49 protein-coding genes (1 of these 49 running past the window's edge) are annotated in these 57,671 nt (G+C 65.8%); 24 read left to right on the forward strand and 25 right to left on the reverse strand.

The window, feature by feature from the left end; translation table 11 throughout:
• Positions 1-143: 143 nt before the first annotated feature.
• The 3 genes from GGD65_RS37225 to GGD65_RS37235 form a co-directional block, all read right to left on the reverse strand.
• Positions 144-1,592 (reverse strand): cell wall hydrolase, encoded by a 1,449-nt coding sequence (locus GGD65_RS37225; protein ID WP_183238417.1) that lies wholly within the window; start codon positions 1,590-1,592, stop codon positions 144-146.
• Between the two features lie 455 nt (positions 1,593-2,047).
• On the reverse strand, positions 2,048-4,999 hold the full coding sequence (gene ppdK / locus GGD65_RS37230) for a pyruvate, phosphate dikinase (protein WP_183238418.1): 2,952 nt from the start codon (positions 4,997-4,999) through the stop codon (positions 2,048-2,050).
• 96 nt (positions 5,000-5,095) lie between these two features.
• Entirely contained in the window at positions 5,096-5,251 is a 156-nt protein-coding gene (locus GGD65_RS37235; RefSeq protein ID WP_008562090.1) for a DUF3096 domain-containing protein, read from the reverse strand.
• Positions 5,252-5,481: 230 nt separating this feature from the next.
• Here GGD65_RS37235 and GGD65_RS37240 point away from each other — a divergent pair, with 230 nt between their 5' ends.
• Positions 5,482-5,835 carry a DUF1236 domain-containing protein gene (locus tag GGD65_RS37240; RefSeq protein WP_092262610.1) on the forward strand — a complete coding sequence of 118 codons (354 nt, stop codon included), beginning with the start codon at positions 5,482-5,484 and terminating at the stop codon, positions 5,833-5,835.
• A 297-nt stretch (positions 5,836-6,132) separates the two neighbouring features.
• On the opposite strand, the gene glyS is transcribed toward GGD65_RS37240, so the two are convergent.
• From glyS to GGD65_RS37270, 6 genes are all read right to left on the reverse strand, one after another.
• Positions 6,133-8,232, reverse strand: a complete 2,100-nt coding sequence (glyS, locus tag GGD65_RS37245; protein WP_183238419.1) for a glycine--tRNA ligase subunit beta — start codon at positions 8,230-8,232, stop codon at positions 6,133-6,135.
• Positions 8,232-9,167: a glycine--tRNA ligase subunit alpha gene (locus GGD65_RS37250; protein ID WP_183238420.1), complete on the reverse strand. Its 936-nt coding sequence runs from the start codon at positions 9,165-9,167 to the stop codon at positions 8,232-8,234. Before GGD65_RS37250 ends, glyS begins: the two co-directional genes overlap by 1 nt.
• A gap of 232 nt (positions 9,168-9,399) precedes the next feature.
• Positions 9,400-9,591, reverse strand: a complete 192-nt coding sequence (locus GGD65_RS37255; RefSeq protein ID WP_008131462.1) for a hypothetical protein — start codon at positions 9,589-9,591, stop codon at positions 9,400-9,402.
• A gap of 105 nt (positions 9,592-9,696) precedes the next feature.
• The gene (locus GGD65_RS37260; RefSeq protein ID WP_179735212.1) at positions 9,697-10,605 is read right to left on the reverse strand and encodes a S49 family peptidase; all 909 of its coding nucleotides are present in this window, start codon (positions 10,603-10,605) and stop codon (positions 9,697-9,699) included.
• 214 nt (positions 10,606-10,819) lie between these two features.
• Positions 10,820-11,584: a tRNA1(Val) (adenine(37)-N6)-methyltransferase gene (locus GGD65_RS37265; protein WP_183238421.1), complete on the reverse strand. Its 765-nt coding sequence runs from the start codon at positions 11,582-11,584 to the stop codon at positions 10,820-10,822.
• Positions 11,577-11,804 (reverse strand): DUF2007 domain-containing protein, encoded by a 228-nt coding sequence (locus GGD65_RS37270; RefSeq protein WP_018323354.1) that lies wholly within the window; start codon positions 11,802-11,804, stop codon positions 11,577-11,579. The genes GGD65_RS37265 and GGD65_RS37270 overlap by 8 nt, the downstream gene beginning before the upstream one ends.
• A gap of 134 nt (positions 11,805-11,938) precedes the next feature.
• Between GGD65_RS37270 and GGD65_RS37275 the strand changes: the two genes are divergently transcribed.
• From GGD65_RS37275 to GGD65_RS37295, 5 genes are all read left to right on the forward strand, one after another.
• Positions 11,939-12,946: a polyprenyl synthetase family protein gene (locus GGD65_RS37275; RefSeq protein WP_026202916.1), complete on the forward strand. Its 1,008-nt coding sequence runs from the start codon at positions 11,939-11,941 to the stop codon at positions 12,944-12,946.
• A 428-nt stretch (positions 12,947-13,374) separates the two neighbouring features.
• Complete coding sequence (locus tag GGD65_RS37280) at positions 13,375-13,890, forward strand: helix-turn-helix domain-containing protein (protein WP_183238422.1); 516 nt, start codon at positions 13,375-13,377, stop codon at positions 13,888-13,890.
• A gap of 1 nt (position 13,891) precedes the next feature.
• A complete protein-coding gene (gene fabF / locus GGD65_RS37285; RefSeq protein WP_183238423.1) occupies positions 13,892-15,154 on the forward strand; it encodes a beta-ketoacyl-ACP synthase II in 1,263 nt (420 codons plus the stop codon).
• Positions 15,155-15,214: 60 nt separating this feature from the next.
• Positions 15,215-15,847 carry a LysE family translocator gene (locus GGD65_RS37290; RefSeq protein WP_183238424.1) on the forward strand — a complete coding sequence of 211 codons (633 nt, stop codon included), beginning with the start codon at positions 15,215-15,217 and terminating at the stop codon, positions 15,845-15,847.
• 7 nt (positions 15,848-15,854) lie between these two features.
• A complete protein-coding gene (locus GGD65_RS37295; RefSeq protein WP_183238425.1) occupies positions 15,855-16,727 on the forward strand; it encodes an alpha/beta fold hydrolase in 873 nt (290 codons plus the stop codon).
• Between the two features lie 123 nt (positions 16,728-16,850).
• Here GGD65_RS37295 and GGD65_RS37300 read toward each other — a convergent pair whose 3' ends face one another.
• From GGD65_RS37300 to GGD65_RS37310, 3 genes are all read right to left on the reverse strand, one after another.
• Entirely contained in the window at positions 16,851-17,735 is an 885-nt protein-coding gene (locus tag GGD65_RS37300) for a 4-(cytidine 5'-diphospho)-2-C-methyl-D-erythritol kinase (RefSeq protein WP_179735197.1), read from the reverse strand.
• 106 nt (positions 17,736-17,841) lie between these two features.
• The gene (locus tag GGD65_RS37305; RefSeq protein ID WP_018323347.1) at positions 17,842-19,638 is read right to left on the reverse strand and encodes a tetratricopeptide repeat protein; all 1,797 of its coding nucleotides are present in this window, start codon (positions 19,636-19,638) and stop codon (positions 17,842-17,844) included.
• Between the two features lie 296 nt (positions 19,639-19,934).
• On the reverse strand, positions 19,935-21,596 hold the full coding sequence (locus GGD65_RS37310) for an electron transfer flavoprotein-ubiquinone oxidoreductase (RefSeq protein WP_179735192.1): 1,662 nt from the start codon (positions 21,594-21,596) through the stop codon (positions 19,935-19,937).
• 247 nt (positions 21,597-21,843) lie between these two features.
• Here GGD65_RS37310 and GGD65_RS37315 point away from each other — a divergent pair, with 247 nt between their 5' ends.
• Positions 21,844-22,650, forward strand: coding sequence for a uracil-DNA glycosylase family protein (locus GGD65_RS37315; protein ID WP_179735190.1), 807 nt, complete (start codon positions 21,844-21,846; stop codon positions 22,648-22,650).
• A 142-nt stretch (positions 22,651-22,792) separates the two neighbouring features.
• On the opposite strand, the gene GGD65_RS37320 is transcribed toward GGD65_RS37315, so the two are convergent.
• The 4 genes from GGD65_RS37320 to GGD65_RS37335 form a co-directional block, all read right to left on the reverse strand.
• Positions 22,793-24,301 carry a glycosyltransferase family 39 protein gene (locus GGD65_RS37320; RefSeq protein ID WP_183238426.1) on the reverse strand — a complete coding sequence of 503 codons (1,509 nt, stop codon included), beginning with the start codon at positions 24,299-24,301 and terminating at the stop codon, positions 22,793-22,795.
• A 286-nt stretch (positions 24,302-24,587) separates the two neighbouring features.
• Complete coding sequence (locus GGD65_RS37325; RefSeq protein ID WP_183238427.1) at positions 24,588-25,457, reverse strand: ribonuclease HII; 870 nt, start codon at positions 25,455-25,457, stop codon at positions 24,588-24,590.
• Positions 25,458-25,530: 73 nt separating this feature from the next.
• Positions 25,531-25,986: a VOC family protein gene (locus tag GGD65_RS37330; protein ID WP_183238428.1), complete on the reverse strand. Its 456-nt coding sequence runs from the start codon at positions 25,984-25,986 to the stop codon at positions 25,531-25,533.
• Positions 25,987-26,010: 24 nt separating this feature from the next.
• On the reverse strand, positions 26,011-27,177 hold the full coding sequence (locus tag GGD65_RS37335; RefSeq protein ID WP_183238429.1) for a PA0069 family radical SAM protein: 1,167 nt from the start codon (positions 27,175-27,177) through the stop codon (positions 26,011-26,013).
• 210 nt (positions 27,178-27,387) lie between these two features.
• Here GGD65_RS37335 and GGD65_RS37340 point away from each other — a divergent pair, with 210 nt between their 5' ends.
• From GGD65_RS37340 to GGD65_RS37355, 4 genes are all read left to right on the forward strand, one after another.
• Entirely contained in the window at positions 27,388-29,802 is a 2,415-nt protein-coding gene (locus GGD65_RS37340) for a phosphoketolase (RefSeq protein WP_183238430.1), read from the forward strand.
• A 2-nt stretch (positions 29,803-29,804) separates the two neighbouring features.
• Entirely contained in the window at positions 29,805-30,995 is a 1,191-nt protein-coding gene (locus tag GGD65_RS37345; RefSeq protein ID WP_183238431.1) for an acetate/propionate family kinase, read from the forward strand.
• A gap of 82 nt (positions 30,996-31,077) precedes the next feature.
• The gene (locus GGD65_RS37350; RefSeq protein ID WP_183238432.1) at positions 31,078-33,006 is read left to right on the forward strand and encodes a hypothetical protein; all 1,929 of its coding nucleotides are present in this window, start codon (positions 31,078-31,080) and stop codon (positions 33,004-33,006) included.
• Between the two features lie 10 nt (positions 33,007-33,016).
• Positions 33,017-34,627, forward strand: a complete 1,611-nt coding sequence (locus tag GGD65_RS37355) for a PEP/pyruvate-binding domain-containing protein (protein ID WP_183238433.1) — start codon at positions 33,017-33,019, stop codon at positions 34,625-34,627.
• Here GGD65_RS37355 and GGD65_RS37360 read toward each other — a convergent pair.
• A complete protein-coding gene (locus GGD65_RS37360) occupies positions 34,621-35,460 on the reverse strand; it encodes an RMD1 family protein (protein WP_183238434.1) in 840 nt (279 codons plus the stop codon). The two genes, GGD65_RS37355 and GGD65_RS37360, sit on opposite strands and share 7 nt — an antisense overlap.
• Positions 35,461-35,785: 325 nt before the next feature.
• Here GGD65_RS37360 and GGD65_RS37365 point away from each other — a divergent pair, with 325 nt between their 5' ends.
• Positions 35,786-36,361 (forward strand): glycosyl transferase, encoded by a 576-nt coding sequence (locus tag GGD65_RS37365; RefSeq protein WP_018323337.1) that lies wholly within the window; start codon positions 35,786-35,788, stop codon positions 36,359-36,361.
• 62 nt (positions 36,362-36,423) lie between these two features.
• On the forward strand, positions 36,424-37,383 hold the full coding sequence (locus tag GGD65_RS37370; protein WP_183238435.1) for a helix-turn-helix domain-containing GNAT family N-acetyltransferase: 960 nt from the start codon (positions 36,424-36,426) through the stop codon (positions 37,381-37,383).
• 181 nt (positions 37,384-37,564) lie between these two features.
• Here GGD65_RS37370 and moaB read toward each other — a convergent pair whose 3' ends face one another.
• Both moaB and GGD65_RS37380 read right to left on the reverse strand, forming a co-directional pair.
• The gene (gene moaB / locus GGD65_RS37375; protein ID WP_092261518.1) at positions 37,565-38,128 is read right to left on the reverse strand and encodes a molybdenum cofactor biosynthesis protein B; all 564 of its coding nucleotides are present in this window, start codon (positions 38,126-38,128) and stop codon (positions 37,565-37,567) included.
• A gap of 215 nt (positions 38,129-38,343) precedes the next feature.
• A complete protein-coding gene (locus GGD65_RS37380) occupies positions 38,344-39,273 on the reverse strand; it encodes a neutral zinc metallopeptidase (RefSeq protein ID WP_018323334.1) in 930 nt (309 codons plus the stop codon).
• A gap of 433 nt (positions 39,274-39,706) precedes the next feature.
• Between GGD65_RS37380 and GGD65_RS37385 the strand changes: the two genes are divergently transcribed.
• The 3 genes from GGD65_RS37385 to GGD65_RS37395 all read left to right on the forward strand — a co-directional run bounded on the left by GGD65_RS37385 (position 39,707) and on the right by GGD65_RS37395 (position 42,185).
• On the forward strand, positions 39,707-40,837 hold the full coding sequence (locus GGD65_RS37385; protein WP_091956066.1) for a site-specific DNA-methyltransferase: 1,131 nt from the start codon (positions 39,707-39,709) through the stop codon (positions 40,835-40,837).
• Between the two features lie 209 nt (positions 40,838-41,046).
• On the forward strand, positions 41,047-41,373 hold the full coding sequence (locus tag GGD65_RS37390; protein WP_018323332.1) for a hypothetical protein: 327 nt from the start codon (positions 41,047-41,049) through the stop codon (positions 41,371-41,373).
• Positions 41,374-41,498: 125 nt separating this feature from the next.
• Positions 41,499-42,185, forward strand: a complete 687-nt coding sequence (locus GGD65_RS37395) for a glutathione S-transferase family protein (protein WP_183238436.1) — start codon at positions 41,499-41,501, stop codon at positions 42,183-42,185.
• Between the two features lie 58 nt (positions 42,186-42,243).
• On the opposite strand, the gene GGD65_RS37400 is transcribed toward GGD65_RS37395, so the two are convergent.
• The 3 genes from GGD65_RS37400 to GGD65_RS37410 all read right to left on the reverse strand — a co-directional run bounded on the left by GGD65_RS37400 (position 42,244) and on the right by GGD65_RS37410 (position 45,249).
• A complete protein-coding gene (locus GGD65_RS37400; RefSeq protein ID WP_183238437.1) occupies positions 42,244-44,253 on the reverse strand; it encodes a methyl-accepting chemotaxis protein in 2,010 nt (669 codons plus the stop codon).
• Positions 44,254-44,584: 331 nt separating this feature from the next.
• Positions 44,585-44,794, reverse strand: coding sequence for a DUF1127 domain-containing protein (locus GGD65_RS37405; protein WP_246783541.1), 210 nt, complete (start codon positions 44,792-44,794; stop codon positions 44,585-44,587).
• Between the two features lie 11 nt (positions 44,795-44,805).
• Entirely contained in the window at positions 44,806-45,249 is a 444-nt protein-coding gene (locus GGD65_RS37410; RefSeq protein ID WP_183238438.1) for a nuclear transport factor 2 family protein, read from the reverse strand.
• A 91-nt stretch (positions 45,250-45,340) separates the two neighbouring features.
• On the opposite strand from GGD65_RS37410, the gene GGD65_RS37415 reads away from it, so the two are divergent.
• Positions 45,341-46,258 carry a LysR family transcriptional regulator gene (locus tag GGD65_RS37415; RefSeq protein ID WP_018323327.1) on the forward strand — a complete coding sequence of 306 codons (918 nt, stop codon included), beginning with the start codon at positions 45,341-45,343 and terminating at the stop codon, positions 46,256-46,258.
• Between the two features lie 107 nt (positions 46,259-46,365).
• On the opposite strand, the gene GGD65_RS37420 is transcribed toward GGD65_RS37415, so the two are convergent.
• Entirely contained in the window at positions 46,366-46,986 is a 621-nt protein-coding gene (locus GGD65_RS37420; RefSeq protein WP_183231166.1) for a glutathione S-transferase family protein, read from the reverse strand.
• Between the two features lie 126 nt (positions 46,987-47,112).
• On the opposite strand from GGD65_RS37420, the gene GGD65_RS37425 reads away from it, so the two are divergent.
• Positions 47,113-48,405, forward strand: a complete 1,293-nt coding sequence (locus GGD65_RS37425; RefSeq protein WP_183238439.1) for a flavin-dependent oxidoreductase — start codon at positions 47,113-47,115, stop codon at positions 48,403-48,405.
• A gap of 687 nt (positions 48,406-49,092) precedes the next feature.
• Positions 49,093-49,551, forward strand: coding sequence for a hypothetical protein (locus GGD65_RS37430; RefSeq protein WP_018323322.1), 459 nt, complete (start codon positions 49,093-49,095; stop codon positions 49,549-49,551).
• Positions 49,552-49,554: 3 nt separating this feature from the next.
• Here GGD65_RS37430 and GGD65_RS37435 read toward each other — a convergent pair whose 3' ends face one another.
• Both GGD65_RS37435 and mutY read right to left on the reverse strand, forming a co-directional pair.
• Positions 49,555-49,974, reverse strand: coding sequence for a PaaI family thioesterase (locus tag GGD65_RS37435; protein ID WP_183238440.1), 420 nt, complete (start codon positions 49,972-49,974; stop codon positions 49,555-49,557).
• A 51-nt stretch (positions 49,975-50,025) separates the two neighbouring features.
• Positions 50,026-51,144 (reverse strand): A/G-specific adenine glycosylase, encoded by a 1,119-nt coding sequence (mutY, locus tag GGD65_RS37440; protein ID WP_183238441.1) that lies wholly within the window; start codon positions 51,142-51,144, stop codon positions 50,026-50,028.
• Between the two features lie 160 nt (positions 51,145-51,304).
• Between mutY and GGD65_RS37445 the strand changes: the two genes are divergently transcribed.
• The 5 genes from GGD65_RS37445 to GGD65_RS37465 form a co-directional block, all read left to right on the forward strand.
• The gene (locus GGD65_RS37445; protein WP_018323319.1) at positions 51,305-51,796 is read left to right on the forward strand and encodes a DUF721 domain-containing protein; all 492 of its coding nucleotides are present in this window, start codon (positions 51,305-51,307) and stop codon (positions 51,794-51,796) included.
• 139 nt (positions 51,797-51,935) lie between these two features.
• Positions 51,936-52,592, forward strand: a complete 657-nt coding sequence (locus GGD65_RS37450) for a DsbA family protein (protein ID WP_179735158.1) — start codon at positions 51,936-51,938, stop codon at positions 52,590-52,592.
• Between the two features lie 216 nt (positions 52,593-52,808).
• Entirely contained in the window at positions 52,809-56,273 is a 3,465-nt protein-coding gene (smc, locus tag GGD65_RS37455) for a chromosome segregation protein SMC (protein ID WP_183238442.1), read from the forward strand.
• Between the two features lie 130 nt (positions 56,274-56,403).
• Positions 56,404-57,384, forward strand: coding sequence for a small ribosomal subunit Rsm22 family protein (locus GGD65_RS37460; protein ID WP_183238443.1), 981 nt, complete (start codon positions 56,404-56,406; stop codon positions 57,382-57,384).
• 138 nt (positions 57,385-57,522) lie between these two features.
• Positions 57,523-57,671, forward strand: the 5' end (the start) of a protein-coding gene (locus GGD65_RS37465) for a LemA family protein (RefSeq protein ID WP_183238444.1). It continues 412 nt past the right edge of the window; 149 of the gene's 561 nt are visible here — the first part of the coding sequence; its start codon is at positions 57,523-57,525; the stop codon falls past the right edge of the window.

Below are 57,671 nucleotides of genomic sequence, written 5' to 3' on the forward strand. Positions count from 1 at the left end.
ATCCGACCCCCTCCGTCTTCCGGGAGTCGTCTTCAGAATCCGTCTTGCCTTCCAATGCAATAGCTAGACAAAACCCATATGCGATTCCCCTGCCCGCGAGCGGGAGAGGGAGCGCACCTTCACTGCCGCGACGATTGATTGCCTCAGCGCCGCTCGCTCGCACCCATTTCCGCAGAACTCTTCGCTTCCTGCGCGAGCTCGGCCGACAGCGCGGCGGTCTGGGCTGGCGTGCCCCAACTCGGTTCCTCGCTGCCGTCACCCCAGGCGCGCGGGCGATAGAAGGTGTGGACGCCGGTCTTGTACATCTTCTTCATCTCGGCGACCCAGGACGGGCGCACCCAGTAGGCATGATAGTGCGTGGACTTGCCCACCTCGGGCAGCCAGATCTGGCCGTCGAGCATCGCCTTCGCGATCTTCTTGGCGCGCTCCCACATCTCGGGCTCGCGGATCACGTCGGCATTGTTGTCGCAGGCGAAGGTGAACTGGCAGGCGAGATGGCGGTGCTTGTTCTGATAGACTGCTCCGCACACGGTGTCGGGATATTTGCCGGAGAACACGCGGTTCATCACGACTTGCGCGACGGCCATCTGGCCGCGCACGGCCTCGCCGCGCGACTCGAAATAGACCGCTTCCGCAAGGCACTTCTCGGATTTGGCCCGCGACTTGTCGTCGAGCGCGAGACGCTCCGCCGGCGATCTGGCGCGCTGGTTGTCGGCGTTGACCTCGCCCTTCGGCGCGACGCTCTCGCCGCTCTCGATATCCTTGGCGATGTCCACTGTGGGCGGCGATAGCGAGGCCGTCACCTTCATGTCGGGATCTGGCATCACGATCAGCGGCTCGGCGCCGGGTTGCCAGCTCTCGATGCTTTCGAGATTGCCGCCGAGCGAGGAACTGCCAAAGAAGAGATTGGAGGTCTTGACGCTGAAGGGATCCCGCACCGGCGTCGTCGGCGCAGTGGTCCGCTTCAGCGCCTCGAGCGGCTGCACCGCGAAAGCGCGCGCGGCGTCGCTGGCCCGCGGGGCATTAGTATATTGCGGCAGCGGTGGCGCGCGGAGCGCCTCCTGCAGCTCGGGATCGAGCGCGGCCGCGGATTCCGGCGACATCGCCTGCGGCAGCGCGGCAGTCTTGGCGCCGAACACCGAGCTGTTGGACGTCGCGGGATATTGCTGCGCCGGCGCCGCAGCGGGCGCTTCGGGGGTCTCGGTCGGGGTCACGGTTGCGAGGCGATCACCCTTCATGGAGCGATCGACCTTGGGAAAGTCGGAAGCCTGGTAGCGCGGCGCAGCCTGCAGCGCCGGATTGCGGCCGATCGCGCCGGTGACGTCGCGGCCATCGAGGCTCGCCAGGCGAACCATCGCGCTCTGCGGAACCGAGGTGCCGATGGGGCGGGAAAAGCTGTAGGTGGCGAGCTGGATCGAGGACGCCGCGGAGAACACCTGCTTCTGCCAACGCTCGGCGACGCCGGGTTGGCGCGCCAGCAGAGAGGCAATATCCTGATAGCCGGTCTCTCTCGGCATCAATGCGAAGATGCAGAGACCGATGCCGAAGGACGCGAACCGCGCGCCCTTCGGATGGTTACGCAACACAGACATCGATACGCTCACGCTACGCTTACGCCAGAAAAATCGAAACGCAGTACATCCGTGCAATTCGATCTTTATCGTAAGTATCCAATTTAGGTTGCCGGGGCGTTAATCGGCGTTGCGCGTACAGCACACTCAAGCGATTGCAGGTGTTTTCACGGGGTGATCGCGCACGGTGGTAAATGCGTCGTCACGCGAAGCGGTAAACAAGAGGTCAACGCGAATGGTGAAGGAACTCTTGCTGGCGCGTATCATTACGGGACGCGCGCGCGGTTCCTAGTTGTCCGAGCTTCCACCTCGTCATTGCGAGGAGCTCTTGCGACGATGCAATCCAGGCTGCCGCCGTGGAGAATTTTTGGGTTGCTTCGCAGCGCTCGCAACGACGGGTTGGCGAGAGCATCGCGAAAACAAAAAAGAGGCGGGGTTTTGGCCCCGCCTCTCTCATTCCAGCATTCTAGTTCTGCTTACGCCTGGCTGGCGATTGCCTTGCCGAGTGCGGCTTGCGCCGCTGCGAGCCGGGCGATCGGCACGCGGTAGGGCGAGCAGGAGACGTAGTCGAGGCCAATGTTGTGGCAGAAGGCGACGGAGGCGGGATCGCCGCCGTGCTCGCCGCAGATGCCGACCTTGAGCTTCGCCCGCGTCTTGCGGCCGCGCGCGACGCCGATCTTGACGAGCTCGCCGACGCCTTCCTGGTCCAGCGCGACGAAGGGATCGACCGACAGGATGCCCTTTGCGACATAGGGACCGAGGAAGCTCGCCGCGTCGTCGCGGCTGATGCCGTAGGTGGTCTGCGTCAGGTCGTTGGTGCCGAACGAGAAGAACTCCGCCGACTCTGCGATCTCGGCCGCGAGCAGACAGGCGCGCGGCAGCTCGATCATGGTGCCGACCTGATAGGTCAGCTTGGTGTTGGTGTCGCGCATCACCGCCTGCGCGGTCGCATCGATCCGCGCCTTGACGAGGTCGAGCTCCATCTTGGTCGCGATCAGCGGCACCATCACCTCGAGGCCGACGGCCTTGCCGGTGCGCTTCTCGGCTTCGACCGCCGCCTCGAAGATCGCACGCGCCTGCATCTCGGCGATCTCCGGATAGGCGATCGCGATGCGGCAGCCGCGGAAGCCGAGCATCGGATTGAACTCCGAGAGCTCGCGCGCGCGGTCAGCCAGGCGCCGCGGGTCGGTATTCATGGCGCGTGCCACTTCCTCGACCTCGGCGTGGGTGTGCGGCAGGAACTCGTGCAGCGGCGGATCGAGCAGACGGATCGTGACGGGCAGGCCCTTCATGATCTCGAACAGCTCGACGAAGTCGGCGCGCTGCATCGGCAGCAGTTTTGCCAACGCCGCGCGGCGGGACTGCTCGTCCTCGGAGAGGATCATCTCGCGCACCGTGCGGATGCGCGTCTCCTCGAAGAACATGTGCTCGGTGCGGCACAGGCCGATGCCTTCGGCGCCGAACTTGATCGCGGTGCGCGCGTCGTCGGGGGTGTCGCCGTTGACGCGGACGCCGATCTTGCGGACCTGGTCAGCCCAGGCCATCAGCGTGCCGAACTCACCGGACAGCTCCGGCTCGATCATCGGCATGCGGCCAGCCAGCACCTGGCCGAGCGAGCCGTCGATGGTGATGACATCGCCGGTCTTGAAGGTGCGCGAACCGATGCTCATGGTGCCGCGGCCGTAATCGACGCGGATGGTGCCGCAGCCGGAGACGCAGGGCTTACCCATGCCGCGCGCGACCACCGCCGCGTGCGAGGTCATGCCGCCGCGCGTGGTCAAAATGCCTTCGGCGGCGTGCATGCCGTGGATGTCTTCCGGGCTGGTCTCGATGCGGACCAGAATCACCTTGCGCCCGTCGCCCTGAAGCTTGGCCGCTTCATCCGAGGAGAACACGATCTCGCCCGAGGCCGCACCCGGGGATGCCGGCAGGCCGGTCGCGATCACGTCGCGCTTGGCGTTGGGATCGATGGTCGGATGCAGCAGCTGATCGAGCGAAGCCGGATCGATGCGGGTCACCGCTTCCTTCTTCGAGATCAGGCCTTCATTGGCGAGCTCGACCGCGATGCGCAGCGCTGCCTTGGCGGTGCGCTTGCCGCCGCGGGTCTGCAGCATCCAGAGCTTGCCGCGTTCGACGGTGAACTCCATGTCCTGCATGTCGCGGTAGTGCTTCTCGAGCTGCGTGTAGATCCGCGTCAGCTCCTTGAAGGCCTCCGGCATCGCCGCTTCCATCGACGCCTTGTCGGAGCCCGATTCCTGGCGCGCCTCCTCGGTGATGTCCTGCGGCGTGCGGATGCCCGCCACCACGTCCTCGCCTTGCGCGTTGATCAGGAACTCGCCGTAGAGCTTGCTCTCGCCGGTCGAGGGGTTGCGGGTGAACGCAACGCCGGTCGCCGAGGTCTCGCCCATGTTGCCGAACACCATGGCCTGCACGTTGACCGCGGTGCCCCAGGATTCCGGAATGTCGTGCAGCTTGCGGTAGGTCACCGCGCGCGCGTTCATCCAGGATGAGAACACGGCGCCGATCGCGCCCCAGAGCTGATCGTGCGGGTCTTGCGGGAAGTCCTTGCCGGTCTCGCGTGCGACGGCGTCCTTGTACTTGCCGACCAGCTCGACCCAATCCTCGGCGGCGAGGTCGGTATCGAGGGTGTAGCCCTGGCCGTCCTTGAAGGTGTCGAGGATTTCCTCGAAGTGATGGTGCTCGAAGCCGAGCACCACGTCCGAATACATGGTGATGAAACGGCGATAGCTGTCATAGGCGAAGCGGCGGTCGCCCGACAATTCCGACAGCGCTTCCACGGTCTGGTCGTTGAGGCCGAGATTGAGCACGGTATCCATCATGCCCGGCATCGAGGCGCGCGCGCCGGAGCGCACGGAGACGAGCAGCGGGTTCTTGGCATCGCCGAAGATCTTGCCGGTCAACTTGCCGACATAGTCGAGCGCCTTCTCAACCTGCGACTGCAACTCCTTCGGATAGGATTTGTCGTGCGCGTAGAAGTAGGTGCAGACCGAGGTCGGGATGGTGAAGCCCGGAGGCACCGGCAGGCCGAGATTGGCCATCTCGGCGAGGTTCGCACCTTTGCCGCCGAGCAGGTCGCGCATCTCCGTGCGGCCTTCGGCCTTGCCGTCACCGAACGTGTACACCCATTTGCCGGCCTTGCCCGCGGCTGGCGCGGCCTTGGCCGGTACAGTCTTCTTCGGTGCAGGCTTCGCGGCGACCTTCGGCAGAGCCGCCTTGGTCACAGCCTTCGCCGCCGGCTTGACAGCAGCCTTTGCGGCCGTTTTGGCGACCGGCTTTGCGGCAGCTTTGGCGACCGGCTTGGGCGCGCTCTTGGCAAGCGTCTTGCGGGCTGCCGGCGCGGCTTTCGCCTTGGCGGAAGACTTTGATTTCGCTGGAGTTTTATTGGGCTTCGAGGCGGCTTTGGCCATAGCTTGCACACAACCTGCGAGAGGAATGGGAATTCGCGGGCCTTACACCATTTTGGGCGGGCCCGCGCAAGTCGGACAGTTCCGGAAAATGAACGCCTAGAAGCGGAGCCATTTCAGGAGCCCGAGCCCGATCGCACCGTTCACAATGAGGAAGATCGCGACGATCAGGTTGAGGAGTCGCGGCATGATCAGGATGAGCACGCCCGCAATCAACGACAGGATCGGCGAAATGTGGGCGACGGTGATGTGCATGAATTATCTTTCTGTGGAGGTGGGGCGAATCGCGGGCGGATCATAGCCCTCCCGGTTCCGCGAGTAGAGACGCGCGAGGCGCGATGCGAGTTCCGGCACCCACGAAAACTGCCTGAAATTGCCGCGAATGCGGCAGGCCTTTTCCCGGAACATTGCGAAGGGTGCATGCATTGGCCAACCGGTCGCGCCAATGACGCGTCCGAAATAAAATCACGTCGAAGGAGTTGTCCATGCGGAACAGGATTCTCGCTCTTGCAGCGCTCGCGGCCGCGATCGGCTCGCCCGTTGCGGCGCAGGCGCAAAGCGGTGTCACCGTCGGACGCGCGCCCGCCGTGGTCGACAGCGCTCCGACCATTGCGGCCGACCAGCGGCCCGCCTTCCGCGACTATGTCGTCGAGCAACGTGTGCCAGCCTTCCGCATTCCGGATCGCATCGTGGTCGGCGCCACCCTACCCGAAAGCGGCGTCACTTATTATGACGTGCCGCAACGCTTCGGTGCCACCACCTATCGCTACACCGTCGTGAACGGCGAAACCGTGCTGGTCGAGCCGCGCTCGCGCCGCATCGTCGAGGTGCTGGACTGACATCGACTGGCTGACATCGACTAGATGTCCGGCGCGTCACATCAGGCTGGCGCGAGCAGTGTTAAATCGGACATCAGGCCCCGCCCGGTCTTCCCCCCGCCGGGCGGGGCTTTTTCTGTACGAATCCCGCTCTCATGTCCCGGACAAGGCGCAACGCGCAAGCGCTGCGACGCAGAGCCGGGACCAGAAGCTACGCGTACGCGGCCGGCATGGGCCCCGGCTCTGCAGCGCATTACGCCGCGAAGACGCGGCGCGCTGCGCTGCGCCCGGGGCACGAGAGCCGCAATAGCTGCGGCCTCAATCCTGGATCTTCGAGAAATCCGCCACCGCACGCGTGGCGCTGCGGATCTCGTTCAGCAGCTTGAGGCGGTTCTCGCGCACCTTCGCATCGTCGTCGTTGACGCGAACCTTGTCGAAGAACGCATCGACCGGCGGACGCAGCTTTGCCATCGCGCTCATCGCGGCGGCAAAATCCTCCTTGGCAACGGCGGCGCTGGCCTCCGCCTGCACTTCGCCGATCGCCTTTGCCAGCGCCTTCTCCTCGGCCAGACCATAAAGCGCAGCATCGGGCGCACCGTCGAAGCTGCGCTTGTCCTTCTTCTCCTCGATCGAGAGGATGTTGCTGGCGCGCTTGGTGCCGGCGAGCAGGTTCTTGCCGTCGTCGGTGTCGAGGAATTTGCCGAGCGCCTCGACCCGGCGGACGATCATCAGCAGATCATCCTGGCCGCCGAGCGCGAACACGGCGTCGACAAGATCATGCCGCGCGCCCTGCTCGCGGAGCTGGACCTTGAGGCGGTCGGCGAAGAAGGCGAGCAGATCGCTCGGAAGCCTCGTGGCATCGGCAGGCTTCACCAACAAGCCAGCAAGTGCGGAAGCCGCAACCTTCGTGAGCGAGAGCCGCAGGCCGTTTTCGGCGATCAGCCTGATCACGCCCAGCGCTGCACGACGCAGCGCATACGGGTCCTTGCTCCCCGTCGGCTTCTCGTCGATGGCCCAGAATCCAACAAGCGTATCAATCTTGTCCGCCAACGCCACCGCAACACTCACCGGATCGGTCGGCACGCGATCTGCAGGCCCTTGCGGCTTGTAGTGCTCCTCGCACGCCGCGGCGACGGAGGCATCCTCGCCCTGCGCCAGCGCGTAGTACTTGCCCATCAGGCCCTGCACTTCAGGGAATTCGCCGACGACTTCGGTCAGCAGATCCGCCTTGGCCAGATGCGCGGCGCGCGTCGCCTTGGCCACGTCGGCACCGACCAGCGGCGCGATCTCGATGGCAAGACGCTCGATACGCTTGATGCGCGCGGCCTGGGTGCCGAGTTTCTCATGGAACACGATCTGCTCGAACTTCGGCAGCCGATCCTCGAGTTTCGTCTTCAGGTCGGTCTCGTAGAAGAACTTCGCATCGCTCAGGCGCGGGCGGATCACGCGCTCGTTGCCTGATACGATGACCTTGCCGCCGTCGGTCGCTTCGATGTTGGCGGTGAGGACGAACTTGTTGGTCAGCTTCCCGGTCTTGGGATCCTTGACCACAAAGCACTTCTGGTTGTTGCGGATGGTGGCGCGGATCACCTCGTCCGGGATGGCGAGATATTCCGCTTCGAACGATCCCATCATGACAACGGGCCATTCGACGAGGCCCGAGACCTCGTCGAGCAGCACCTGATCCTCAACCAGCTCGAAGCCCTGCGCGAAGGTCAGCTCCTTGGCGTCGGCGAAGATGATGTCCTTGCGCGCCTGCGGATCGAGGATGACCTTTGCGGCTTTCAACTTCGCTTCGTAGTCTTCAAAACGGCGCACGGAAATCGCGTCCGGTGCCATGAAGCGATGGCCGTAGGTGGTCTGGCCGGTCTCGATGCCGTCGACCTCGAACTTCACGACATCAGGCTCTTCGGTCTCGAGCCCGAACGTCGCGGTGATCGCGTGCAGCGGGCGCACCCAGCTCAGCGATCCCGGCTTGCCCGATCGCGCGCCCCAGCGCATCGATTTCGGCCAGGGGAAGGTGCGGATGATGACGGGCAGGATTTCCGCGAGCACGTCGATCGCGTCGCGGCCGGGCTTCTCGATCAATCCGATGTAGAAATCACCCTTGGGGTCGCGCTGGATTTTTGCTTCATCCAGCGACTTCAATCCCGTCGCCTTCAGAAAACCCTGCACAGCCGCGTCGGGCGCGCCGACTTTGGGCCCGCGGCGTTCGGTCTTGAGATCAGGCTGGCGCGCGGGGATTCCGTGCACGGTGAGCGCAAGGCGGCGCGGCGTCGCGAACGCCTTGGCGCCCTCATAAACCAGGCCTTCGGCAACGAGCTTGTCGGTGACCAGACGGCGCAGATCGTCGGCCGCCTTAGCCTGCATGCGCGCGGGAATCTCTTCCGAGAACAGTTCAAGCAAAAGTTCGGGCATCAGGCCGCTCCGCCCGCTTCAGTATGGATCCAGGCCTCGCCGCAGGCCTTGGCCAGCTCACGCACGCGAAGAATGTAGCTCTGCCGCTCCGTCACGGAGATCACGCCGCGCGCATCCAGGAGGTTGAAGACGTGACTGGCCTTGATGCACTGGTCATAGGCCGGCAGTGCCATCAGATGCGCCTCGCGCTTGTCGTCCTTCCAGCCGGCGTCGAGATATTTCCGGCAGGCCGCTTCCGCCATCTTGAACTGCTCGAACAGCATCGCAGTGTCGGCAACTTCGAAGTTGTGCTTCGAATATTCCCGCTCGGCCTGCAGAAAGACGTCGCCATAGGTAACCTTGGCATCGCCCTCGCGGCCGTTGAAGTTGATGTCGTAGACGCGGTCGACGCCCTGCACATACATCGCAAGACGCTCGAGCCCGTAGGTGAGCTCGCCCGCGACCGGGGCGCACTCAAAACCTGCGACCTGCTGGAAGTAAGTGAACTGGCTGACTTCCATGCCGTCGCACCAGCACTCCCAGCCAAGGCCCCAGGCGCCCAGCGTCGGGCTCTCCCAATCGTCCTCGACGAAGCGGATGTCGTGCACGGCGGAATCGATGCCGATCGCGGCGAGCGACTTCAGGTACAGCTCCTGAAGGTTCGGCGGCGACGGCTTCATGATCACTTGGAACTGGTAATAGTGCTGCATCCGGTTCGGGTTCTCGCCGTAGCGGCCGTCCTTGGGCCGGCGCGAGGGCTGCACATAGGCGGCGTTCCAGGGCTTTGGCCCGAGCGCGCGCAGCGTGGTCGCCGGATGGAAGGTACCCGCGCCCATCTCCATGTCGTAGGGCTGCAGGATCACGCAGCCCTGCTCGGCCCAGAACCGCTGGAGCGCGAGGATGAAGCCCTGGAACGAGCGTTCCGGGCGCATATGGGCGGGCAATGAGGCGTCCATCGTCAGATCAGGCTCTCGCGGGGGGTTTTGAATCGCGCGGGACCGTATCGACGGCGGGGGTGGGAATCAAGGCAAACGGGGCGGATTCGGGCCAATCAGGCCTCATCCCGGGAGGTGCCGTAGGGTGGGCAAAGGCGCGCTTGCGCCGTGCCCACCATCTTTCCAGGATTGAGGTGCTGTCGTGGGCACGCTTCGCTTTGCCCACCCTACGGCACCTTACGTGTTGAGAGCGCTACCCCGGCCGGTAAGCTCCAGTCACGGGGTCACGTTTCAGCGTCTGGATGTTCCCCATATGGGCGGCCTCGGCGACACGCGACAGGCGCATCTCCTCCAGCTCCTGATTGATCCGGACAGCGGTCTTGTAGGCCCAGCGGACCACGGCAAGCCCACCCAGGACGCCCGCGAAAGCGACGAACGGCGGCATCTGTCGATCCTCGTCTAGTGCTCAGCCCCCACGCATATTGTTGCGCAGACAGGGCTGCGCCGCAATCGGCACGCCAAGAGGCCAAATGGCGCGGGAGGGCCGCGCCTAGAACCCGAATTTCGCCCAGATCGCCCGCGTCTCAAGCGCCGAGATCAGATCGTCCGGCAGGCCGGCCATTGATTCCATGGCCGAAAGCTGCCCCGCGCCGGGCGATTTGCGGCCCAGAAGACCGGAGAGCAGCCCGGTCGGCTGCGCGATCACGGGGGTGAGAACCTTCTCGCCGTAGCGGGCACGAAGAGTTGAGCGGAGATCGCCGATGCTGTCGGCGAGCCCCAGAGCGATCGAACTCTCGCCGGCCCAGTATTCGCCCGTGAACAGGGCGTCGTCCGCGCCCTTGAGGCGCGCGCCGCGGCTCTCCTTCACCAGGGAAATGAAGATCTGATGGATCTCGCGCTGGAGCGCCTTCAGCTTGGCGACATCGTCGGGGTTCTCGGGGAGGAAAGGATCGAGCATCGCCTTGTGCGCGCCGGCCGTATAGAGGCGCCGCTCGATGCCGAGCCGCTTGATCGCCTCCTGGAAACCGAAGCTGCCGCCGACCACGCCGATCGAGCCGAGGATCGACGAGGGATCGCAGATGATCTCGTCGCCGGCGCAGGCGATCATGTAGCCGCCGGAGGCCGCAACGTCCTCGACGAACACCAGCACCGGCAGCTTCTTCTCCGCCGCGAGCTGCTTGATGCGCAGATAGATCTGGCGCGACTGCACCGGTGAGCCGCCGGGCGAGTTGATCACCAGCGCCACCGCCTTGGCGTGCCGATATGAGAACGCACGCTCCAGCACCCGCGCGACGCCTGCGAGCGTCATGCCCGGGCGCAGCGGCGTCACCGCGCCGATCACGCCGGACAGCCGCACCACTGGCACGACAGCCGTGCCCGGGCGGAAGCGCGCCGGCAGATATTGCATGAGCTTGTCGGCCAGGCCGGAACTCTCACGATCTTTCAATTGTTCGGCCATGCCGTTACCTCTGATTAACCATTTCTTATCACGCGACTGTCATTGGAAGTGCCTGGAACGTGTTTTGCAGATTTCCCGTCGGGAGGCTGCAATGGGGCAGCGGAGAACACCATGAAAATCTATCTGCTGATGCTGCTGGTCGGTGCGCTGTTCATGGCGATCCGCTTGACGTCCCCGCAAGAGCAGCAGTCGGAATCGCTTCCGCAGTAAGCCGTCACGGTTCCACCAGCGGCAAGGCCGCTCTCCCCTCCAGAATCTCCGTCACCTCTTTTTTGGACGCGCCCGACTCGTCGTTGAGCATGAGGCCCGGCAGCAATCGCGTCGGAGCCCGGCCGCCTTTGACCGCACGCACCAGCACGCGGATCGCAGGCCGCCCCGCCTCCCCGTGAACCGGCAGGATCGAAAGGCTGCCGAAGCCGCGTGACAGCGCCGCCAGGACATCGGCGATGCCATCTGCGCGCCAGATCAATGTCAGCACACCATTCGATCGGAGGATGCGCCGCGCTGCATGCACCCAGGCATGCAGGGTCTCCTCCGTCGCCACATGCGCGGTGTGACGCGCCTGGTCCGGCGAGCCGCGATGCCGGGCCGGATCGTTGAAGGGCGGATTCATCAGCACCGCGTCGACGCTGTCGGGCGACAGCCCGTTTGCCGCAAAGGCCTGGGCGTCGGCGGTGACATCGAGCACGATGGTCTCGGCGGCAAGCGCATTCGCGGCTGCATTGGCGCGCGCGAGCTCGGCCAGCTCCGGATCGATCTCGACCAGGCTCAGCCCGATACCAGCGACGCGCCGGGCCAGCGCCAGCCCGGCCGTGCCGATCCCGGCGCCGAAATCGACCACGCGGTCCCCGGGACGGGCCTCCGTCGCCGCCGCAAGCAGAATGGCGTCGTGCCCGGCTCTGTGGCCACTCCGCTTCTGCCTCAGGCGCAACTGCCCGCCGAGAAAAGCGTCCTCGGTAATATCTGCGGCCTCACTCATCGCCGCGCAGTTCGTGGCTGAGGCCGGCCTCGGTGAGGAGCTCCCTCGCCTCCTGGGCGTCGTCCTCATGAACCAGGATCCGCCGCGGCAAAATGCCGAGCGAGCCCTCGATGATGCTCATGTTCTGGTCCAGCACCAGGTGATGGATGTTGGCGCCGTCGAGCAGCGCGCCGATCGCCGACACCAGCACCATATCGTTGGTCCGAACCAGTTCACGCAAAACGCAGTTTCCTTGCCTGAAAGGGGGCTAAAGCCGCAAATGTCAATGGTTCCGCGGGCCTTGCCGCATCCGCCGCCAGTTTCTATTGTCTTTCCGTCAGAATAGCCCCTCCGGGGCAAATATTGGAGACCGGCGTGGCCGTCATCGTACCTTTCGAAACTCCCGGCGCGTCGATCGAAGAGCTGGTTGCCCTTGTCGCCCCTGACATGGAGCGCGTCAACGCCACGATCCTGTCGCGGACCGGTTCGGACGTGACCATGATCCCGGAGGTCGCCAACCATCTGATCTCCTCCGGCGGCAAGCGGCTGCGGCCGATGCTGACGCTCGCCATGGCCAACCTCGCCGGCTACACCGGCGACGGCCATATCAAGCTCGCCGCCTCGGTCGAGTTCATGCATACCGCCACGCTGCTGCACGACGACGTCGTCGACGAGAGCGAGATGCGCCGCGGCAAACTGTCGGCCCGCATGCTCTGGGGCAACGAGGCGAGCGTGCTGGTCGGCGACTTCCTGCTCGGCCAGGCCTTCCGCATGATGGTCGAGGTCGGCTCGCTCCGCGCGCTCGACATCCTCTCTGCGGCCGCCGCCACCATCGCCGAGGGCGAGGTGATGCAGCTGGCCGCCGCCAAGAACACAGCGACCACCGAGGACGAATATCTCGCCGTGATCCGCGGCAAGACCGCCGAGCTGTTCGCCGCCGCCTGCGAGGTCGGCCCCGTCATCGCCAACCGTCCCAAGGCCGAGCAGACCGCCTGCCGCTCGGTCGGCATGAATCTCGGCATCGCCTTCCAACTCGTCGACGACGTGCTCGACTATGGCGGCAAGAGCGCAAAGCTCGGCAAGAACACCGGCGATGATTTCCGCGAGGGCAAGATCACCCTGCCCGTCGTGCTCGCCTTCCGCCGCGGCAACGACACCGAGCGCGCCTTCTGGATCCGCGCGCTGGAGCGCGGCGAGATCGGCGACAGCGATCTCGATCACGCCATCGGGCTGATGAACAAGCACCGCGCGCTGGAAGATACGCTCAGCCGCGCCCAGCACTACGGCGCCATGGCCGTGGACGCGCTGGCGCTGTTCCCGTCCTCCCCGATGAAGAGCGCGCTGGAGCAGGTGGTGGCGTTCTGTCTGGCGCGGTCGCATTAGGCTTTTTGAGTTTCGGCGCACCGCTAGCGAAACACTCGGTGTCGTCCCGGCGAACGCCGGGACCCACCGCGTGATCTATCGACACAGTGTCGGTGCGAGTACCCATAATAACCAATCTTCGCCAAACCACTCCCTGTGGTTATGGGTCCCGGCGTTCGCCGGGACGACACCGGTGAGATAGGTCCCAGCTGCATCAACACCTTCATTGCGAGCGCAGCGAAACAATCCAGAATCCCTCCGCGGGGAGAGAGCTTGGATTGCTTCGCTGCGCTCGCAATGACGGAGCATGGCGCGAAGCCGGCATTCGCCAATTCGCATTTCAAATTACAGTGACAGATTTTTGCGGATGTGCGGCCCGCCTCCGTCAGCGCTCATGTGGTCCATCCCGGTCACTTGCTTTTTGCAAGTGACTCTCCTACTTTCCCGCCATGCAGCCCAAATCCCCCTCGATCCTGGAATGCCCGGTCGGCCGTGCCGTGGAGACGGTCGGTGAATGGTGGAGCATCCTGATCCTGCGAGATGCGTTTCAGGGTGCGACGAAATTCGACGAGTTCTCGCAAAGCCTCGGCATTGCGCCGAACATCCTGTCGCGGCGGCTTGCCCATCTCACCGCATCAGGCATGTTCGTGCGCCGCCGTTATCAGGAGCGGCCGCCGCGTTACGAATACGTTCTGACTGACAAGGCGCGGGATTTCTTTCCGGTGATCGCTACGCTGCTCGCCTTCGGCAACAAGCATCTCGCGCCCAAAGGCGAATCCATCCTGCTGGCGAACCGGAGCGACGCTCGCCCGTTCAATCCGGTCGTGGTCGACGCTGCCGACATGCAGCCGATCACGCTCGCCAATACGATCGTCGTCGCCGGTCCCCGCGCAAGCCGCGGCATGCGCAAGCGGATCGCTTCACTCAAGGCCATGAACCCGGCCGTCGCGCCGGCTGGAGAGTAATATGCGTCGGATCGTCGTGACGGGAATGGGCGCGGTATCGCCGCTCGGCTGCGGTGTCGAAACCTCATGGCGCCGGCTGCTCGCCGGCCACAGCGGACTGCGCCCTCTGCCCGAATGGGCGCAGGCGCTGCCGGCGCGCATTGCCGGACTCGTGCCCGACAAGGCCGACGATGCCGAGGGCGGCTTCGATCCCGCGCAGGCCGCCGCGCCAAAAGACCAGCGCAAGATGGATCGCTTCATCCTGTTCGCGCTGCTCGCGGCCGCCGAGGCGATCGCGCAGGCGAAATGGACGCCGCAGGACGCTGCCGCGCTGGAGCGCACCGCGACGATCATCGCCTCCGGCGTCGGCGGTTTCCCTGCGATGGCGGAGGCGGTGCGCATCACCGAGCAGCGCGGCGTGCGCCGGCTGTCGCCGTTCACGATCCCCTCCTTCCTGGCCAATCTCGCCGCCGGCCACGTCTCGATCAAATACGGCTACAAGGGCGCGCTGGGCACACCGGTCACCGCGTGCGCCGCCGGCGTGCAGGCGATCGGCGATGCCGCGCGCATGATTCAGTCAGGCGAAGTCGACATCGCGATCTGCGGCGGCGCGGAGGCCTGCATCGACATCGTCAGCCTCGGCGGTTTTGCGGCGGCACGCGCGTTGTCGAGCGGGTCCAACGAGGAGCCGGCGCGGGCCTCGCGCCCGTTCGATCGCGACCGCGACGGCTTTGTCATGGGCGAAGGCGCCGGCATTCTTGTGATCGAGGAACTGGAACATGCGCTCGCGCGCGGCGCCACGCCGATCGCAGAAGTGATCGGATACGGCACGACGGCGGACGCCTACCACATGACATCAGGTCCGCCCGACGGCGATGGCGCCCGCCGCGCCATGGAGATTGCGCTCCGGCAGGCGAGCCTTGCGCCGGCGGATCTGCAGCACCTCAACGCCCACGCGACATCGACGCCCGCCGGCGATGAGAGCGAGCTTGGCGCGATCGCGGCGCTGTTCGGCCGCAACCGCGGCATCGCCGTCAGCGCGACCAAATCGGCCACCGGCCATCTGCTCGGCGCCGCCGGCGGCCTCGAGGCGATCTTCACCGTGCTCGCTTTGCGCGACCAAATCGCGCCGCCGACGCTCAATCTCGAAACCCCCGATGCGGGCGCTGAAGGCATCGACATCGTCGCCGGCGCCGCGCGGCCGATGCCGATGCAACACGCGATCTCCAATGGCTTCGGCTTCGGCGGGGTCAATGCCAGCGTGATCTTCCGCCGCACGGGCTAAACGAGAGCCCCCCGCGCCCAGAAGACTTGCAATCGCAGCCCGCTCCGTTACCAAAACAGGATGATCGAAACGAATTTCTGGCTGTTCCTGGCCGCAGCCTGTCTCATTGCCGCCGCTCCCGGCCCCGGCATCTTCTACGTCGCGGCACGGACCTTGTCGGAGGGACGCGCCAGCGGCTTCGCATCGACCGCGGGCACGGCGCTGGGCGGGCTGGTGCATGTGGTGGCGGGCAGCCTCGGCATCTCCGCAATCATTCTCGCCAGCGCCGAATTGTTCGCCGCCGTCAAATTCGTCGGCGCGCTCTACCTGGTCTGGCTCGGCATCAAGACTTTCCGCAGCGCCGGCCGCACACTGTCGCTCGAGGGAGAAGCCTTCGGCGACAAGCGCGCGTTCCGCGACGGCGTGCTGGTCGAGGCGCTGAACCCGAAGACCGCCGCGTTTTTCCTCGCCTTCATTCCGCAATTCCTCGATCCCGCGGGATCGAGCCCCACGCTGCAATTCATCCTGCTCGGCGCGATCTCGGTGGCGTTGAACACCCTCGCCGACGTCGTCGTGGTGCTGATGGCCTCCGCGACACGTACGCAGCTGATTGGACGGCCGCATCTGATGCGGCGTCTCACGCAGGGCTCCGGCGTCTTCATTGCAGGCCTCGGCCTGTCGCTGGCACTGGTGCGGCGGCCGGCGAATGGATAGCGCTCCGATGCTCGCCCCGCAAAGCCGCTTCTACGAGTCTCATGGCCTGCGGCTGCATTACGCCGATTGGGGCAATGAGGGCGCGCCGCCTCTGATCCTGGTCCATGGCGGCCGCGATCACTGCCGGAGCTGGGACGTCATCGCCCGATCGCTGCAGCCGCATTTTCACGTGGTGGCGCCCGACCTGCGCGGCCATGGCGATTCCGACTGGACCCGCGGCGGCAGCTACGCGCTGACCGAATATGTCTACGATCTCACCCAGCTCATCCGCACCATCGCAGCGCCGGAGGTCACTCTCATCGGCCATTCGATGGGCGGCATGGTGAGCCTGATCTTTACAGGGTCGTTTCCCGAGCAGGTCTCGAAGCTGGTCGTGCTCGACGGCGTGACCATGCTGCCGGACTCGCCGAAGCCGCCGGCACATGAGCGCATCGGCAAATGGGTGACCCAGCTCGACAGGCTGCATGACCGCACGCCGCGCCGCTATGCGACCCTCGAAGACGCGGCCGCACAGATGGTGCTTCACAACAAGCGCCTGTCCCGTGACCTCGCGCTGCATCTCGCCACCCACGGCGCACGGCAGAACGAGGACGGCACCTATAGCTGGAAGTTCGATCCCTATCAGCGCGCTAGCGCGCCGCACCGGCTCTGGCCGGACGATCACGTCGCGCTGTGGTCGCGCATCGCCTGCCCGACGCTGCTGCTCAATGCCGGCGAAAGTTTTCTTGCCGGTGCCAGGGCCGCAGGCCTGGAGCGGTATTTCCAGAACGCGCGCATCGAGACCATCGGCGGGGCGGGACACTGGCTGCAGCATGACAAGCCGGAAGAGGTGCTGAGCGAGATCCGGCGGTTTCTTGGGCTCGGCGAGAGCAGCGGCTAGCTCGAGTGCCGTAGGGTGGGCAAAGCGAAGCGTGCCCACGCATCTGTCTCCGTATCGGAAAGATGGTGGGCACGGCGCAAAAGCGCCTTTGCCCACCCTACGGCACCGTCCCCGGAGAGAGACTCAGCTCAATGTCCCCGCATGCACCCACCAGCCGGGATGATCGCGCCGGATCTTTTCGGCCGCGGCATGGGTGTCGGCGGGCGAGCCGTAGATCGCAAAGCATGTCGCGCCCGAGCCGGACATGCGGGCGAGCTTGACGCCGGCGGAGCCACGCAAGGCCTCCAGCACGTTACCGATGACAGGCTCGATACGCAGCGCAGGCGCTTCGAGATCGTTGGCGACGGTTTCGAGAACATCGACCCAATCGGCGATCGACCCGCCCTCCTCCGGCCACGCCGGAGCTCCCAGAACCGAGGTGGCGCCGACCAGGAGCTCGCCGTTGCGCAGGCCCAGCTGCTGGAAAACATCCTTGGTGGCGACAGGCACGCGCGGATTGACCATCACGCAGGGCATGCTCGGCAGTGCGAGCGGCAGCAGCTGCTCGCCGACGCCGGTCATGTCGCAGGCGCGCGAGAGCAGGCACACCGGCACATCCGCGCCGGTCGCGAGCGCGACCTTCTGCAGGCGCGGATCGTCGAGCGACAGATTGTTGAGGCGCGCCAGGAGCCGCAGCGCCGCTGCCGCATCCGCCGATCCGCCACCGATGCCGGCGGCAACCGGCAGCACCTTGTCGAGCGCGAAGGCGCCGAGCTTCAGGTTCGGCACCGCGTCGGCCAGAAGCTTGGCCGCCTTGAAGACGAGATTGTCCGCGGTATCGCCGCAGGCTGCGGCAAGCGGTCCGGTGGTGGCGAGCTTCAGCTCGCCGCCCGGCTCCAACGTCAGCCGATCGGCGCAGTCGGCAAACGCGACCACACTTTCGAGATCATGATAGCCGTCGGCACGACGGCCCACGACACGAAGGCTGAGATTGACCTTCGCCCGTCCTTCTTCAATCAACGCCGGCATCGGCGACACGCCCCCAACTTCAGTTCCTTGTCGCGCATGATCTTGTCGGAGAACCGCTACACGCTTTGCGCTAGCGCGGCCCTTCGGGTCCGGATCATGCGCAAGCCTAGCCGCCCTTGCCGTCGTCCTTCTTCTTTTCCGCCTGCGCGGCCGAAGAGTTCGAATTGTCGTCAGCGAGGCCATTGGCGATCTTGGCCTCGATCTTCGGCAGCTCTTCCGGCTCGGGCTTGAGATCGCGCGCGTGCGACCACTGGAATTTGGCTTCCAGCGTGCGGCCGACCCGCCAATAGGCATCGCCGAGATGGTCGTTGATGGTGGGATCCTCGGGCTTGAGGTCGATCGCGCGCTCGAGGTTCTTCACCGCTTCCTCATAGTTGCCGATGCGGTAATAGGCCCAGCCGAGGGAGTCGACGATGTAGCCGTCGTCGGGACGCTGCTCGACGGCGCGCTTGATCATCTTCATGCCTTCGTCGAGGTTCACGCCCTGGTCGATCCAGGAATAGCCGAGATAGTTGAGAACATGCGGCTGGTCGGGCTGGAGCTCGAGCGCCTTCTTCATGTCGGCCTCGGCCTTGGCCCACTGCTTGGAGCGCTCCTCGCAGATACCACGATAATAGTACCAGACGCTGTTGGCCTTGTCGTTGCCGGGCGGCAGCACGTCGACGCCTAGCGAATAGGTCGCGCCGCAGTCGCCGAACCTCTTGCGGCCGCGCTCGATGTTGCCGAGCGCCATGATCGCTTCGAGGTCCTTGGCATCCTCCGACGTAACGCCCTTGAGGATCTTGATCGCCTCGTCGGTGCGGTCGGCGGAATCCAGATCGATGGCAAGCTGGATCTGCGCGTTGCGCTTGAGCGGCGAGGTCGACGGCACGCGCTCATAGACCTTGATCGCCATCTGCGGCCGCTTCACGGACTCGTAGAGATCGGCCAGCGAGAGCAGCGCCAGCGGATGGGTCGGCTGGAGGTAGAGCGAGAGCTGGAGATAGACCAGCGCCAGATCCTCGCCGCCGCGGCGGGTCAGCGTGGCGCCGATGCCGTAGAGCGCTTCGGCGGCGCCGGCCTGGGCGGAATCGACCAGCGGCGGCATTTTCTTGCCGGCCTTGGTCTCGCGCAGGCCTTCCTGGATCAGCGGATGGCGCGCGAGCTTCTTGTCGAAGGCCTGGTAGACGGTGGTCGCGGCGGCGGAATCCTTGTTGCGCGACAGCCAGCGCGCATAGGCCTCGGTCACGCGCAGCATGGAATCGTCGAGCTTGTAGGCGCGCTCGAAGCGGGTGCCGGCGTCTTTCTCCTTGCCGGAGAGCTCGAGGATCATGCCGGCGTGAAGGTCCTTGAACAGCGGGTACCATTCGGGACCTGCCAGCTTGTCGATGGTGGCGACACCGCCCTTGGCATCACCCGCGCCATAGGCAGCCCACCCCGACAGCAACGTGGCGACGAGGTCGGTGATCGGACCGCGGATCGACTGGTTGATGTTGGTCTGCGCGGCCGCGTACTTCTTCACCTTGAGATCATGCACGCCGACGACGAGACGCGCGACGCGGTTGGTCTTGTCGATGGTGAGGATGCGCTCGGCGAGCTTGACGGCTTCGTCGATGTCGCCGTCGGCGACCGACGAGATGAAGGCGCGGTCGAGCAGCTCGTTGTTCTTGGGATCGGTGCGCAGCGCCGAGCGGTAGAAGGCGGCGGCGGAGGCGGCGTCGCGCTCGACGCTGGCGTGGCGGGCAGCGAGATAGCTGCCGGCGGTGGTGAGCGACTTCAGATCGTTTCGGGTCGGAAACTGTGCCGCCGTGTCGGACGGATGATCCGGCGTCTGCGCCAGGACCCTGCCGGGGACGGTCGCGATCGCTGTGCCCATGAGGGCGATGGCGGCAACAGTCCAGCGGTTGAAACGATTTGAGAACATCAGGGCTCGCCTTGAGTTGGTAGTGCCTGGGTTTGCAGCAGAGGGCCGTATCGCATGCGAACGCGGCCGGTGGCATCGGGACCCGGAACCGTCCGGCGGACAATGCCGCTTTTGGCGCTTCGCCGCAAGGATTCGGGCCGGGCGATCCCCTCCGCACGCCTTAAATCGGCCAAGAGCGGTCCCAAGACGCTGCCAGTATGGCCTTATCGTGGCCGCGACCGGTGGCCGCAGCGGTGTCCTCACGCGAACGTGCGCCGGATCACCCTCGTGATCAGGTCCTTGTGCTCGGCCGGCTCTTACATCGCCTCATAGTTCGGACCGCCGCCGCCCTCGGGGGGAACCCAGGTGATGTTACCGTTGGGATCTTTCACGTCGCAGGTTTTGCAGTGAACGCAGTTCTGGGCGTTGATCTGGAAGCGCGGGCTCGTGCCTTCCTCGACCCATTCATAGACGCCGGCCGGGCAATAACGATTCGAGGGACCGGCGAACACGTCGTGCTCGGAGGTCTTCTGCAGGTTCATGTCGGTAACCTTGAGATGGACCGGCTGGTCCTCCTCATGGTTGGTGTTGGACAGGAACACCGAGGACAGCTTGTCGAAGGAGATCTTGCCGTCCGGCTTCGGGTAGTTCTTGGGCGCGTGGCTCTTGGCCGGATCGAGCGTGGCGCGATCGGGCTTGGCGTGCGCCTGGGTGCCGAACAGCGAAGCGCCGAACAGCGTGTTGCACCACATGTCGAAGCCGCCCAGCGCGACGCCGAGCACGGTGCCGAACTTCGACCACAGCGGCTTGACGTTGCGGACCAGGAACAGATCCTTGCCGACCGACGACGAGCGCCATGCATTCTCGTATTCGACGAGCTCGTCATTGGCGCGATCGGCGGCCAGCGCCGCCGCGACATGTTCAGCCGCGAGCATGCCGGTGCCCATCGCATTGTGCACGCCCTTGATGCGCGGCACGTTGACGAAGCCGGCCGCGCAGCCGATCAGCGCGCCGCCGGGGAAGCTGAGTTTCGGCACCGACTGGTAACCGCCCTCGGTAATGGCGCGCGCGCCATAGGCGAGACGCTTGCCGCCTTCAAAGGTGCCGCGGATCGAAGGATGGGTCTTGAAGCGCTGGAATTCGTCGAACGGCGATAGGTACGGATCGTCGTAGTTGAGATGCACGACAAAGCCGACGGCGACGAGGTTGTCGTCGTAATGATAGAGGAACGAGCCGCCGCCGGTCTTCAGGTCGAGCGGCCAGCCGAAGGAATGCTGGATCATGCCCTTCTGGTGCTTGGCGGGATCGATCTGCCAGACTTCCTTGAGGCCGATGCCGAACTTCGCCGGCTCGCTCTTGGCATCCAGCGCGAACTTGGCGATGAGCTGCTTGGTCAGGCTGCCGCGGGCGCCTTCGGCGAACAGCGTGTACTTGCCGAGCAACTCCATGCCACGAGTGAAGGAGTCCTTCGGCTTGCCGTCCCGGCCGATGCCCATGTCGCCGGTGGCAATGCCCTTGACGTTGCCGGCGTCGTCATAGAGCACCTCGGCCGCAGCAAAGCCCGGATAGATCTCGACGCCCAGCGCTTCAGCCTTGCGCGCCAGCCAGCGGCAGACATTGCCGAGCGAGCCGATGTAGCAGTGATGATTGTCCATCAGCGGCGGCATCATGAAGTTCGGCAGCTTGATCGCGCCGCCGCCCGTCATCCAGTAGAAGCGGTCGTCCTTCACCTGGGTCTTCAGCGGGCAGTCGGAATCCTCGCGCCAGTCCGGGATCAGCTTGTCGAGCCCTGCGGGGTCGATCACGGCGCCGGAGAGAATGTGCGCGCCGACCTCGGAGCCCTTCTCCACCACGACGACGTTGAGATCGGCATTGAGCTGCTTCAGCCGGATCGCGGCCGACAGGCCCGAGGGGCCGGCGCCGACGATGACGACGTCGAATTCCATGGATTCGCGCGGGGGAAGTTCTTCGGTGCTCATCTGATCTCAGCCCTTGAGACGGTCCTTGGTCATTTGCGCCCTCTTGTTTCCGATTTTTCCGGGTAGGACAACCTCGGAAATGCGTTTCGCCGGGGTGCAAGGGGGGTGCAAGGCGCCCTAAACGGGACCTCCCCGGTTCTGGTAGGCCAGAACCGGGGAGGTCCCATCTTTTTTGACGCGTTTTCTTCACGCGAACCGGGTGGCCACTTCGCTCGAAAACGCTATGCTATAATAGTCAGACTTTCCCATGATACCCGAACCCGCACCCACCGTCCGCGAGCTTCTCGCCTTCTATCTGGAGGCCGGTGTCGATTGCGCGCTCGCGGAGGAACCGATCGACCGCCTGGCGGAATTGGATGCGCCGCCGCCGGCCCCGCGCGTGGCGCCTCCGGTCGAGGCACCTCGTCCTGTCGCCGCCCCCGCGGCCATGCGCGGCGAGGCCGCACCGGCGCCGGACATCGCAATTGCCTCCGCACGCGAGGCCGCGCGCACTGCGCCGACGCTGGAAGCGCTGCGCGAGCTGATGCAGAGCTTCGAGGGCTGCGCGCTGAAACACACTGCGACGCGGCTGGTATTTGCCGACGGCAATCCGCAGGCGCGTATCATGTTCGTCGGCGAGGCGCCGGGCCGCGACGAGGACATCGAGGGGCTACCCTTCGTCGGGCGCAGCGGCAAGCTGCTCGATCTCATGATCGGCGCGATCGGGCTCAACCGCAGCACGGCCTACATCGCCAACGTGATTCCGTGGCGGCCGCCCGGCAACCGCACGCCGACGCCGCAGGAGACGCAGATCTGCCTGCCCTTCATCCAGCGCCAGATCGAGCTGGTGAATCCCGACGTGCTGGTAACGCTCGGCAATCCCTCGACGCAGACGCTGCTCGGAACGCGCGAAGGCATCATGCGCACCCGCGGGCGCTGGTTCGACTACGACGCCGGCGGGCGCACCATCCGCGCGCTTCCGACGTTCCATCCGGCCTATCTGCTCCGCTCGCCGTCCTACAAGCGCCTGGCCTGGCAGGATCTGCGCGCGATCGCCAAGGTGCTGGCGGGCTAGCGAGCTCTCGTGTCCCGGAACGGTGCGGCACGCAGCTCTCGTAGGATGGGCAAAGCGAAGCGTGCCCACCACCTATCGTGGGCACGGCGCGTTGCGCCTTTGACCACCCAACGATTTCAGCGTCCGTAACAACGCGTGCGGCTCACGTCCCCTTCGGCCGCACGATGGCCCAGCCGACGCGCAGGAGCTGCTGACGACCGGTCACCAGCCATTCGAAGGCGCGCGGCACCTCCGGGACGATGCCGGGAAAGCGCTTGAGGATGTCCGGCGGCGGCGTGCCGGCGGTATCCGAGGCGCGCCAGACCACGACGCCGCCGGTCTCGCTGAACTTGGCCTGGTTGATCCACGGTGTGCGCGCAGGGTCGGCATCGATGAAGAGATGCGGCCGGCCGGAATGCAGCGTGATCAGGCTCGCAAGCTGCGTCTCGCCGGCCACCGCACGCAGGCGATGGTTGGTGCGGCGGGCAAAGCTCTCGTCGAAGAAGTCCGAGATCGCGCGCGCCGGCATCGAGGTCGCGATCTCGTTCGTGCCGGTCCAGGGCAGCAGCAGGACGGCGAGCACGACGCCGACGGCCGGCGCCACGACGGCGGCGGCCCAGACCGTCCGCAGCATCCGCGCACGGCGCATCGCGATGAGATCGCCGGCTGCGACCACCACGGCAAGCCCGGACACAACCAGCACGACGCCGGCGCCGCCGACGACGGACTCGAGCCCGAGCAGGCCGGAGATCAGCACCGCGCCCAGCGCAGGCGCCAGCGCGAAGAAATAGACGAAGTTGCGCCCCAGCGGCTCGACCGGCGGCCGATAGATGATCGGCGGCTCCTCGCCCTTGCCGGCGAACAGGCCGGCGTTGAGGAAGGTCAGCGCCGGGATCGCGGCGGCCCCGAGCACAAGGCCGCCGAACAGCCAGGCCGCATGCAGGGCGCGGGCATTCAGCTCCGCAACTGGCGGCAAGGCCGGCATCACCAGCGTCTCGGCACGCATCAGCCAGACCGCATAGGGCAGCGCCAGCACCGCGACGACAACAAGCGCGAACAGCGGATCGAGCGCGCGCAGCGTCCGGCGGCCGCCGGCGGTCGAGACCGCGAAGACAACGAGCAGCAGCAGCAGGAAGATCGCCGCGGGCGTCGTCAGCAGCAGGAGACCGGCCTCGATCGACCAGGCGAACCAGGCATTGCCGCGGCGCTGGCCGATGATCTGCCAGGAGTGCAGCAGCAGCAGCGCCCACAGCGGCCGGGCCAGGACAAGCGGGCCGAAGTCGAGCGCCGACGAGGAGAAGGCGAGCACCGTCATGGTCAAGAGCACCGCGAGCACCGCCTGCTGCGAGCCGACCACGGCGCGGGAGAGATGATAGAGCGCAATGAACGTCGCGATCTCGCAGAGCTCGGCCAGCACATAGACGCCGAACATGTGGCCGCCGGCGGCGCGATAGGCGATGTCGGCGAGCCAGACCGGCAAGGGCGGACCGAGATCGGTGCCGACCTGGTATTCACGTCCGAAAGCCAGGAGCGTCGCGAGGCTGCCGGGCGGGCTGCGGTAGAACACCAGCGCCACGAACAGCCACATCGCGGCCTGCAGCAGCACGGCGATCCAGACGATCAGCCGCGGCCGGGCGCGAATGAGCTCGATGACCAGGGAGGTAAACCGCATGCAACGTCCGAAAGATGCAGCCAACCCGTCCAGCCGGCCCTATTCGCTCACAAACACTTTGATAAGGGGCGTCACGCGTCGTGGCAACGACGGTGTGCTCCCTCTCCCCGTTCTTACGGGGCGCGACGAGCTTCGCTCGCGCTGGGAGCGTCGGGGTGAGGGGCTGCGTCGGTAATCACTGTGACAGATGGACTCGCGGAGGCTGCCCCTCACCCGCATCCCATCTCGGATGGAAGCGGCCTCTCCCCGCACGCGGGAGAGGCGAAGAGGGCAGCGGAGAGAGCCGTTAGAGACCCGCCGACGCGTCGATCTCGACGCTGGCCTCCACCGGCACCTCGACCTCGGTCACCGTAAACAGATCCTGCACCGGCTCGACGGTCCACGGCATGTGCTTGGCACGCGCCGCCGCAACCGGGGCGAAGAAGCGGCGGTGATGGACCGAGGGCCCGAGACGGTTGAGCGCGTCGAGGTGCTCGGGGACGGCGTAGCCCTTGTGCTGCTCGAAGCCGTAGCCTGGGCAGTCCTGCGCCAGCGCGCACATCAGGCGGTCGCGCGTCACCTTGGCGATGATGGAGGCCGCCGCGATCGACAGCACGATGCCATCGCCGCCGATCACGGCTTCGCAATCGCAAGGAGTGTCGAGCCGGTCGCGGCCGTCGACGAAGACGTGCCTCGGCGCCTCCGGCAGTGCCACCACGGCGCGCTTCAGCGCCCACAATGAGGCGCGCAATATGTTGTCGCGGTCGATTCGCGAGGGCGAGGCGACGGCGACCGAGACCTGGGCGGTGGCGCAGATCTTGTCGAACAGTTTTTCGCGTTCCTCGGCGGTCAGGCGCTTGGAATCGTCAATGCCGCGCGGAATCCGGTCGGGGTCGAGAATCACGGCCGCGGCTACCACGGGGCCGGCGAGCGGTCCGCGGCCGGCTTCGTCGCAGCCGGCGACCGGCCAGACGCCGCGCTTGATCAGCGCGCGCTCGCGCCGGAAGCTCGGCGGTGCGACCGCGATGATGCCTTTCTTGCCTGCGGGAACGGTCGTTGTTTTGGTCGCAGGCGCTTTGCCGGCCTTGGCGGGCGCTGCCTTCTTCGCAGCGTCCTTCTTTGGCGCGTCTTTGGCCGGTGTCGTGGCGGATGTCTTGGCGGACTTGTCCCGAATCATGGCGGGGATCGTGCGCAAGCGGCCCGGCCGGCGCAACCGGGAACCCCGCGCAATTCCCGTTATTCAGGCCGCCCTATTCCGCCAGATGCACCCGCCGGTCCTCGCCGACCTCGATGCCGGGTGCGACCACGACCTCCCAGGGATGGCCGTCGGGATCGGCAAAATAACCGGAATAGCCGCCATAATGGGTCTCGTGCGCGGCCTTCACCAGCTTTGCCCCCTTGCCGAGGGCAAAGGCCAGCACCGCATCGACCTCCTCTCGGGTCCGACAGTTCCAGGCGATGGTGATGCCGCGGAAGGTCGATGGCCTCGGCCGGTCCGGCAACGTCGCGTCGGCCGAGAGCTGATCCCAGGGATACAGCGCGAGCACCGGGCCACCGGTATCGTAGAAAGCGACGGCCTCGCCGGTCGCCTTTAGCCGGCGCGCAAAACCGAGCGCGTCGTAAAAAGCGATGCTGGCACGGATATCGCTGACGCCAAGCGTGATGACAGTGAGCCGCGGCACCGGCGGGTGAAGTTCCTTGACCATGCGACGCCTCTTCCACTTCCCCGATCAGAACAGGCTGAGCTGATCGCCGTTCCGCTTCGGCCGCGCAAAGTGATCGGTCGTCAGCTTGGAGCGCCGTTTGTTGAGGCCGAGCCTGTCGCAGGCGATCTCGAAGCGGCGGCCGATGGTCCAGGCCATTGGTCCCGTGCCCTTCATCCGTTCGCCCCATTTCGCATCGTAGTCGCGGCCGCCGCGCATGTCGCGGATCAGCGTGAAGACGTGGCGATAGCGGTCGGGATAGTTCGCCATTAGCCATTCGCGGAAGAGATCGCGCACCTCCAGCGGCAGCCGCAGCAGCACATAGGAGGCTTCCTTGACGCCGGCATGGGCGGCAGCATCGAGGATGCGCTCGATCTCGGAATCGTTCAGCGCGGGGATCACGGGCGCAACCATCACCGTGGTGGGAATGCCGGCGTCCGAGAGCTGCTTCAGCGCCTCCAGCCGCTTCGGCGGCGTCGAGGCGCGCGGCTCCATGGTGCGCGCGAGCTTCGGATCGAGCGAGGTGACGGAGATCGCGACCTTGGCGAGGTTGCGCTTGGCCATCCGCGCGAGAATATCGATGTCGCGCACCACCAGCGCCGACTTGGTGACGATGCCGACGGGATGGCCGGCACCCTCGAGAACCTCGAGGATGCCGCGCATGATTTTGCGCTCGCGCTCGATCGGCTGATAGGGATCGGTGTTGGTGCCGATCGCGATCATCCGGGGCTCATAGCCAGTCGCGGCGAGCTCTTTCTCCAGCAGCGCCGGCGCCTCGGGCTTGACGAACAGCTTTGACTCGAAGTCGAGCCCGGGCGACAGGCCGAGATAGGCATGGGTCGGCCGCGCGAAGCAGTAGACGCAGCCATGCTCGCAGCCGCGATAGGGATTGATCGAGCGGTCGAAGCCGATATCGGGGGAATCGTTGCGGGTGATCACCTTGCGCGAGGTGTCGACCCCGACAATGGTCTTGAACGGCGGCAGCTCTTCCAGGCTCTGCCAGCCGTCGTCGAAGGCGACGCGCGCCTCGGCCTCATAGCGGCCGCTGGCATTCGACTGTGCCCCCCGCCCTCGCCTGCGTGCGCGGTCGATGGCGACGCCAAGCTCTGGAAAGTCAGAGTCCACACCCGCCGGCTCGGAGGGCGCCTTGACCGGCGGGTGTTTGAGAGCATGAGAGGATGCTGCTGGACTCATGAAGCCAAGATAGCACGCAAAAGGAACAAATCAAGAACACAAACAAAAAATGGGAAAACAACCCCATGCACAGTAGCCGCCCAAATTTCGGGCGCGGTCCTTTGACCTCACGCAACACACCCGTCGCAACGATTTCGTTTGATGCCGGCCAGGGATCAATCGTCGCGGAACAATGTTGGTGACGATCGCCGGGTGAAGGTCAGCAGGAACATGACAAATCAACAACAATCGGCCGCGGCAAGCAGCAACCTCGACCTCCTCGATCGCTACTGGCGCGCCGCGAACTACCTCTCCGTCGGGCAAATCTACCTGCTCGACAATCCGCTGCTGCGCGAGCCCTTGCAGGCCGAGCACATCAAGCCGCGTCTGCTCGGTCATTGGGGCACGACGCCCGGCCTGAACTTCATCTACGCCCATCTCAACCGCGTCATCCGCGCGCTGGATGTCAGCGTGCTCTATGTCTGCGGTCCCGGCCATGGCGGGCCGGGCATGGTCGCCAACACCTATCTGGAAGGCAGCTACAGCGAGATCTATCCCGACATCGCGCGCGACACGGACGGATTGCGCAAGCTGTTCAGGCAGTTCTCCTTTCCCGGCGGCATTCCGAGCCACGCGGCGCCGGAAACGCCGGGCTCGATCCACGAGGGCGGCGAGCTCGGCTACGCGCTGGTGCACGCCTACGGTGCGGCGCTGGACAATCCCGACTTGATCGTGGCTTGCGTGGTCGGTGACGGCGAAGCGGAAACCGGCCCGCTCGCGGCCTCCTGGCACTCTAACAAGTTCCTGAACCCCGCGCATGACGGCGCGGTGCTGCCGATCCTGCATCTGAACGGCTACAAGATCGCCAACCCGACCGTGCTCGGGCGGATGCGGGACAGCGAGATCCGCGATCTGTTCCGCGGGTTCGGCCACGAGCCGCTGTTCGTCGCGGGCGACGATCCCAAATTGATGCATCAGGCCATGGCGGATGCGCTCGACGTTGCGCTCGCCAGCATCCGCTCGATCCAGCAGCACGCCCGCGACGGCCGCAAGGCAGTCGAGCGGCCGCGCTGGCCGATGATCGTGCTGCGCAGCCCGAAAGGCTGGACCGGCCCGAAAGAGGTCGACGGCAAGAAGGTCGAGGGTTTTTGGCGCGCGCATCAGGTGCCGGTGGCGGGCTGTCGCGAGAACCCGGCGCACCTCAAAGTGCTCGAAAACTGGATGCGCAGCTACGAACCCGAAAAGCTGTTCGACCAGAGCGGCGCGCTCATTCCAGAACTTCAGGCGCTCGCGCCCGAAGGCATTCGCCGCATGGGCGCCAACCCGCATGCCAATGGCGGCCTGCTCAAGAAGGAGCTGAAGCTGCCAGACTTCCGCAGCTTCGCCATCGAGGTGCCGCAGCCCGGCGGCGTCGCAGCCGAAGCGACGCGCGAGCTCGGCAAATTCCTGCGCGATGTCATCCGCCTCAACGCGAAGGAGCGCAATTTCCGCATCATGGGCCCGGACGAGACCGCGTCAAACCGGCTGGACGCCGTGTTCGAGGAGACCGAGCGGGTCTGGATGGAGCCGATCGAGCCTTACGACGTGCACCTCGCGCAGGACGGCCGCGTCATGGAAGTCTTGAGCGAGCATCTCTGCCAAGGCTGGCTCGAGGGCTATCTGCTCACCGGACGCCACGGCTTCTTCTCCTGCTACGAGGCCTTCATCCACATCGTGGATTCCATGTTCAACCAGCACGCCAAATGGCTGAAGGTCACGCGCGATCTGCCATGGCGGCGCCCGATCGCCTCGCTCAATTATCTCCTGACCTCGCATGTCTGGCGGCAGGACCATAACGGCTTCAGCCATCAGGATCCCGGCTTCGTCGATCTCGTCGCCAACAAGAAGGCCGATATCGTTCGCATCTACTTCCCGCCGGATGCCAACGCGCTGCTGTGGATCGCCGACCATTGCCTGCGGACCTATAACCGCATCAACGTGATCGTTGCCGGCAAGCAGCCGGCGCCGCAATGGCTCTCGATGCAGGAAGCAGCCACGCATTGCGATGCCGGCATCGGCATCTGGACATGGGCCGGGACGGAGGATGCAGGCCGTGAGCCCGACGTGGTGATGGCCTGCGCCGGGGACGTGCCGACGCTGGAGACGCTCGCCGCTGTCGACCTCTTGCGCAAGGCGCTGCCGGACCTGAAGATCCGCGTCGTCAACGTCGTCGACCTCATGACGCTGCAACCCAGGGATCAGCATCCTCATGGGCTTTCGGACCGCGACTTCGACAGCCTGTTCACGACGGACAAGCCCGTCATCTTCGCCTATCACGGCTACCCCTATCTGATCCACCGCCTGACCTATAACCGCACCAACCATGCCGGCCTGCATGTGCGCGGCTTTGCCGAGGAAGGCACCACGACGACGCCCTTCGACATGGTCGTGCTCAACGAGCTCGACCGCTACCACCTCGCGATCGAGGCGATCGAACGCGTGCCCGGGCTGGCGGCTAGGGCCGCGCAGGCCAAGCAGCAATTCCGCGACAAGCTGATCGAGCATTCGCGTTATGTGCGCGAGCACGGCGAGGACATGCCTGATGTTCAGGGATGGGTCTGGCCCAACAGCTCCGGCGGCAACACCCCGACTGAGGCCGGCGATTAGCCATGCCGGACACGGTCCTCGTCCTCAACTCGGGATCGTCGAGCATCAAGTTCGGCCTGTTCGACATCTCTGCTGTTGAACCCAGCCTGCTCTGCAAGGGGCTGCTCGACGAGCACGAGGCAAAGCCCCGGCTGGTGGTGAAGAGCCCCGCCGGCGAAGACCTGTTCGAGACGCGGACAGAGGCGCCGGACGCCGATGGCGGCCATCTGTTCGCCGATGTGCTCGCCTTCATCGAGGACCGGTTCGGCGAACGTCATCTGCGCGCCGTCGGCCATCGCATCGTTCATGGCGGGCCGGACTATTCAGGTCCGGTCGCGCTGACCGACGACGTCGTCGCGAAGCTGGAGGCATTGACGCCGCTTGCGCCGCTGCACCAGCCGCGGTGCCTCGCGCCAATTCGCGCGCTCGCGGCGATCCGGCCAGCGCTGACGCAGATCGCGTGCTTCGACACGGCGTTCCATCATGGCCTGGCGCCGCCGGCGAGCCGCTTCGCCATTCCGAGGCGCTATGAGGAACGAGGCGTGCGACGCTACGGATTTCACGGCCTCTCCTTCGAATATGTCGCGCGCCGCCTCGCCGAGATTGCGCCGGAGCTCGTCGCCAAGCGCAGCGTCATCGCGCATCTCGGCAACGGCGCCAGCCTGTGCGCGTTACACCACGGACGCAGCGTCGACACCACCATGGGACTGACGCCGCTCGACGGCCTGGTGATGGGCACACGCTGCGGCACGATCGATCCCGGCGTGCTGCTCTATCTGCAACAGCACGAAAAGATGTCGATCGAGGATATCCAGCACCTGCTCTATCACCAGTCGGGCCTGGTAGGCGTCTCGGGCATCTCCGCGGACATGCGCACGCTGCTGGCGAGCGGCGAGATTGCCGCACGGGAGGCGGTCGATCTCTTCACCTTCCGCGCGGCGCAGCAGGTCGCGATGATGGCGACCACGCTTGGCGGCCTCGATTGCCTGGTCTTCACCGGCGGCATCGGCGAGCACGCCAAGGAGATCCGCAGCGCGATCGGCGAGCGGCTCGGCTGGCTCGGCGTGCGGATCGATGCGACGGCGAATGACGACGCGCACGAACGCATCAGCAGCAGCGATAGCGCCGTCGACGTCCTCGTCATCCCGACCGATGAAGAGTTGACGATCGCGCGCCATTGCGCTGCTCTGATCCGCGACCGCCACGCCACGTGACGTTTTTATGAATGATCTGCCGCAATGATGCCGCCGCGGTTTCGCGGCATAGAGACTGCATCAACCCTCGGGCGGACGGATCATGAAAACCCACATCATCGAAGAGCTCGGACAAGACGGCATCCTGTTGCCCGCGCTGGTGGCGGAAGGGCTCGCCGCCAACGACCGCATCAAGGTGCGGATGAGCGCATTGCAGGCGGCGGCCCAGCATGCGCAGGAGCCGGGCCGGCCCGCCAGCGACCTTGGCGTCGAAAGCCAGACTGCGGGCATCGCCCCCGCCGGGATCGCGACGCTGATCGGCGGCGCCCATCTGATCGGACAGGGCCGGCTCGCGGCCCCCGACCTTGCTAAACTGATGCAGGAGATTGCGGACGACGCAGCGACCATGATCCGCGCCGTCGGCGCCGGCGCAGCGAGCGACGGCGAGAGAGCGCAGGCGCGGTTCGACGCCATCCGCGCAGCCGGCCTCCTCGAGGCCGCCGGCGAGATCGAGATGTCCCATGTCGCGCGTCTGACCGGCGTGGCCGACAGTGGCGGCGACAGCCTGCATCGCCTCGTCATGGATCTGCACAAGCAGCTCAACAGGCTTGCGGCGAGCTGCTCGGAGGAAGCGCTCGACGGCGCGCATGTCTTCGGCCTGCATTGCGAGGACCGGGCAGCCGTCGCCGCTTTCATGAAGGGCCTGAATGCGACGCGCGGTCTCAAGTTCAATCATCCCGGCCTCGACACCATGGCCACGCGCGTCGGCGGACGGCTGCTGATCCAGAACGACATCGGCACCACGGACGCCCATGTCGTCGTGATCGCGGTGAAGAAGAACACGGTCACCGTCACCTACACCGATGTGCATCTGGCCCGCGCGAAATTCTTCATTTCGCTGTTCGCCGATTTCGAGGCGAATTGGAGCGGGCTCGATCGTCACACCGCCGCAGGTCTCGGCGACGACAATTCGTTCTATCTCGTCACCGGCCAGTATGAGACCGGACACGCCTCCGATCGCAACGAATTCCTCACCGCGATCGGCGCCGCACTGGTCTTTCTGATCGACTGGAACAAGGCGCGCAAGCTGCTGAGGACCTGGGTCGCCAAGGAGGACGCGGCTCGCACCCTGGAATGGGCTGCGCGCCAGCGGATCGGCCATCGCGGCTTTCTCGAGCTCGGCGGCAACGATCTGCTCAGCTCCGCGGTCCGGAACGCCGCCCCCGCGCGGATCGGTTTCGGCGAGCGGCTCGACCAGGCGCTCGGCCGCACCGCCGCAATCGATTTCCTCAAGGCGTCGCTGCGTGCCTCCACCGAGGCGCTGCTTGCGGGCCGCTCGGTCAGGACGGTGCGCGACCAGATCGAGGCCGATCTGATGCGGCACCTGGATCGCGTCGACGGGGCTCTGCTGGCAGCCGTGCTGCGTCAGATCGGCCTCGCCCACGATCTCGTCGCCGCGATCTCGCGCCATATCGCCGCGTTGCGGACCGGTCAGCCTGCCGACGGCAAACTCCTGACGCAGCGCTGCGGCGCGATCGAGCAGAAGGCCGACCGGATCGCGCTCGAAAGCCGCAACGAGGTCGACCGCCTCAATGCGCGCCCGCTGATCGGGCAACTGATCGATCGCGCAGAGGAAGCCGTCGACGAGCTGGAGCAGGCCGCATTCATCGCCTCGCTGATGCCGGAAATGACCGATCCATCCCTTCTGGCATCGCTGGCCGAGCTTTGCGCGGTGGCACAGACCGCCACCGAAGCGGCCGCGAGCGGCGTCGCCGCTGCCATCGACGTGCCGGAAGGACGGCGCGCCGATTCCGAGGATGCGCTCTCCGCCGTGACCCGCCTGATCGACGCCGAACACGCCGCCGACAGTTGCGAACGCACGACGACCGCGCTGGTCTTCTGCGGCGGCTTCGACGTCGCGACCTCGCTGTCGGTGATCGAGCTCGCTCGCGCCGTCGAACGCGCCACCGACCGCTTCGCCGCGTTCGGGCATCTGCTCCGCCGTCACATCATGATCGATCTCGCAGCTTGAGGAAGTCACCATGCATATCGCGCGTATCGGCGCTGAAGCCGCCGAATTGCTGCCCGCCGAAGCAATCGGCGCCAAGGCCGCCAACCTCGCCCGCATGGCGGCACTGGGCCTGCCGGTGCCGCCTGCCTTCGTGCTCCCGGTGAAGCTCTGCGCCGACATCATTGCAGGCCATGCGCACGCCGCGCGACACCTGCGCGACGGCTTGAAGGAGGGCATCGCGTTCCTGGAGAGCGCCACGGGAAAGCGCTTCGGCGACCGCAGGCAACCGCTGCTGGTGTCGGTGCGTTCGGGCGCGGCACGATCAATGCCGGGCATGCTCGACACCGTTCTCAATGTCGGCTGCACGTCCGATGCCGTGCACGGCCTGATCCGCGCGACCGGCCGTCCGCGGCTCGGATGGGATTGCCGGCGCCGTTTCCTGGAGAGCTTTGGCGAAACCGTGCTCGAACTCAACCAGGCCGCTTTTGCCGCGCGCATCTCGGAGCTCGTCGCAACCGAGCACGCCGGCAGCGACCGTGAGCTCGACAGCGAAGCGCTGGAACGGCTCGCCGGCCGCGAGCAGGCGCTGATCGAGGATCGCGCCGACGGCTCGCTGGAGGATGCTTTCGCGCAGCTGGAGGCGACAGCCCAGGCGGTCTATCGCTCCTGGATGAGCGAGCGTGCGCAGACCTATCGAGGTCTCCAGCACCTCGAAGCGCTCGAGGGCACCGCCGTGACCGTGCAGGCGATGGTCTTCGGCAATGGCGGTCTCGCCTCCGGCGCGGGCGTGGCATTCTCGCGCGATCCGTCGACGGGCGCGCGGCGCCCGATGATCGACCTCGTCCTCGATGCGCAGGGTGAAGACGTCGTTTCCGGAAGACGCGCACCTGATACGGCCGAGGCGATCGCCCGCGAGCTGCCGAAACTCGAATCGGAGCTTGGCGATGTGCTGAAGCGACTGGAGGGCGCGTTCGCCGACGTCCAGGATGTCGAGTTCACCGTCGAGAACGGCAAGCTCTGGATCCTCCAGACCCGGGCGGCCAAGCGTACGCCGCGGGCCGCCGCCAGGATCGCGATCGACCTCGTGCATGAAGGCCTGATCTCGAAAGACGAGGCATTGGGGCGGATTGCGGAGATCGACCTCGCCTCGCTCACCGAAACCAGACTGGTTTCCCCCGGCAGACCCGCAACGACCGGCATCGGCGCCTCCGGCGGCATCGGTATCGGACGGGCGGCGTTCTCGTCCGAAAGCGCTCAGCGCCTGTCGGCCGCCGGCGAGCCGGTCATCCTGCTGCGTCCCGACACCAGCACCGCCGACGTCGCAGGCTTCGCCCTGGCCGCCGGCATCGTCACCTCGGTCGGGGCGCGCACCTCACATGCGGCCCTGGTGGCGCGGCAGATGGGCAAACCCTGCGTGGTCGGTTGCCGTGCGCTGAAGATCGATCCTGTCGCGGGGCGGGCCGAGCTCGGCGATGTCGCATTTGCCGAAGGCGATTGGATTACGATCGAAGGCGATGCCGGAGAGCTCCATCTCGGACGTTGCGAGACGATCCGGACACGGCCCGAAGCCGAGCTTGCCGAGATCGCCGCGTGGCAGGCGCAATCTGGCCGACATGACAGACGCGCCGACGCGACTCAGTGAGTGCCGGTCAGGATCTGAAAACATCCGATCGCGACCTCGATCACGATCAGCACCACGACCGCGATCTCCAGGCGGAGCGAGCGCTGGGTGTCGATGATGTCGGTCAGCGCATTGGCGGTCTCCGACACCGCGGTGAGCTTGCGCTCGAGCGTGTCGAGGCGTTCTTTCAGCTCGTACTCGTCCTCGAGGCGGGAATAGAGCCGGTCGAGCTCGGGCTTCTCCCAGAGCACGTCGGGCTTCTCGGCGATCGCGACGCGCCCGGCGACGCGCTGCTGCACCAGCAGTGCATTGCCGATCAGTTGCAGGATGCCCTTGCGACGGCGCGGCGTGCGGCCGTGCTCGGCGAGCTCCCGCGCAAACGGCTCGATCACATCGAAGACCGCGGCGACGCGGCGCTCGTCGCGCGCCAGCGACGTGCTTTTGGCGAGCGCGTCCGCAACCAGCAGCAGCCGGTCGTCGGAGAACTTTGCGAGGCAGATCGGCCCGCCCGGCTGGATCGCTTCAGTGCTTTCATCCTTGCAGAGCTGCGCCTGCGCGATCTCTTCCTCATATGGGCTGAGCTCGCCGATCACCCGCGGCTTCAGGCTGTCGATCAGCACTTTCTCCTCGGACGGGAGCAGCCCGATCAGCACCACGACGCCGTAACGGAAGATCACGGCAAGGCCGGCATGGACACGGAAGGCGGCGGGCGTCGACGAGACCAGCGTGCCGATCTCGAGACCGGCGGCATTGATGCGGTCGCCCAGCATCAGCGCGCGGATCCGCAAGGTCGGCGCAGCCTCCGGCTTCGGCGACGTTGACGCCGTGCCAACAGCGAGTTGATCGGCGTTCACAGGAAGCCTCCACCGGCACCAAAGTCACACATTTCCCGTTCGAACCTTTCTTGCAGGGCGCACCCTCCCTGCAGGAGCCGGCTACCCGCGCGCCGCGCAATGTCGCCGTAAAACTCCGGGTTAATACCCCCGGGACGCGCTTGTGCCGAAACATTCGGCAACATCGCCAACCCGCGCGTGACACATTTGGCTGCGAGGACTGGCTGCAGTTTACCATCGCACGCCGAGGCGCGGCCGGAAAGTTGCACTCGGCAACGCCACGTGTTTATGACAACATCATAACAAGCTACGCTTCTCCCGAAGTGCAGACATTGAAGCCTCAATCATGCTGAGCGTCATCATTCCGACCGAAGGCGTCGAGCAGACCGCGGTGGCGACTCTGGCCGCGCTGGTCCCCGGGGCCGCCGCCGGCGTCATCCGCGAGGTGCTTCTGGTCGACGGCACCCGCAACGGCGTCATCGAGCGGGTTGCCGACGTCGCAGGCTGCCGTTTCGTCGGCTTCGAGGGATCTTCGCAAGGCGCCGCGCTCGCGGCCGGCGCGCTCCAGGCCCGCTCGCCGTGGCTGATGTTCCTGCCCGCAGGCGCCGTGCTCGAAACCGGCTGGATCGAGGAAACCACCCAGTTCATCCAGGCCGTCGCGACCAGCGGACGGGACCGTGCTGCCGTGTTCCGCTATGCGCGCTCGCCTTACGTCGATACCGGATTGCGCGACGTCCTCCGGGCCGTGGTGCGCAGGGTGATCGGCCCGCTCGGCGATCAGGGCCTTTTGATTGCGCGTGATCATTACGACCGGATCGGCGGCTACCCGCCGCAGGCCCGCCGTTCCGAGGCACGGCTGCTGCGCCGGCTCGGCCGCTCGTCCCGGACCATGCTGCGCAGCCGAATCGTCATGGTCGGCTGAAGTCACCACATACTTGCCAAAGTCAAATAATTAATTGACAATGGCAAGTATCGAGGTGCCCCATGCCATCAAGCTCTTCCCCATCAGCCCTTGCGATCGAACAGGTCGCTGACGATCGCATCGCGGCGGTCCGCGCCTTCAACCGCTTCTATACCCGCAAGCTCGGTGTGCTCGACCAGCATCTTGGGAAGAGCCCGTTCTCGCTCAGCGAGGCCCGGGTGCTCTACGAACTCGCGCATCGCGACGAGCTGGCGGCAAAGGAGATCGGGAACGAGCTTGGCCTCGACCCCGGCTATCTCAGCCGCATCGTGCAAAGCTTCGACGAAAAGGGGCTGATCACGCGAAGGCCCCTGCCCGCCGATCGCCGGCAATACCAGCTCAGCCTCACGGCCAAGGGCCGCCAGACCTACGCCAAGCTGAACCTGAGCTCGCAAAACGAGGTCGCCGCAATGCTGGCCCAGCTTTCGGCCAGCGATGCAGCGCGGCTCACGCAGGCCATGGCGACCATCGAGGCCGTGCTGGAGCAACGTCGAACCCAGCCTGCGGCCTTCATGCTGCGCAGCCATCGCGTCGGTGACATGGGCTGGGTCATCTCCAAGCAGGCCGCCGCCTATGCCGCGGACTACAACTGGGACATCAGCTACGAAGCGCTGGTCGCCGAGATCTGCGCACAGTTCATCAAGAACTACGATGCCGCGCGCGAGCACTGCTGGATCGCGGAAGTGGGCGGCGAGCCGGTCGGCTCGATCTTCCTGGTCAAGGCCACCGACGAGATCGCCAAGCTGCGCCTGTTGCAGGTGGAGAAGAAAGCGCGCGGGCTCGGTGTCGGCCGCGCGCTGGTCGAGCAATGCATCCAGGGTGCACGCGAGCGCGGCTACAGCAGGATGACGCTGTGGACGCAAAGCATCCTGGTTGCCGCACGCGGCATCTATCAAAGTGCGGGCTTCAAGCTCGTGAAGGAAGAGAAGCACCATAGCTTCGGTGCCGATCTGGTCGGCGAGACCTGGGAGCGGGATCTCTGATTTTGCGACGAGCGCGATGCGCATGAATGTGCCCTCGCCCCTTGTGGGAGAGGGCAGCGACGCCGGCAGACACAGGCTCACTTGGGTGAGGGGTATGTCTCAGCGTATTCCGTGCGGATAGAGACCCCTCATCCGGCGCTTCGCGCCACCTTCTCTCACAAGGGGAGAAGGGAGAAAGCAATCACACCGTGGCGCCTTGCGCCTTCGGCCGGCGCAGATGCTCGTCCAGCCGCGGCATGATCTCGACGAAATTGCAGGGCCGCGTGCGGTAGTCGAGCTGAGCGGCAAGGATGCCGTCCCAGCCGTCGCGGCAGGCGCCGGGGGAGCCTGGCAGGCAGAAGATGTAGGTCGCACCCGCGACGCCGGCGGTGGCGCGGCTCTGGATCGTCGACGTCCCGATCTTGGCGTGGCTCAGCAGGTGGAACGCGATCGAGAAACCGTCCATGCGCTTTTCGAACAGCGGCTCGATCGCCTCCGGCGTGACGTCGCGCCCGGTGAAGCCGGTGCCGCCGGTGGTGATGACGACGTCGATGCCGGCATCCGCGATCCAGCGGCGAACGACGGCGCGGATCGCCTCGACATCGTCGGTGACGATCTCGCGGGCGGCGAGGCGATGGCCCGCTGCGGCAAGGCGGTCGGCGAGCGTCTGGCCGGACTTGTCATCCGCGAGCGCACGGGTGTCGGACACGGTGAGCACCGCGATGTCGAGCGGGATGAATTGTTTTGCTTCGTCGATGGAAGCCATTGCTCGCTCCTATTTCCCCAATCGCCGCCGTCATCCTGCGGCGCTCAGCCTGCGGTGCAAGCGGCGAGCCTCGAAGGATGGGCCGGGGCCTCGTCCTCCTCAGGGCTCGCCGAAGAGACCAGCACCTCAGGATGACGCCACTACTTCTGAATCCCATGATGCGCAATGGCGCATCATAATTCACGCTGCGCCCGGGGCACGGACGGTTGTGGCAACTACTGCCCGCCGCCGAACGTGTTGCAAGCCTGGACCGTGCCCTGCTGATAGCCGGTCATGAACCACTGCTTGCGCTGCGCGGCCGAGCCGTGGGTGAAGGAATCGGGCACGACGCGTCCCGTGGCCTGGCGCTGCAGCGTGTCGTCGCCGATCGCGCTCGCCGTGGTCAGCGCGGCGTCGATGTCGCCGGGCTCGAGGAAGTTCGGACGCTTCTTCGCCTCGCGATTGACCCAGACGCCGGACAGGCAATCGGCCTGCAATTCGACCTTCACCTGGAGCGCGTTGGCCTCCGCCTTCGAGCCCGCCTGCTGCTGCAGCCGCGTCACGCGCGGAATGATGCCGAGCAGGTTCTGGATGTGATGGCCGGCTTCATGGGCGATGATGTAGGCGGTGGTGAAATTGCAGGCGGACTTGCCGGAGCAGCCGCGGAAGCGCGTCTCGACCTCGCGGAAGAACGAGGTGTCGAGGAAGATGGTGCGATCCGGCGGACAATAGAACGGCCCCATCGCCGACTCTGCCCGGCCGCAGCGGCCACCATTGGTGACGTTGCGGAACAGCACGACCTTCGGACCAGTGTAGGACTGGCCGGAGGCCTGGAAGATTTCGCTCCAGCGATCGTCGATCTCGCCGAGAATGCCGGAGATCATGCTTCCCATCTCGTCCGTCGGCGCCCCGCGCTTGCCTGACGAGGCCTGGCGATCGGTCTGATAGCTCGGCGCCTGGCCGCCGCCGGTGAGAATCTCGGCACCGCCGATCAGGATGCGCGGATCGATGCCGAAGGCATAGCCGACCAGGCCGAGCACGATGATGGTGCCGATGCCGAGCCCGCCGCCGCCCATCGGCAGGCCGAACCCACCGCCTCCACCGCCGCCACCCTCGTCGCGACGATCCTCGATGTCGTCGCTGCGGCGGAAGTCATCGTAACGCATGGCGGCCTTCCCTTTGGAGCCCCCGATTCCCGGGACCCCTGATTCAGTTTCGTCGGCGCGCAGGAGCGCGAAAGCTCAACGCGCCACACACGTAAAATTTCCCTTGCCTTTATCAATATCGTGGCCGGCAAAAATTGCCTAGTGCGGCAACATGGCGATGCCAGCAATTTTTTCCGAGGGTCGAGCAATTTTTTCCGAGAGAAATTTAGGGCTTTTTTGGCGCCGGGGCTGCTCCCGCAACGCGAAGAATTGCGAAATACACTGTAAAACACGACGAATGCGCACGACGACCAGCGCGCCGGACGCGGTGCGGGGACTGCTCACGAAAGCGGCGGGTTAAGTCGATTTTTACTTTGCCGCTTCAATGTAACGGTCAGTCGGTTGTTTGGTCCCGCGTCGCCGACAGCGTCGCCTGAGTCAGAGTTCTTGAGTCATGGTAGAGTCGCGTCGCGGGGCGTCTGCAAGGGCGCCCCGCACAAACTTTGAGTCCGCCTCGCATCGCATCATTCTCGGTGATTGCGTCGCCGAGATGTCGAAGCTTCAGGCTGGTTCGGTCGATCTCGTGTTCGCCGATCCGCCCTACAATCTCCAGCTCAAGGGCGATCTCAAGCGCCCCGACGAATCCCATGTCGACGCCGTCGACGACGACTGGGACAAGTTTGATTCGTTCTCCGCCTATGACGATTTCACCCGCGCCTGGCTGCTTGCCGCGCGCCGCGCGATGAAGCCGTCGGCGACGATCTGGGTGATCGGCTCCTATCACAACATCTTCCGCGTCGGCGCGATCATGCAGGACCTCGGCTTCTGGCTCCTGAACGACATCGTCTGGCGCAAGTCGAACCCGATGCCGAATTTCCGCGGTCGCCGCTTCACCAATGCGCACGAGACCATGATCTGGGCCGCGCGCGACGAAAAGGCCAAGGGCTACACGTTCAATTACGAGGTGCTGAAGGCCGCGAACGAGGACGTGCAGGCACGTTCCGACTGGCTGATCCCGCTCTGCACCGGCGAGGAGCGCCTCAAGGGCGCCGACGGGAAGAAAGTGCATCCGACGCAGAAGCCGGAAGGCCTGCTCGCACGCGTGCTGCTGTCCTCATCCAAGCCCGGCGATCTCGTGATCGATCCCTTCAACGGCACCGGCACCACCGGCGCGGTCGCAAAACGCCTCGGCCGCTCCTATATCGGCTTCGAGCGCGACAAGACCTATGCAAAGGCTGCGGAAGCCCGCATCGCCAAGGTCGAGCCGCTGCCGGAGGAGAGCCTCGCCCCGTTCATGACTGCGCGCGAAGCACCGCGGGTCGCATTCTCCGAGCTGATCGAGCGCGGCATGATCATGCCCGGCACGAAGCTGTTCGACGCCAAGAAGAAGCTCGGCGCATTGGTGCGTGCCGACGGCGCCATCATGTTCGGCGACAAGGTCGGCTCGATCCACCGCATCGGCGCGGTGGCGCAGGGCGCGCAGGCCTGCAACGGCTGGACCTTCTGGCACGTCGAGACCAAGAAGGGTCTCAAGCTGATCGACGAGCTGCGCGCCGAAATCCGCGCCGGCATGGCGGCGGAGTAGCCGCTTCCCACGATCTTGTAGGGTGGGCAAAGCGACTTGTCCGCCATAGCTCGAAGAGCGACGGCGGAAGCGTGCCCACGTCCTTCCCAATTGACGCGAAGACGTGGGCACGGCGCAAACGCGCCTTTGCCCACCCTGCGGCGCCTTGAATGGGGCGGCAGTCGGGACTAGATTTGCCCGGTCAGCTCCCGTCCTGACCGGTGGGCCCCATGCGACGACAGTCCGAGACATTGCTGTTGGTGCCGCTGCTGCCGATCTTCCTGCTCGGCATGTTTCCGATGTTCCTGATCGCCCTGCTGGGATTCTTCGGCCTCGCGCTGTTCGGCGTGCTCGTGATCTGCGTCGGGCTCGCCAGCAGCAACGAGGCTCACGACAATTTCAATCACGACGTCATCGTTCACGGCTATGCGCGCGGATCGGAGCGCGCGGCGCGGGCCTCCGACATGCATCTGGCCACGCGGCTCGGGCTGCGGCTGGAAGCGGTCGGCGCCGCGATGGTCATTACGGCGGCAATCGGCCTTTGTTACGCCGGCTGATCTGCGTGGCGCGCAGATACCGCCCGGCAAACTCGCCGGTTGCCCTCCCGCAACGGGTTCAGGCAAGACAGGCGGCGCGGCCATGACGCTGCGTTCGCGCCTTGCAACAACCATTGGGGAGATCGATGCTCAAATTCTATTTCAACGGATCGCCGAACCCGACCAAAGTTGCGCTCTATCTCGAAGAGTCCGGCCTGCCCTTCGAGCCGGTGAAGGTCGACACCCGCAAGGGCGAGCAGTTCACGCCGGAATTCCTCAAGATCAATCCGAATGCCAAGGTCCCGGCGATCGACGATGGCGGCACCATCGTGTTCGACAGCAACGCCATCCTGCTTTATCTCGCCGAGAAGACCGGCAAGTTCCTGCCCGCCGCGAGCGTGCGCGGCGAGACGCTGTCATGGTTGATGTTCATCGCCACCGGCGTCGGGCCGTATTCGGGGCAGGCCGTGCACTTCAAGCATTTTGCGCCGAAGGACCAGAACCACGACTACGCCCATAACCGCTACCAGTACGAGACCGACCGCCACTACAAGATTCTCGACGCTCACCTCAAAGGGCGCAGCTACATGGTCGGCGACAGCTATTCGATCGTCGACATGGCGCTGTGGGGCTGGGCGCGGATGCTGCCGTTCAAGCTCGGCGACGACGCCTTTGCGCGCTACCCGAATGTGAAGCGGCTGGTCGACGAGATCTCGGCGCGCCCGGCGGCTGCGCGTGCGATCGCTCTGAAGGACAAGTTCACCTTCAAGGCCGAGATGGACGACGAGGCGCGCGCCAACATGTTCAAGCACCTGGCGACCAAGGTCGCCTGAGCGCACCGCGCCGCTCTTCGAGGCCACGCGCATGCGCGTGGCCTTTTGTGTTTGGGATTCAGGCGGCGTGGACCGAGTTCAGGAACTTGGCCACTTCGAGCTTGAGGCGGTTGCTGTCGGCCGACAGCGAGCGCGCTGCCGACAGCACCTGCGATGAGGCCGACCCGGTTTCGGAGGCGCCGCGCTGCACGTCGCCGATGTTGGACGACACCCTCTGCGTGCCATGAGCCGCCTGCTGGACGTTGCGGGAAATCTCCTGCGTCGCCGCGCCCTGCTGCTCCACGGCGGCCGCGACCGTCGACGAAATCTCCGACAGCCGCTCGATCGTGCCGCTGATCTCCCTGATGGAGCCGACCGATTCCTCCGTCGCGGCCTGGATGCCGGACACCTGCTGGGCGATCTCGCCGGTGGCCCTCGCAGTCTGCTCGGCGAGCGCCTTGACCTCGGAGGCGACGACGGCAAAGCCGCGGCCGGCTTCACCTGCGCGCGCCGCCTCGATGGTGGCGTTCAGCGCCAACAGATTGGTCTGGCCGGCGATGGTGCTGATCAGTTCGACCACGTCGCCGATCCGCGCGGCGGCCTTGGAGAGCGCGCCGACCCGGTCATTGGTCCTGCTCGCCTGACCGACGGCCTCGACCGCGATGCGGGCGGATTCCTGCACCTGGCGGGCAATCTCGGACACCGAGGAGGACAGCTCCTCGGTCGCCGAGGCAACCGCCTGCACATTGGCCGAGGCCTCCTGCGAGGCGCTGGCGACCTCCGTCGACAAATCCTGGGCCCGCGAAGCGGTCGTGGTCAAGGTGCCGGCGGAGGCTTCGAGCTCGTTCGATGCCGACGACACGGTGTTCACGATCTCGCCGACCGCCTGCTCGAACTGATCAGCGAGCCTGACCATGTCTTTCTTGCGGCTTTCGGCCTGCCGCGCCTCGACCTCGGTCTGCTCGGCGCGCAGGCGCTCGGTCTCGACCATGTTGCCCTTGAACACCTGGATCGCCTTGGCCATGTCGCCGATCTCGTCGGCCTTGCCGCGCCCGGGAATCTCGACCTCGAGATTGCCGCCGGCAAGCCGCCCCATTGCGCTCGTCATCGAGGCCAGCGGACCGACGATGCTGCGGGCGATCAGGAAGGCGACGATGCCGCCGAACAGGATGGCGAGGCCGCCGGCGATCTCCTGAACGGTCGTCGTGCCGGCGATCACGGCTTCGGCGGTCGCACGCGAGTCCTGATAGTCCTTCTTCAGGGTCGTTTCCGCGGCCTTGAGCCTGCCGACGCTGTCGACGATGAGAGGCGCGAGGTCCTTGTGGTAGATCTCGTCGGCCTGAAGCATCGCGGCGGACGTCGTCTCGAACGCCGATTTGTAGATGCCGAGCGAGGTCTTCACCGGCGCGAGCGTGGATCGCAATTCCGCTGCCTGCGGGCTCTTTTCGAGAGCCGCGAGCCGTTGCGCCGCCCGGTCTACGCTCGCCCTGAAATTCGCGGGTCCCTGCGCGTCGCGCAAGGCCAGGAAACGCCAGTTTGCGACCCGAACAAGGAGGATCCTGGATTCGAGGTCGGCGACGAGGGCCGCGGTGTCTTCGTCGACGGCTGCGCGCGCCGCATCGACCAGCTTGCCCATCTTGACGGCCAGCTCTTCGCCGCTCGGCAGCAACGTGGCCTTGCCCGTTCTCGCCTCGTTGACGGCGTCGCCGAGGTTGTCACGCAAGCGTCGCATCTTGGCAATGTCGTCGATGAGGCCGTTGTAGAGCGCTCGCCGATCCTCCGAGAGCGTCCCCTTGGCGCCGACCCGCAACAGCTCGATCGCAGCGGTTTCCCGCTCTTGCGCCTCTTTCATCGCGGGCTCGTTGGCGTCGTAGACGTAACGCAGATTGGCCCGCTGGATCGCCTGAAGATGGGTCGATATTTCCAAAACCCGCGCCGTGCTGTCCGAAAGTGCGGATTGTCTCGCGACCTGATCCTGCACCGCCCGCAAATTCCAGACGGCAACCACCGCCATCGCGAGACCGACCGCCACCAAGGCCATGAAGCCTGCGTACAGGCGTCCCCTGATCCGCAAACGAAACTTTGGCATTCCCACTGTCCACCCAGATGCATTTCACTTCGAGTGGCCGAACAAGTCCGGCAAAATCGTCACGACCACCCTGGCAGCCGCGCGTCTTTGCGACCCACGCTGCACCGCGACACAATGGGGGACACTCGTTAATTGAACCTTCCCATTTTTCGCGCGCACCAAAGCGGCGCGCACAATATCTGCTGATTTTATAGCCAGTTGCGCTACGCCCTTGGCGCAAGGCGTGCGACCCATGCAGATAGATACCTGCATGGGGCGCCCGGATGCATGCCTGCCTACGCGGTGGCCTGCTGCAATTGCCGCCCTGAATCCCTCCGTTCTCTCTCTATTTTCAATTCCGCCGGAAGGGCTTCTTCAGTTCGTACTCAATCTCCGAACGAGACATCCCGCAGTCCAGAAGCTCCCGCTCGCTCATCATGACGAGCTGACGGCGCGCCGAAGACTGCTCGCGCCTGATACGGACGATCTCCGCCAGTCTTTGCCAGACCGACGCGACCATCGCCCACGGTGACGGACGTCGCCGGCGGGCGGACCAGATCATGCTCAAGTCGGTCAGCCCGCGGCTCTGACGCCCCCTTGGGGAAAAGAACCGAGCGCCCGCTCGGTCAGGATCGAGTCGCAGTACTCGCGGATCTCCTTGATCTTGCCGTCCTCGAGACGAAACACCAGGCAATAGTCATTGTCGTAGCGCACGCCTTCGGGCGTGACGTTGTCGCCCTTGGCCTCCACGACGACCACATCGCCGTCGGAGATGAAGCGGTGCGCGACGGTGCGCGTGCGGTCGCGCAGGCGGGTGCGCACATAGCCGTGCAGATCGTTGAGGATCGACTCCTTGCCCGAGAAGGTGCGCGACCAGGAATACTGGCCGGTCACGACCCATCTGGCATCCTCGGCAAGGCTTGCGGCGAACAGGGCGCGATCGCGCGCGGCCGGATCGGGATTGGCGGCGGCGGCGAAAATATCCTGCATCAGTTTCTTGTTGGCGCTCGCGTTCATGGCGGCATCTCCGTTTGGTGGGAACGCGGAGACCATCGCCGCAGCATCAGAATTCTTCAAATCGATAGAGAATATGATATCTATTCGCTTGATGAATTTGAATTCGCTTGACCTCAACCTGCTGACCGCGCTCGACGCCCTGCTGCGCGAGGCCAGTGTCAGCCGCGCCGCGCTTCGAATGGGCTTGTCGCAGCCGGCGGCCAGCCACGCACTGCAGCGCCTGCGCGACATTCTCGGCGATCCGCTGCTGGTGCGCACCGGTGCACGGATGGAGCTGACGCCGCGGGCGCAGGCCCTGCGCGCGCCGCTGGCGCAGGCGCTCGATCAGGTGCGCGGCCTGTTCGTGCCCGATGACTTCGATGCCGCACGCAGCGAACGGCAATTCCGCCTGATGATGCCGGATCTCGCAGTCGAGCTGCTGATGCCGCCGCTGATGGAGAAGGTGACGCGGGCCGCGCCCAACGTCCGCATCGACATCGTGCCATGGCGGGGATCGGCGATCTTCCACGCCGAGTTCGCCCGCACCATCGACCTCGTGATCTCGATCGGCAACGCCTTCAAGGGCTTTCACCGCCAGCTGCTCTACGTCGACAGCGACGCGCTGGCGGTGCGGCGCGGCCACCCCTTGGCCGCGAAGCTGAAGCGGCGCGAGACGTTCCTGGCCGCGCGCCATGTCGGCGTGATCATCCGAGGCAGCAACGAGGATCTGATCGACACCTGGCTCAGGGCCAAGGGCATCGAGCGGCACATCTCGCTGGTCGTGTCAGGCTATCTCGAAGCGCTGCACGTCGCCGCCCGCACCGATCTCGTCGCCTTCGTGCCACGCCGGCTGATCGCAGCACTGTCGAAGCAGCTCGGCCTCGTCGCGGTGACCCCGCCGCTCGACCCCGGGATCGACGAGCAGTTCATGTTCTACCCGACCCGCGCGCAGATGGACCCCGGCTCGATCTGGCTGCGGCGGCTGATGCTGGAGACGGGGCGGGAATTGGAGAAGCGGAAGGCCGGGTAGCTCCCGTAGGGTGGGCAAAGCGGAGCGTGCCCACCACATGTCGCCGCCGGAAAAAGATCGTGGGCACGGCGCTTTGCGCCTTTGCCCACCCTACAAGAGCCGGGCTCTTACGCCTTCTGCGCGGCCATCACCTTTGCTACGGCGGGGCGGTCAGACATGCGCTTGAAATGATCGGCGATCTTCGGCGTCGCGTTGATGTCGACGCTGTCGCCTTCGAGCCAGGTCGAGAGCGTGTAGAGATAGGGATCGCAGATCGTGAACTGATCGCCCATCACCCAGGGCCCCCGAAACATCTTCTGCTCGATCAGGGCGAAGCAGGCGCCCATGGTCTTCGGGACCATCGCCTTCATGTCGGCGAACGAGCTCTCCTGCGTCGCCCAGCGCGGACCGCGCATCTTGTGGGCATGATTGATGTGCACGGTCGAGCAGAGGTAGGAGTTGAACGACTGCACCTGGGCGAAGTCGAAGGGATCATCGAGCGGCGCGAGCTTTGCCTTGGGGAAGGTCTGCGCGAGATAGGCCAGCATCGCCGGCGTCTCGGTGAGGACGCCGCGATCGGTCACCAGCGCCGGCACGCGGCCCTTCGGGTTGATCTTGAGATAATCCGGGCTGTTCTGCTGGTTGTCCTTGAAGCTCAGCCGTTCAGCCGCGTAGTCGGCGCCGGCCTCCTCCAGGGTGATGTAGGTGGCGAGCGCGCAGGTGCCGGTCGCGTAGTAGAGCTTGAGCATGTCGGACCTCATGGGGGAAAACCCGAGGTTAACGGCCCTCCGCGGCCCCGTCCATAGGGACCTCTTCGCAGTTGCCCACGGCCGCCCGGCCGTGCGAAGACGCCGTCAATCGGAGGGGATTTTGTCATGACCGTACTCATCGCCGGTGGCGGCATCGGCGGGCTGACGCTTGCGCTCAGCCTGCACCAGATCGGCGTTCCCGCAAAAGTCTTCGAAAGCGTCGCGGAACTGAAGCCGCTCGGCGTCGGCATCAACGTGCTGCCGCATGCGATGCGCGAGCTGATCGAGCTCGGGCTGATGGACAGATTGGACGCCAGCGGAGTGCGGACGCGCGAGCTCGCCTATTTCTCCAAGCACGGCAAGCCGATCTGGAGCGAGCCGCGCGGGCTGGAGGCCGGCTACAAATGGCCGCAATTCTCGATCCATCGCGGCACGCTGCAACAGCTCCTGCTCGACACCGCGATCGAGCGGCTCGGCCGTGACAACATCCTCACCAGCCACCATCTGACCGGCTGGGCCGAGACGGCCGACGGCGTGCGCGCCGACTTCATCGATCGGGCGACCGGCAAGGCCGCCGGGAGTTACGACGGCGCGATCCTGATCGCCGCCGACGGCATTCATTCCGCCGCGCGCGAAAAGCTCTATCCCAATGAAGGCCCGCCGATCTGGAACGGCCGCATCCTCTGGCGCGGCGTCACGCCTTCCAAGGCCTTCCTGACCGGCCGCACCATGATCATGGCCGGCCACGAGATCCTGAAATTCGTCTGCTATCCGATCAGCAAGACGCCGGACGCGGCGGACAACCATCTGATCAACTGGGTCGCCGAGCGCCACATGCCGCCGACCTATCAGTGGCGGCGCGAGGACTATAATCGCGCCGCGCGGCTGGAGGAGTTTCTGCCCTGGTTCGAGAGCTGGCAGTTCGACTGGCTCGACGTGCCTGGCCTGATCAAGAACTGCCCGCACGCCTATGAATATCCGCTGGTGGACCGCGATCCGGTCTCGCAATGGACCTTCGGCAAGGTCACGCTGATGGGCGATGCCGCGCATCCGATGTACCCGATCGGCTCGAACGGCGCCTCGCAGGCCATCCTCGATGCCCGCACCATCACCCGCGAGATTCTCGCGCATGGACCGACGACCGCGGCGCTGCTCGCCTATGAGGCCGAGCGCCGGCCCGCGACCACCGACCTCGTTCTGCTCAACCGCAAGAACGGCCCCGAGCAGGTCATGCAACTGGTCGAGGAGCGCGCGCCCGACGGCTTTGAGGTCGTCACCGACGTGCTGTCGCAGCAGGAACTGGAAGACATCGCCGCCAACTACAAGCGCGTTGCGGGCTTCCAGGTCGAGGCGCTGAACGCGAAGCCGCCGATCGTCAGGGGAGATGCGAAGCGCGAGCGCCTGAAGGCGGGGCGGTAAGAGTTGTCCAACCGCCCCGCGTCCGTCACGGCCCATCAATATCCATACTGTCCGGAACACACCCAATTGCCATAGGCATCGTAGCAACGGTTGTTGTAGTAGCCGTATGCACCTGCCGCCGCCGCTCCGACTCCGACTGCCGCGGCTCCGTATGCGGCTCCCCGGTAGACGCCTCTACGCGCCGCAGTACGTGCTACGGGGTACCCTGCTATCGGCCGGGAGACGTGAGCGCGGCCGTAGCGACCAGCGTGAACGGCACCGCCTCTGTAGTGCGCGCCTCCTCCGTGAAATCCCCCTCCCCGATAGGCGCCACCTCCTCCGCGGCCGCCGCGGGCGAGTGCGTCATCGGGAACAAGGCTTGCGCCGACAAGAGCGGCTGCGGCCAAGCCAACCAGAGCATATCGAAACATGGGCGTCCTCCCGTCATTGGAGTGCCGGTTCTATCCGCAGGGTGATGCCGTCAACGGGACAGGCACTTGCCCCATCATTTGGCGCGCCCTGCATGTCCAATTGACCTAGATCAACGCCCGTCTGTTTCAAAGACCCGAATTGGTCCAGCGCTTTCAGGCCGAGGCTGAAGACCATGAGCGGCCGCAACCGCCCGCTGGTGCGCTTCGATCTAAGCCAATCCTTGGATGCGAGAGAAATTTGTCCATTCGATAGACGCGAATAACCGAGGCTGCGATCATGAAGTTCCGGGCGGGGTTGCTTGCGGCGGCTATCTTGCTGACCGAAATGCACGCAAGTCATGCGGCGATACGGATCGCCGGCGATCGTGGCGGGCTAATCGACGCCTATGTTGACAGATATGAGCGCCTGCGCACTTCCGGAGAGACCGTCATCATCGATGGACTCTGTGCCTCATCGTGCACCATCGTTCTCGGTGCAGTTGCCGCTGACAAAATCTGTGTGACCTCGAAGGCCGCTCTCGGCTTCCACGCTGCTTGGGATTTCGGTCGGAAGGGAAGGACGATTACCGACCATGACGCCACCAATTACCTATACTCCATGTATCCCGGGCCGGTGCAGCGTTGGATCGCGGCACGCGGCGGGTTGAGGCCGCAACTCATCTTGCTGCGCGGCAAAGCACTTCAGGCGCTGTATAAGCCTTGCGCGCAGCACTCCGCGACACGGCCCCGACGGTAACGACTACCGCACCACCCTCGCCGCTTCCAGCAACCGCTCGGTCGCGCTTGCCGTTGCCAGCAAGGTGCCGTCCGCAGCCGTCAGCTTGGCCTCGACGAACGCGATCGTCTTGCCGAGCTGCGTCACCGTCGCCTCCCCGATGATCGGACCGGGCTTGGCGGGGCTGAGGAAATTCACGGTCATGCTGATGGTGGTGGTATAGAGCCGGCCCTCGCTCATCACCAGCACCGCCGGGCCCATGGTGTCGTCGAGCATGGCCGAGAGCATGCCGCCCTGGATGAAGCCTGCCGGATTGCAGAACTCCGGCTTGCCCTCGAAGCCGAGCTTGATCCAGCCCTCCTCGGGACGGGCATCGAGCAGGCGCCATCCCAACAGCTCCGCACAGGGTGGCCTTGGAAAATTGTCGAGCGCGGTCTTGACCATTGGCGGCCTCCGTTTCGCACCCGATAGCTTAGCGCTGCTGCCAGCGTACTGTCAGGAGGACGAGCCCGCTGAAAGGTTGAGCGCGTGCGCGATGACCTTGCGCATGACATTGGGCAGCGCCTCGTCCCTAAGGGTGGCGAGCGGCACCCAGCGCATGCCCTCGGGCGCGCGGGTGCGGGCTGCGGCTTTCGCCGTGTAGACCACCAGCTCCAGCGGAAAATGCGTGAAGACGTGGGTGACGACGCCCATTTTGCGCTGCCAGCGCGACAGCCCCTTCAGCGCCGGCGCCTGCAGCTTCGCCGCCGCATCGTCCTGGCCGGCGAGCCAATCCGAGCCGGGCACTTCGGTCATGCCACCGAGCAGGCCCTTTTCGGGCCGGCTGCGGACCAGCAGTTCCTCGCCGCGTGTGACGACGAAGGCCGCTCCGCGCCGCAGCGTTCCGCTCTTCTTCGGCGCCTTGCGCGGAAAGGTCTCCTGCGTGCCTTGCGCGCGCGCGATGCAATCCTCGTTCAGCGGACACAACGAGCAGGCCGGCTTTTTCGGCGTGCAGATCGAGGCGCCCAAATCCATCAACGCCTGCGCGCTGTCGCCGGCGCGGGAGTTTGCAAGCAGCGTCGCCGCCAATTGCTGGATCAGAGGTTTCGCCTGCGGGAGCTCATCTTCAACTGCAAAGAGCCGCGACACCACCCGCTCGATATTGCCGTCGACCGGCATCGTGTGGCGATCGAAGGCAATCGCCGCGATCGCCGCCGCCGTGTACGGCCCGATGCCCGGTAGCGCACGCAGCCCCTCCTCGGTGTCGGGAAAGATGCCGCCATGCTCGCGTGTCACCGCGACCGCGCAGGCGTACAGGTTGCGCGCGCGCGAGTAATAGCCGAGCCCGGCCCACATCCGCAGCACATCATCCTGCGAGGCCCGTCCGAGCGCAGTGACATCCGGCCAGCGCGCGACGAATTTTTCGAAATAGGGCCCGACCGCCTTCACCGTGGTCTGCTGCAGCATGATCTCCGACAGCCAGACGCGGTATGGGTCCGACGTCTCGCCGGGCGCGGCCCGCCACGGCAACCGGCGCCGGTGGCGGTCGTACCATTGGAGCAGGAGCGTCGGACGCGATGAGACTTTCGACTGAACTGGTTCCGGCTTGGCCTTGAGGGCAGATCTAGGGCTCATGCCTTCACTCTAGCTGCAACGCATCAGTCTCTCCACGTCATGCCCGCGCCTGTCGCGGGCATCCACGTCTTTCTTCGTGGCGAGACGTGGATGGCCGGGACAAAGCCCGGTCATGACGGCGTCAGTTCCTGACACGTCGCGCATGGTGCTATAAGGACCCATGTCCAAATTCCCTCCCAAACCCGGTCCCCTCAGCGCCAAGCCGCTGGGCATCCTGCTCAACGACGTCTTTGCCGAGGCCTATGCCAAGCAGGGGTTTGCGGCGCGCGAGTTGGTGACGCGGTGGGCGCAGATTGCAGGTCCGGAGATCGCGGCCCATGCCGAGCCGCTGAAGATGCAATGGCCGCGCCCGGTGGAGGGCCAGCCGCAGGAGCCGGCGACCCTGGTGCTGCGGGTGGAGGGGCCGATGGCGCTGGAGATCCAGCATTCCGCCGACGTGATCCTGGAGCGCGTCAACCGCTTCTTCGGCTGGAGCGCGGTCGGCAAGCTCGCCTTCCGCCAGGCTCCGCTGTCGCGCCCCCGGCGGCCGGTGCGGCCCGGCCCGCCCGATCCCAAATCGGTGGCCAAGGTGGCGGAGAGCCTTGGTGACATCGAAGATGAACAACTGAAGACGGCGCTGGCGCGGCTGGGGGCCGCCATCAAGCGAAATTGAGCCTTATTTCGCGGTCAATCTGGACCCGTCTCTACCGCTCGCCATTGCCTCAAGCTACGTTTCAAGCTAGCGACAGGCCGCCCGGGCGGGAACTTCATGGACCCCTGGGGCGAGATTTTTGCCAATTCGGGAGCCGACCTTGATCATCACCCGCCGCGCCTTCACTACGATGCTGTCGCTGACCGGGCTTGCCGCGCTCGCCGGGCTCTCGCCGCTGCAGTTCGTCTCCGAGGCCATGGCGCAGTCGGCCGCCGACGTCGCCAAGCCGGTATCGCTGCCCGACATGGCGCTCGGCCCGAACGACGCCGCCGTCACCATCACCGAATACGCCTCGATGACCTGCCCGCATTGCGCCGCCTTCAACGAGCAGGTGTTCCCGAAGATCAAGAAGGAATACATCGACACCGGCAAGGTGAAGTACATCTTCCGCGAGTTCCCGCTCGACATCAAAGCCGCCGCCGGCTCGATGCTGTCCCGCTGCATCGCCAATGGCGACGGGCCGAAATACTTCGCGGTCACCGACATGCTGTTCCGCCAGCAGAACGACTGGGTGGTGAAGAACACCACCGAGACCCTGACGCGGATCGGCAAGCAGGCTGGCCTTACCCAGCAGCAGGTCGAGGCCTGCCTGAAGGATCAGGCGCTGCTCGACAAGATCGCCGCCGACCAGAAATATGCCAGCGACGTTCTGAAGGTGGATTCGACGCCGACCTTCTTCATCAACGGCGAGAAGATCAAGGGCGAGACCTCGTTCGAGGAGTTCGCCAAGAAGATCAATCCGCTGCTGAAGAGCTGATTCGCTCGTCAAGATCCTGATTCGCATCTCGAAAGCCGTATCTTTCCCGGCATAAATCCCTTGGGAAAAGCGGCTTTCGCCGGTTGCCCTCGCGGCGCACCGCGGCCATTGTCCAGCCGCATGAGGCGCCTCGCGCGACTCGCCCGGATAGCGACACTGCCTTCCATGGTATTGTCCCGGCAGGGGATTCGCGCCTGCCAACAGAGATGCGTGCTTATGAAAATCACCCGCCTGCGCCTTCACGGCTTCAAGTCCTTCGTTGAGCCCACGGACTTCGTCATCGAGCCCGGCCTGACCGGCGTGGTCGGACCCAACGGTTGCGGCAAGTCGAACCTCGTCGAAGCGCTGCGCTGGGCGATGGGTGAGACCTCGTACAAGTCGCTGCGCGCCGCCGACATGGACGCGGTGATCTTCGCCGGCTCCGGCAACCGTCCCGCGCGCAACCACGCCGAAGTGACGATGACGATCGACAATGCCGATCGCACTGCGCCGGCGGCGATGAACGACAGCCAGTTGCTCGAAATCTCCCGCCGCATCGAGCGCGAAGCCGGCTCGGTTTATCGCATCAACGGCCGCGACGTGCGTGCCCGCGACGTGCAGATCCTGTTTGCGGATGCCGCCACCGGCGCGCGTTCGCCGGCCCTCGTCCACCAGGGCAAGATCGGCGAGATCATCCAGGCCAAGCCCGAACAGCGCCGCCGCGTGCTGGAAGACGCCGCCGGCGTCGCCGGTCTGCATGCCCGCCGCCACGAGGCCGAGCTGCGGCTGAAGGCGGCCGAAACCAACCTGACCCGCGTCGAGGACGTGATCGGCCAGCTCGCAGGCCAGATGGAAGGCCTGAAGAAGCAGGCTCGCCAGGCCGTGCGCTACCGCGAGGTCGCGGCCAAGGTCCGCAAGGCCGAAGCTACTCTGTTCCATCTGCGCTGGATCGGCGCCCATGCCGACGTCAACGAATCCGGCCAGACTCATGATCTCGCGGTGCGCGAGATGGCCGAGCGCACCCAGCACCAGGCCGAAGCCGCCCGCATCCAGGCGATCCGCGCCGCCGAAATGCCGGCGCTGCGCGATGCCGAGGCGCGCGCCGCTGCAGGCTTGCAGCGCCTGACCAATGCGCGCGAGCTGCTCGACCGCGAGGAGGAGCGCGCCAAGGAGCGCGTCGCCGAGCTCGAGCGTCGTCTCGCCCAGTTCGAAGGCGACATCTCCCGTGCTCAGCAGCAGACCATGGACGCCGACGTCGCGCTGCAGCGGCTCGACACCGAAGATTCCGAGCTGAAGGAAGAGATCAAGTCGCGCGTCGAGAAGCGCTCGGGCGTCGACGAGCGCGTCGGCGAAGCCGAGGCGGTGCTGACCGAAACCGAGCAGCAGTTCGCCGAGCTCACCACTGCGCTGGCCGACCTCACCGCCAAGCGCAACCAGCTCGAGGCCAACGTCCGCACCCACCGCGACAAGCTGGCCCGTCTCGACCAGGAGATCGCGAACGTCGCCGCCGAAGAGCAGAAGCTTGCCGCCGAGACCGGCGGCTTCGGCGATCTCGACGAGCTGACCGCGTCGGTTGAGACCGCGGAGCAAACACTGGCCGCCTCGGAAGCCGCAGCGCAGGCGAGCGAAGCCGCGCACGTCGCGGCACGCCAAACGCTGGAATCCTCGCGCTCGCCGCTGGTCGAGGCCGACAAGCGCGCGCAGCGGCTCGAAACCGAGGCGCGCACGATCTCCAAGATCCTCAACGGCGAGACCAAGAATCTGTGGCCGCCGATCATCGACGGCATCACCGTCGACAAGGGCTTTGAAAAGGCGATCGGCGCCGCTCTCGGCGACGATCTCGATGCCCCGATCGACCCGTCGGCGCCGATGCGCTGGACCAATGTCGGACAGACCGACGGCGATCCGGAGCTGCCCGAAGGCGCCGTTCCGCTCGCCAACCATGTGCAGGCGCCGGCCGAGCTGGCTCGCCGCCTCGCCCAGATCGGCGTGGTGCCGCGCGAGCGCGGCGCCGAGCTGGTCTCTCAGCTCAAGACCGGCCAGCGGCTGGTTTCGCCCGAGGGCGACGTCTGGCGCTGGGACGGTTTTGTCGCGGCCGCTCACGCCCCGACCGGCGCAGCGAGGCGCCTGGCCGAGCGCGCCCGCCTCGTCGACATCGAGAACGAGCTGGAGCAGGCCCGCATCGACGCGCAGATCAAGCGCCAGGCGCTGGAGAACGCCGAGTCCGAATTGCAGATGGCAGCGAGCACCGAAGGTGCCAGCCGCGAAGCCTGGCGCGCCGCGCAGCGCGAGCTCAACGTCGCGCGCGAGCGTCATGCCACCGCCGAGCGCGAGATCAGCCGCCATGCCGCGCGCAAGGCAACACTGTCGGAAGCGCACAGCCGTCTCGCCGCCGACCGCGCCGAGGCCGAAGCCGCCTACGAATATGCCGAGGCCGGCATCAGCGAGCTGCCGTCGAGCGAGGACACCGAGACCCGTCTCGCCGCCGTCCGCAGCGACATCGAAGGCCACCGCCGCATGGCCGCGCAGGTCCGCGCCGAAGCGCAGGCGCTGGCACGCGAGGCTGAGCTTGCCGACCGCCGCGTCCAGGCGATCCTCGCCGAACGCACCGAGTGGCAGAACCGCAAGGAGAGCGCGGCCTCCCACATCGACACCATCCAGGCCCGTATCGCCGAGCTCACGATCGAGCGCAGCGAGCTCGAAAACGCGCCGCAAGTGTTCGCCGAGAAGCGCAGCGCGCTGATCACCGAGATCGAATACGCCGAGAACGACCGCCGCATGGCCGCCGACGCACTCGCCACCGCCGAAAGCGCGATGGCCGAGACCGACCGCGTCGCCAAGCTGACGCTGGAGGCGCTTTCCAGTTCCCGCGAGGCCACCGCCCGCGCCGAGGAGCGCATGGAAGGCGCCCGCCGCCGGCTCGAGGACATCGAGCGCGAGATCCGCGACATGCTCGAAGTCGAGCCGCAAGCCGTCGCCGGCCTCGCCGAACTCGAGCCCGGTGCGGAGCTGCCGCCGCTGCACGACATCGAGGAAGACCTCGAGAAGATGCGCCGCGACCGCGAGCGCCTCGGCGCCGTCAATCTGCGCGCCGAGGAGGAGCTGCGCGAGGTCGAGACCCAGCACACCGGCCTCGTCACCGAGCGCGACGACCTGGTCGAAGCGATCAAGCGTCTGCGCCAGGGCATCCAGAGCCTCAACAAGGAGGCGCGCGAGCGGCTGCTGACCTCATTCGAGGTGGTCAACAACCACTTCAAGCGCCTGTTCGTCGAGCTGTTCGGCGGCGGCGAAGCGGCGCTGCACCTGATCGAGAGCGACGACCCGCTGGAAGCCGGCCTCGAAATCATTGCGAAACCGCCGGGCAAGAAGCCGCAGACGCTGTCGCTGCTCTCGGGCGGCGAGCAGGCCCTGACCGCGATGGCGCTGATCTTCGCGGTGTTCTTGACCAACCCCTCGCCGATCTGCGTGCTGGACGAAGTCGACGCGCCGCTCGACGACCACAACGTCGAACGGTACTGCAACCTGCTGCACGAGATGACCGGCTCGACCGACACGCGCTTCATCATCATCACGCACAATCCGATCACGATGGCGCGGATGAACCGGTTGTTCGGCGTCACCATGGCCGAGCGCGGCGTCTCGCAGCTGGTGTCGGTCAGCCTGTCAGAGGCGGTGGACATCCTCGACCAGAACGTGGCGTGACGCTGCGGTCGTTCCACACCCATTGACGTCATCATCCGCGAAGGCGGATGATCCAGTACGCCGCGGCTCCTCGGTCGACGGCACTGTCTCGGAGTACTGGATGCCCCGCCTTCGCGGGGCATGACTGCGGATGATGATAGCCCCCACCCTCCCCGCCGAACTCAAGGCCGCCCTCGACGGCAAGCTGCAGGGCTTCTCCCGCACCGACGCTGCACAACGGTCGCAGAAAATCTCGACCGCCTACCGCGCCGGCGGCGGCTCCGGCACGATCAAGTCGGACGCCGATGCGCTCGCCTATGCGCTGGCGCGCATGCCGGCGACCTACGCGGCCGTGGCCGCCAGCCTCAATGCGCTCACCAAGATTGTGCCCGATCTCGCCCCGGAAACGTTGCTCGATGTCGGCGCAGGTCCGGGCACCGCGAGCTGGGCCGCTGCGGAAGCCTTTCCATCGCTGCAGGATTTTACCCTGCTCGACGCCAACGCCACCTTGAGCCGGCTTGCGCTCGAACTGGCGCGCGACAGCTCACGCCTGGCGGAGTGCCGCTATCTGCCCGGCGATGCCGGCGGCAACCTCACTGAAGTCTCGTCAGCCGATCTCGTCGTCGCCAGCTACGTCATCGGCGAACTGGTCGAAAGCGACCAACGCAAGCTCGCGGAGGCCATGTGGGCGAAAGCGCGCCACGCGCTGGTCGTGATCGAGCCCGGCACGCCCGCCGGCACCGCGCGCATCCTCGCCCTGCGGCAGCAGCTGATCGCGGCTGGCGCTTACGTCGCCGCCCCCTGCCCGCACGAAAGGCCCTGCCCACTCACCGCGCCGGACTGGTGCCATTTCAGCCAGCGCCTGCCGCGCTCGCAGGCGCACCGCCAGATCAAGGGCGCCGAGGTGCCGTTCGAGGACGAGCGTCTTATCTACGTCGCGCTGACCCGAATGCCGCCGACTACCCGTGCCGCGCGCGTGCTGGCGCCCCCGGATGTCGGCAAGGCCGAGATCACGGCCAAGCTCTGCACCGAGGATGGCGTCGCCATCACAAGGGTGCCTCGTCGGGACAAGGCCGCCTATGCTGGGGCACGCCGCTGGCGCTGGGGTGACGCTATTCTGTCCGAAAGTTAACCTCGTTCCGGACTTTTGCCTTGAACGCGGGCGGCTCCACATTCGACCAAGTCTTACCTCCCCTCTGCGCCGGGCTCTCATCCTGCGCCAATTTGGTCTAGGCTAGCGCCTGCCTTCTTCCCCCTTCAGGAGTTCTCCATGTCGACCGGCTGGATCGTTCTCGGCGTCATCGTCGTCCTCGCGCTGTTCGCCTTCAGCGCCTACAACCGCCTGGTGGCGCTGAGCCAGCGCGTCGGCCAGGCCTTCGCCGATATCGACGTGCAGCTCAAGCAGCGCCACGACCTGAT

Source organism: Bradyrhizobium sp. CIR18, assembly GCF_014198295.1.
In the GTDB taxonomy this organism is placed as follows: domain Bacteria; phylum Pseudomonadota; class Alphaproteobacteria; order Rhizobiales; family Xanthobacteraceae; genus Bradyrhizobium.

Coding starts and splice junctions, on each gene's coding strand:
- GGD65_RS37225 (WP_183238417.1), bottom strand. CDS start 1,592: ATGTCTGTGTTGCGTAACCATCCGAAGGGCGCGCGGTTCGCGTCCTTC.
- ppdK (WP_183238418.1), bottom strand. CDS start 4,999: ATGGCCAAAGCCGCCTCGAAGCCCAATAAAACTCCAGCGAAATCAAAG.
- GGD65_RS37235 (WP_008562090.1), bottom strand. CDS start 5,251: ATGCACATCACCGTCGCCCACATTTCGCCGATCCTGTCGTTGATTGCG.
- GGD65_RS37240 (WP_092262610.1), top strand. CDS start 5,482: ATGCGGAACAGGATTCTCGCTCTTGCAGCGCTCGCGGCCGCGATCGGC.
- glyS (WP_183238419.1), bottom strand. CDS start 8,232: ATGCCCGAACTTTTGCTTGAACTGTTCTCGGAAGAGATTCCCGCGCGC.
- GGD65_RS37250 (WP_183238420.1), bottom strand. CDS start 9,167: ATGGACGCCTCATTGCCCGCCCATATGCGCCCGGAACGCTCGTTCCAG.
- GGD65_RS37255 (WP_008131462.1), bottom strand. CDS start 9,591: ATGCCGCCGTTCGTCGCTTTCGCGGGCGTCCTGGGTGGGCTTGCCGTG.
- GGD65_RS37260 (WP_179735212.1), bottom strand. CDS start 10,605: ATGGCCGAACAATTGAAAGATCGTGAGAGTTCCGGCCTGGCCGACAAG.
- GGD65_RS37265 (WP_183238421.1), bottom strand. CDS start 11,584: ATGAGTGAGGCCGCAGATATTACCGAGGACGCTTTTCTCGGCGGGCAG.
- GGD65_RS37280 (WP_183238422.1), top strand. CDS start 13,375: ATGCAGCCCAAATCCCCCTCGATCCTGGAATGCCCGGTCGGCCGTGCC.
- fabF (WP_183238423.1), top strand. CDS start 13,892: ATGCGTCGGATCGTCGTGACGGGAATGGGCGCGGTATCGCCGCTCGGC.
- GGD65_RS37290 (WP_183238424.1), top strand. CDS start 15,215: ATGATCGAAACGAATTTCTGGCTGTTCCTGGCCGCAGCCTGTCTCATT.
- GGD65_RS37295 (WP_183238425.1), top strand. CDS start 15,855: ATGCTCGCCCCGCAAAGCCGCTTCTACGAGTCTCATGGCCTGCGGCTG.
- GGD65_RS37300 (WP_179735197.1), bottom strand. CDS start 17,735: ATGCCGGCGTTGATTGAAGAAGGACGGGCGAAGGTCAATCTCAGCCTT.
- GGD65_RS37305 (WP_018323347.1), bottom strand. CDS start 19,638: ATGTTCTCAAATCGTTTCAACCGCTGGACTGTTGCCGCCATCGCCCTC.
- GGD65_RS37310 (WP_179735192.1), bottom strand. CDS start 21,596: ATGAGCACCGAAGAACTTCCCCCGCGCGAATCCATGGAATTCGACGTC.
- GGD65_RS37315 (WP_179735190.1), top strand. CDS start 21,844: ATGATACCCGAACCCGCACCCACCGTCCGCGAGCTTCTCGCCTTCTAT.
- GGD65_RS37320 (WP_183238426.1), bottom strand. CDS start 24,301: ATGCGGTTTACCTCCCTGGTCATCGAGCTCATTCGCGCCCGGCCGCGG.
- GGD65_RS37325 (WP_183238427.1), bottom strand. CDS start 25,457: ATGATTCGGGACAAGTCCGCCAAGACATCCGCCACGACACCGGCCAAA.
- GGD65_RS37330 (WP_183238428.1), bottom strand. CDS start 25,986: ATGGTCAAGGAACTTCACCCGCCGGTGCCGCGGCTCACTGTCATCACG.
- GGD65_RS37335 (WP_183238429.1), bottom strand. CDS start 27,177: ATGAGTCCAGCAGCATCCTCTCATGCTCTCAAACACCCGCCGGTCAAG.
- GGD65_RS37340 (WP_183238430.1), top strand. CDS start 27,388: ATGACAAATCAACAACAATCGGCCGCGGCAAGCAGCAACCTCGACCTC.
- GGD65_RS37345 (WP_183238431.1), top strand. CDS start 29,805: ATGCCGGACACGGTCCTCGTCCTCAACTCGGGATCGTCGAGCATCAAG.
- GGD65_RS37350 (WP_183238432.1), top strand. CDS start 31,078: ATGAAAACCCACATCATCGAAGAGCTCGGACAAGACGGCATCCTGTTG.
- GGD65_RS37355 (WP_183238433.1), top strand. CDS start 33,017: ATGCATATCGCGCGTATCGGCGCTGAAGCCGCCGAATTGCTGCCCGCC.
- GGD65_RS37365 (WP_018323337.1), top strand. CDS start 35,786: ATGCTGAGCGTCATCATTCCGACCGAAGGCGTCGAGCAGACCGCGGTG.
- GGD65_RS37370 (WP_183238435.1), top strand. CDS start 36,424: ATGCCATCAAGCTCTTCCCCATCAGCCCTTGCGATCGAACAGGTCGCT.
- moaB (WP_092261518.1), bottom strand. CDS start 38,128: ATGGCTTCCATCGACGAAGCAAAACAATTCATCCCGCTCGACATCGCG.
- GGD65_RS37380 (WP_018323334.1), bottom strand. CDS start 39,273: ATGCGTTACGATGACTTCCGCCGCAGCGACGACATCGAGGATCGTCGC.
- GGD65_RS37385 (WP_091956066.1), top strand. CDS start 39,707: ATGGTAGAGTCGCGTCGCGGGGCGTCTGCAAGGGCGCCCCGCACAAAC.
- GGD65_RS37390 (WP_018323332.1), top strand. CDS start 41,047: ATGCGACGACAGTCCGAGACATTGCTGTTGGTGCCGCTGCTGCCGATC.
- GGD65_RS37395 (WP_183238436.1), top strand. CDS start 41,499: ATGCTCAAATTCTATTTCAACGGATCGCCGAACCCGACCAAAGTTGCG.
- GGD65_RS37400 (WP_183238437.1), bottom strand. CDS start 44,253: ATGCCAAAGTTTCGTTTGCGGATCAGGGGACGCCTGTACGCAGGCTTC.
- GGD65_RS37405 (WP_246783541.1), bottom strand. CDS start 44,794: ATGATCTGGTCCGCCCGCCGGCGACGTCCGTCACCGTGGGCGATGGTC.
- GGD65_RS37410 (WP_183238438.1), bottom strand. CDS start 45,249: ATGAACGCGAGCGCCAACAAGAAACTGATGCAGGATATTTTCGCCGCC.
- GGD65_RS37415 (WP_018323327.1), top strand. CDS start 45,341: ATGAATTTGAATTCGCTTGACCTCAACCTGCTGACCGCGCTCGACGCC.
- GGD65_RS37420 (WP_183231166.1), bottom strand. CDS start 46,986: ATGCTCAAGCTCTACTACGCGACCGGCACCTGCGCGCTCGCCACCTAC.
- GGD65_RS37425 (WP_183238439.1), top strand. CDS start 47,113: ATGACCGTACTCATCGCCGGTGGCGGCATCGGCGGGCTGACGCTTGCG.
- GGD65_RS37430 (WP_018323322.1), top strand. CDS start 49,093: ATGAAGTTCCGGGCGGGGTTGCTTGCGGCGGCTATCTTGCTGACCGAA.
- GGD65_RS37435 (WP_183238440.1), bottom strand. CDS start 49,974: ATGGTCAAGACCGCGCTCGACAATTTTCCAAGGCCACCCTGTGCGGAG.
- mutY (WP_183238441.1), bottom strand. CDS start 51,144: ATGAGCCCTAGATCTGCCCTCAAGGCCAAGCCGGAACCAGTTCAGTCG.
- GGD65_RS37445 (WP_018323319.1), top strand. CDS start 51,305: ATGTCCAAATTCCCTCCCAAACCCGGTCCCCTCAGCGCCAAGCCGCTG.
- smc (WP_183238442.1), top strand. CDS start 52,809: ATGAAAATCACCCGCCTGCGCCTTCACGGCTTCAAGTCCTTCGTTGAG.
- GGD65_RS37460 (WP_183238443.1), top strand. CDS start 56,404: ATGATGATAGCCCCCACCCTCCCCGCCGAACTCAAGGCCGCCCTCGAC.